Genomic DNA, 57,671 nt, shown 5'->3' with positions numbered 1-57,671 from the left:
GGGCTGACCGGCGTCAGTTGGCTGTGTTGCAGGGCCACGCGGTCGGTCTGACCGGTCTCGTGCAACAGCACCATGACTTTGCGTACGTAGGGTGACAAAGGATTGTGGAACAGGGTCATGCTCGGGGCGGACATGGCAGCGTCTCGATCGGTGGCAGTGCGGGGCAGCATAGCGCGTTGGTTCTATTCCTCAAGATCAGAAATACCTGGCTCAAACCTGTGGGAGCGAGCCTGCTCGCGAAGAGGCCCTATCAGTCGACATTGATGTTGCCTGATAGGCCGCTTTCGCGAGCAGGCTCGCTCCCACAGTGGATTGTGGTGTTTCTGGGGATTAGCGGCGTTGGAGTAATCCGCGCAGGGCCAGGGCGGCGGGGATGCCCAGACCCAGCCAGCTCAACGCATCCCACACGCCATCGCCCAGCAATGCCGAGAACAACCCGGCAGCGCTGAGCAATGCGATCACCAACGGCGTGGCGAAGACTTTCCAGAAGTTCGACTGCCTGGGTTTCATGCCGGGCTCTCCACTTTATTCAGCACCGGTTTCGCCGCTTTGCGCCGCACCACCCACAGATAAACCCCGCTACCGAGCACGATGATGGTCAGTACATCCAGGGTCGCCCAGAGGATTTTCATCGGCATGCCGCCGTAGTCACCAAAGTGCAGTGGTTGCGACATGCCCATCGCGTCCATGTACCACGGGCGCTCGGCCACGGCGGTGACTTTCAGCGTGCTGGCGTCGATCAACACCGGTGTCAGCAGGTGCGAGGTCAGGTGTGTGCTGCCTTTCATGAACACCGCGTAATGGTGTTCGCTGGAGAAACGCGTGCCGGGGAAGGCGATGAAGTCCGGCTGCATGCCCGGCGCGACTTCCTGGGCGATGTCGAGCAGGCGGGTGGCGGGTGCCAGTTGTGTCAGCGGCGGCGCATCGCGGTAGGGCGCGACCATCGCGCTCAGGCTGTCGTTGCGCCACGCAGCGATCAGCAGGTCGGCGCAGGCGCTGATCACGCCGGTCACGCCGACCACCAACGCCCAGGTCAGGGTCACCACGCCGATCAGATTGTGCAGGTCGAGCCAGCGCAGGCGGGTGGATTTATCCTGGCGCACGGTGGCGAATTTCAAACGGCGCATGAACGGCAGGTACAGCACCGTCCCGGAAACGATGGCGGCCACAAACATGATTCCCATGAACGCCAGCAACAACTTGCCCGGCAGCCCGGCGAACATGTCCACGTGCAGACGCAACATGACCATCATCAGCCCACCGTTGGCCGACGGCATTTCCAGCGCTTCACCGGTGCGCGCATCGAGCATGAAGGTGTGGGACGAGTTGGGTTCGGTGCCAGCGGTTTTCGCCATGATCGCGATCACGCCGTTGGGGTCTTCATCGTCGTAGCCGAAATACTGCATGACCTCGCCCGGACGATGTTTCTCGGCGGCCGTCACCAACTGCTGCAAATCCAGCTGCGGCGTATCGGCCGGCATCACCTTCAACTCGGCGGCATCGCCCAGCAAATGGTCGATCTCGTGGTGGAAGATCAACGGCAGACCGGTCAGTGCCAGCATCAGCAGGAACACCGTGCAAATCAGGCTGGTCCAGGTGTGGATGCAGGACCAGCGGCGAATTGTTTTACTTTTCATTTCATGGCCTTCAGAAAGACCAAAGCCGTCCACAGGGGACGGCTCGGTCATAGGGCGTGTCAGGTCAGGCGATTACCACTTGTAAGAAGCACTGGCGACGACGCTGCGTTGGTCGCCGTAGTAGCAGTTGTAGCTGTCACAGGTGGAGATGTAATCCTTGTCGAACAGGTTGGTGGCGTTCAGTGCCAGCGACGCGCCCTTGAGGCTGTTGTCCAGACGGCCGAGGTCGTAATGCACGGCGGCGTCGAACACGGTGTAGGCGTCAGCCTTGCCCAGCCAGGTGTTGGCCTGATCGCCATAAGTGTTTCCGGTGTAACGCACGCCACCGCCGACACCGAAGCCATCAAGCACACCCGTGTGCCAGGTGTAGTCGGTCCACAACGAGGCTTGCTGGTTTGGCATCAGTTGCAGACGGTTACCCTTGAAGTCGCCTTTCTGCACTTCAGACTTGGCCAGGGTGTAGGAAGCGATCACTTTCAGGTTGTCGGTGACGTCTGAAGTCGCTTCCAGTTCCAGGCCTTTGACGTTGACTTCGCCGGTCTGGCTAGTGATCGGGGTATTGCCGATGGTGGTGGTAACGGCGACGTTTTTCTGGGTCAGGTCATACACCGCAGCGGTCAGCAGGGTCTTGCTGCCCGCAGGCTGATACTTGACGCCCATTTCCCATTGCTTGCCTTCGGTCGGTTTGAGCGATTCGGTAGAGCTGGCATCCGCGCCGGTGGTGGTCTGGAAAGATTCGGCGTACGACAGGTAGGGCACGAAACCCGAGTCGAACACATAGCTGATCGCCGCGTTGCCGCTGAAATGCTTGTCGCGATCAGTGTTTGTCGTATCGGTTTTGTTGAACAGAGTGCTGGTGTGGACCCAGTCTTCACGGCCGCCGAGCGTCAGGCGCCATTGGTCCAGGGCCATCTGATCTTGTACATAGAGGCCGGTCTGGTTGGTCTTCTGGTCATAGTCCAGGTACGCCGCCGAGCGAGGTGGCCGGACGATCGGTTGACCATAGATGGGATTGTTGACGTTGGTCTTCAGACCGTCGCCGTAGATCGAGACGAAGTTGGTGTTGTTGCGTTGGTGATCCAGACCCAACAGCAGGGTATGGCGAATATCGCCCGTGGCGAAGTCGGCCTGGAAGTTGTTGTCCACCGCGAACTGGCTGATGTCTTCGTCGACAGAGGTACTGGTACGGCCCACGTTGCCATCGGCATCGACAGGGTTGAATGCAAAGGCGCCGACGGTAAGGGCCTGGAAGGACAGGTCGGACTTGGTGTAACGCAGGTTTTGCTTGAACTGCCAGACATCGTTGATGCGGTGTTCAAACGCGTAGCCCAGTGCGTAGTAAGTCCGGTCGTAGTATTCCCAGTCCGGGTCACCGAGGTTTTTGTGATGGGAAATATCGCCGAGCGGCGAACGGATCTTGGTGCCTTGAATTGGCAGGAACTGGCTGGTGATGCCGGTATCGTCGCGAGTGAACTGGGACAGCAGGGTGAGCTTGGTGTCTTCGTCGATGTTCCAGGTCAGGCTCGGCGCGATGTTGTAGCGCTTGTTTTCGATGTGGTCGATTTGAGTATCGCTGTCACGCACAACGCCGCTGATGCCGTAAAGGAACTGACCCGCGTCGTCGATTTTGCCGGTGCTGGCGAAGTTGATCTGGCGATGGTTGTCGCTGCCGTATTGCAGCTGGATTTCGCTGCTGGCGACGTCACTCGGACGGCGGCTGACCATGTCCAGCAGACCGCCCGGCGGGGTCTGGCCGTAAACCGAGGACGCCGGGCCACGCAGCAGGGCGAGACGGTCGAGGTTCCAGGTTTCCTGTTTCGGGTTGGCGTACACGCCTTTTGGCAGCGGCAGACCATCGAGGAACTGGGTCGGCTCGAAACCGCGAACCCGCAGCCAGTCGGCGCGGGTGTCGCTGCCATAGCTGCTGGCGGTGATGCCGGGCATGTAGCGCACTGCGTCATCCAGACTATGCACACTGCGGTCGTCCATCTGCTGGCGGGTGGCGACGGAAATCGAACGCGGCGCTTCAACCAGTGCAGTGTCGGTCTTGGTGCCAGCAGCGGTGCGCGTGGCGACGTAGCCATCGACCGGGCCCCAGGCACTTTCAGCATTTTGCACACCAATAACGGAAGTTTCCGGCAACGCCATCACGCCCTCGGGCACGGCCACCAGGCTGTAGGTGCCGGTGCTGCTCTGTTCCAATTGCAGACCGGTGCCGCGCAGGGCTTCACGCAAAGCGGCGGTGGCGTCGAACTGGCCGTTGACCGGCGCCGAGGTCTTGCCCGCTGCCAACGACGGATTCAGCGCCAGCGCCAGACCGGCCTGGCTGGCGATCTGGTTCAGGGTGCTGGCCAACGGCGCGGCCGGCAGGTTGTAGGCGCGAACGCTGGACGCTTGTTCAGCGGCGATCAGTTGGCTGCTGGCCAGAGGGGCACAAAGGGCAATGGCGACCGCCAGCAAACTGGGGCGCAACAAGGTGTCGAGCGAACGGGACATACAGCGGCTCCTGAAAGGGAATACTTCTCAATTGCCTAGGTGCCGGACGAGAATGCAAAAGTGATAGGGCTGGATGAAAATAATTTAGATTCACGATTTGTGGTGGGGCTGCTGACGCCATCGCGGGCAAGCCTTGCTCCTACAGGGTTTTATGTCGACCGGTAATTCCGAGAACGACATAAACCTGTAGGAGCAAGGCTTGCCCGCGATGGCGGCTTATCGGGCGCCACAAGACTCAGGGCTTAACGTCAGCCTTCGCCACCGTCACCCACCACGCCGTGTGCTGCTCAATCTGCACCGGCAATGTCGGCAGCAATGCGCTCAACGCCTTGTCGGTGTCGTGCAATGGAAAGCTGCCGGTAATGCGCAAATCGGCAATCTCCGGCGCCACGCCCAGATGCCCGCGCCGGTAGCGGCCGAGTTCATGTACCAGGTCTTCCAGCCGTGCGTTGTCCACCACCAGCATGCCGCGGGTCCAGGCGTCGGCGCCGAGGTTGAGCGCGACGATTGGCCCCAGGCCATTGCTGCGCATCAGTACTTGCTGGCCTTCGCGCAGGATCTGTTCTTCCGGGCTCGATTCGGGATGAGCCGCCACCGCCGATTTCAACACGCTCAGCCGCGTGCCTTCTTCTTCGCGCTTGACCAGGAATCGCGTCCCCAGTGCGCGCATGCTGCCTTCGCGGGTTTCGACGATAAACGGCCGGGCATCGCCATGCCCGGTTTCGACGAGGATTTCCCCGTCCTGAAGGATGATCCGCCGCTGCTTCTCATCGAAGCGCACATCCACGGCGCTGTGGGTGTTGAGGTTGATCACGGTGCCGTCGGCCAGACGCAAGGTGCGTTGTTCGCCAGTGGCGGTGCGCTGGTCCGCCAGCCAATAGTCGACGGGCAGGTAACGATCACCGGCGAACAGCGCCAAACCAATCACCGCGACAACACTGGCCAAGCCACTGCCGAGCTTGCGCACCCGCCGTCGGATGCTTTCCCGCGATTGCAGCAACGCGGTGCGGGCCGGGCCGTTGGCGACGCTGAAGCGCTGGTCGAGCATGCCCAGTTGGCGCCAGGCGCGGGCATGTTCTTCGTGGGCGGCGTGCCATTTGGCGAACTCTTCGCGCTCGATCGGGCTGCCGGAATCCAGAGACAGTTGCCAGGCAATCGCCGCATCCAGCACGTGTGCCGACACCGGTTTTGAACTGGCCGGACTCATACCGGCTCACCGTACAGCGCGATGTAGCACTGGCGAATGCCTTGGGCCAGGTACTGACGCACCCGTGGCACAGACACACCGAGTTTTTCGGCGATTTCGGCGTGGCTCAGACCGTCGAGGCGGTTATAGAGAAATGCCGCCCGGGCCTTGCTCGAGAGTTTGCCGAGCAAGCGGTCGATGGCTTTGAGGTCTTCGAGGATCATTTGCTGCTCTTCCACCGACGGTTGTTCGCCCTCGGGGATCAGCATCAATTCAGTGAGGTAGGCCTGTTCCAGCGCAGCGCGGCGGAAATAGTCGAACAGCAGGCCTTTGGCGATGGCCACCAGAAACGCCCGGGGTTCGCGCGGTTCCTTGAGTTCGTCACGACCGAGCAGGCGGACAAAGGTGTCCTGACTCAGGTCCTCGGCCCGTTGCGGACAGGCCACGTTGCGGCGCAGCCAGGCCAATAGCCAACCGCGATGGTCGCGATATAACGCACCAACGAGCTCACTGTGGGGGCCTTGGACTGACGACACGTAGCATCACCGATTGGGAAGTGTTAACTAACGAGAATTGTTCGCGATTGTGTCAGAGGTGGGGGAGGTAAGCAATTAACGCTGGTCGGGAGAGTGCCGCGAGGGTATTCAGTTAGACCGCGTTATCGTTCTTCGCGGGCAAGCCTCGCTCCTACAGGTTTTGTGTCGTCGTCCATTTCGCGTCCGACACGAACCCGTAGGAGCGAGGCTTGCCCGCGAAGGCGCCAGAACAAACGCCGCAGATTCAGAAGGACGGCGCCCACTGCCGCCGTTTCCACTGGCTGATCCGCTGCTGCAGATTCAACGGGCTATGAATCTGCTGCTGCCGCGCCCGACTGAACAAAATCAACGCCAATTCCGCCGTAGCCAACGCATCGGCACTGGCGTTATGCCGTTCGAAGACTTCGAGCTTGAACCAGTCAATCCACTCATCCAGCCCCGCCTCGCGGATATTCGCCTGGGGGCAGAGCAGCGGCGCGATGTCCGCTACATCCAGAAACGGATGCTGCAACTTGTAGCCCAGATGATCTTTCAGCGCCCGCCCAAGCATGTGTTGATCGAACGGCGCATGAAACGCCAGCACCGGGCTGTCGCCCAGGAACTCCATGAACTCCAGCAACGCCTCGGCCGGGTCGCTACCAGCGGCAATCGCGCTCGGCCCCAAGCCATGGATCAGCATGCTCGGCGCCAGTTTCATATCAACGCATTGCAGGGTGCGTTCGAATTGCTGACTGAAATCGATCGCCCCGTCCTCGATCACCACCGAGCCGATGGACAGCACCCGATCCTTGTTCAGATTCAGCCCGGTGGTTTCCAGGTCCAGCACCACCCAGCGCTGCTCGCGCAAACTGCATTCGCGCAGCTCGGCGCCAAGTGGCAAGTGTTGCAGGCGTAGTTGCAGGTCCTCGGCCAGCAGCGGGGTTGCCGGGCGCAGCCAGGAAAACAGGCTCATAGCTGATACCGCAGGGTCAGGCTGCTTTGCAGGCGTTGGGCCTGGCGCAGGGATTCACGCAGGATGCGCCGATCCAGATGATTGAGGCTGTCGGGATCGACGCGGTTGGAGTAGGGCAGGTTCTCCCGGGTCTGTAGTTGATGTTGCTGCATGCGGGTTTGCTGGATGAAGTGATAGGCCTCTTCGTATGCCGCACCGTCCAGGCGGTCGATGACTTCTTTTTCCACCAGTTGCCTAAAACGTTCCTGGGTGTTGTTGGCTTCGATGCCATTGGCCAGGGCCAGCAAACGGGCGCCATCCACAAACGGCGTCAGCCCTTGGACTTTGAGGTCCAGCGTGGCTTTCTCGCCATTCTTGCGCGCCAGCACGAACTCACGGAAACGTCCTACGGGCGGACGATTGCGCAACGCGTTCTCGGCCATCATTCGCTGGAACAAACGGTTGTCCGCCACCTGTTCGAGAATCCCCCGGCGCAGTTGCTCGCAGCCTTGCTCGTCGCCCCAGACCACCCGCAAGTCGAAATAGATGCTCGAACCCAGCAGGTTCTCCGGCGTCGCTTCGCGAATAAACGCCGCGAACCGCCGCGCCCACTCGGCCCGGGACAGACACAGCTCGGGGTTGCCGGCCATGATGTTGCCCTTGCACAGGGTGAAGCCGCAGAGCGCCAAGCTGTGGTTGATCTGTTGGGCGATGGGCAGCAGCTTGCCGCGAAGCTCGGCGGCATGCGCCGCGTCCCGGGCTTCGAACAGAATGCCGTTGTCCTGATCGGTGTGCAGCGTCTGCTCGCGCCGACCTTCGCTGCCGAAGCACAGCCAACTGAACGGCACGCCGGGGTCGCCTTTCTCGGCGAGGGTCAGTTCGATCACCCGGCACACGGTGTGGTCGTTGAGCAATGTGATGATGTGGGTTATTTGGGTCGAGGACGCGCCGTGAGCCAGCATGCGTTCCACCAATTGGCCGATTTCGCCGCGCATCGCCACCAGGTTTTCGACTTTTTGCGCACTGCGGATGGTCCGCGCCAGGTGCACCAGGTCAACCCGTTGCAGGGAAAACAGATCCCGCTCGGACACCACGCCACACAGGCGATGGTCCTTGACCAGGCAGACGTGGGCGATGTGCCGTTCGGTCATCGCAATCGCGGCATCGAAGGCGCTGTGATCCGGCGTCAGGAAAAACGGTGCCCGAGTCATGTGGCGCTCGATCGCTTCGTTGAAGTCATTGATGCCTTGCGCCACCACATGGCGCAGGTCGCGCAGGGTGAAAATCCCCAGCGGTGCTTTCTGCTCGTCCACGATCACGATGCTGCCGACCTGCTGCTCATGCATCAGGGTCACGGCTTCGCGCAGGGGCGTGGCCGGGCTGCAGGTCACCGGGTGACGCATGGCCAGTTCGCCCAGCCGGGTGTTCAGGGAATATTGCGTGCCGAGGGTTTCCACGGCTTTTTGCTGGACTTGCTGGTTGACCTGATCCAGCAGGCTGCTGACCCCGCGCAGGGCGAAGTCGCGAAAGGTATTGGAGAGGGCGAACAGCTTGATAAAGGCCAGTTTGTTCAGTTGCAGACAGAACGTATCTTCAGCGGCCAAGTGCTCAGTTCGCGTCGCCCGTTCCCCCAGCAACGCGGCGAGGGGAAAACACTCGCCGGTGGTGATTTCGAAGGTGGTTTCGGTACCGCCCTTGGCCGTGTGCGGACGTTCGCCCACCACCCGGCCCTGCTTGACGATGTAGAAATGCTCAACCGGGCCGTCGGCCGGTTTGATGATGCTGTCGCCGGGAGCGTAGAAACGCAGCTGGCATTGCTCCACCAGATAGGCCAGGTGGGCGTGTTCCATCTGATTGAAGGGCGGGAAACGCTGGAGGAATTGCAGGGTGCCCTGAATGTTCTGCAATACCGCGGTTTTCCCTGCCTGGGTGAAGGCGTCCGCTTTACTCATCACTATTACCGCAGTCTTTTCGAATTGTTGTTGTCAGATCGTTCAACCATGGTCGGCCCCTGAGCGCAGGGTGCCCATTGGACGTAAGTCTAGGTAGTCGCTGCTTTTAGCTATATTTCGGATATACCCTGCGCATGCTGTTGGAAAACGTCTCATTTTTTCTCTAGGAAATTTTTCCGACGAAGTGCACATTGAAGCTCTGCTTAGCGATGTCTGACCACTGTGCTAGGGGATTGAATAGAAAGCGTAGAGAAAGCCATGTCCGACCACGATATTTTGAGTGACGCCGAGCGCGAGGCGCTCAGTACGATCATGCTGGAACCTGATCTGCCGCCGCAGCGGGTGCTGATCGTCGATGACGACAAAGATGCCCGGGAGCTGCTTTCGGAGATTCTCGGTCTGGATGGCATTCGTTGCATGACCGCTGCCAGTGGTGAGTCCGCACTCAAGATGCTGGACGAGAAACCCTCGATTGGCCTGGTGATTACCGATCTGCGGATGGGGCATGTGGATGGTCTGGACTTGATCCGCCAGGTGCGTGAGTCGGTCCGGGCGGCGATGCCGATCATCATTGTGTCTGGCGATGCCGATGTGGGGGACGCCATTGCTGCCATGCACTTGAGCGTGGTGGATTTCCTGCTTAAGCCGATCGATACCGGCAAGTTGCTGGCGTTGGTCAAGCATGAGTTGGGGATGGAGCCTTAACAGTGATCGTTCCCACGCTCTGCGTGGGAATGCCTCAAAGGGACGCTCTGCGTTCCATGGGACGCAGAGCGTCCCGGGCTGCATTCCCACGCAGAGCGTGGGAACGATCGGAGTATCTCTGTAGGAGCGAGGCTTGCCCGCGAAGGCCGCACCGCTGATCTCACGTCAACGAAAAAGGCCCTGATCCGAAGATCAGGGCCTTTTTTTGTGCGGCATCAGGGCTCAGTTACAGGCCATTGGCAGCCTTGAACTCGCGACGACGACGGTGCAGCACCGGCTCGGTATAACCGTTCGGTTGCTTAGTGCCTTCGATCACCAGTTCGACCGCTGCCTGGAAGGCGATGTTGCTGTCGAAGTTCGGTGCCAAAGGACGGTACAGCGCGTCGTTGGCGTTCTGGCGGTCAACCACCGGCGCCATGCGCTTGAGGCTTTCCATGACCTGATCTTCAGTGACGATGCCATGGCGCAACCAGTTGGCGATGTGCTGGCTGGAAATACGCAGCGTCGCACGGTCTTCCATCAGGCCGACGTCGTTGATGTCCGGCACTTTCGAGCAGCCCACGCCCTGGTCGATCCAGCGCACCACGTAACCGAGAATGCCCTGGGCGTTGTTGTCCAGTTCGTTCTTGATCTGTTCGGGCGTCCAGTTCGGATTGACGGCCAGCGGGATGGTCAGGATGTCGTCCACCGAAGCGCGCGCACGTTTGGCCAGTTCGGCCTGACGGGCGAACACGTCAACCTTGTGGTAGTGCAGCGCGTGCAACGCAGCGGCGGTCGGCGACGGCACCCAAGCGGTGTTGGCGCCGGCCAGTGGGTGAGCGATTTTCTGTTCCAGCATTGCCGCCATCAGGTCGGGCATGGCCCACATGCCTTTACCGATCTGCGCGCGACCTTGCAGGCCGGTGCTCAAGCCGATATCGACGTTCCAGTTCTCGTAGGCGCCGATCCACTTCTCAGCCTTCATGTCGGCCTTGCGCACCATCGGGCCGGCCTCCATGGAGGTGTGGATTTCATCGCCCGTACGGTCGAGGAAACCGGTGTTGATGAACACCACGCGCTCGCTGGCCGCTTTGATGCAGGCCTTGAGGTTGACCGTGGTGCGGCGCTCCTCGTCCATGATCCCGACTTTCAAGGTATTGCGCGGCAAGTCGAGCACGTCTTCGATGCGCCCGAACAACTCGTTGGTGAACGCGGCTTCTTCCGGGCCGTGCATCTTCGGCTTCACGATATAGACCGAGCCGGTGCGGCTGTTCTTGCGCGAGCTGGTGCCGTTGAGGCTGTGGATCGCCGCGAGGCACGTCATCAGACCGTCGAGAATGCCTTCCGGCACTTCGTTGCCTTGGCTGTCGAGGATCGCGTCGATGGTCATCAAGTGGCCAACGTTACGCACGAACAACAGCGAACGACCGTGCAGGCTCAGTTCCTGGCCATCGACGCCGGTGTAGGTGCGGTCGGCGTTCATGGTGCGGGTGAAGGTCTTGCCGCCCTTGGAGACTTCTTCCGACAGATCGCCCTTCATCAGGCCGAGCCAGTTGCGGTAGATCACCACTTTGTCATCGGCATCGACGGCGGCGACGGAGTCTTCGCAGTCCATGATGGTGGTCAGCGCGGCTTCCATCAGGATGTCTTTGACGCCGGCGGCGTCGGTCTGGCCGACCGGGGTGCTGGCATCGACCTGGATTTCGAAATGCAGGCCGTTGTTCTTCAGCAGGATGGCGGTCGGGGCTGAGGCTTCGCCGTGGAAACCGATCAGTTGTGCGTCGTTGCGCAGGCCGGTGTTGCTGCCACCTTTAAGGGCGACCACCAGTTTGCCGTCAACAATTTTGTAGCCGGTGGAATCGACGTGAGTGCCAGCGGCCAATGGCGCGGCTTCGTCGAGGAAGGCGCGGGCGAAGGCGATGACCTTGTCGCCGCGAACCTTGTTGTAGCCTTTGCCTTTTTCCGCGCCATCCGCTTCGCTGATCGCGTCGGTGCCGTAGAGCGCGTCGTACAGCGAACCCCAGCGGGCGTTCGAGGCATTGAGCGCGAAGCGCGCGTTCATCACCGGTACCACCAGTTGCGGGCCGGCCATGCGGGCGATTTCGTCATCGACGTTTTGCGTCGTTGCCTGGAAATCGGCCGCTTCTGGCAGCAGATAACCGATGTCTTGCAGGAAGGCTTTATAGGCCACGGCGTCGTGTGCTTGACCGGCACGGGATTGGTGCCAGCCATCGATACGAGCCTGGAAATCATCGCGTTTGGCGAGTAGGGCTTTGTTCTTCGGCGCCAGGTCATGAATGACCTTATCGGCACCGGCCCAGAACTTATCGGCGGTGAGGCCGGTACCGGGAATGGCTTCGTTGTTCACGAAGTCGAACAGGACTTTGGCGACCTGCAGGCCACCGACTTGAACGTGTTCAGTCATTGCTTGCCTCACTCTGCTCAGCTATTTCGCTTTTCAGCTCTTCAATTTTGACAATGAAGCCTCTGGCCATTTAAACCACAAACCCGTCCGCCAGTACATGCCCTTGCGGGCGGCTGGGTTCGGTCCAATCAACGGCTTGGAGGCCTTGCTGACGGGGCTTTCAGGGTTGCGAGTGTGCCGGTGGCAGACATCGATCCAACGTTATGTAGTGCGCGCTGCGGCATACTACATGATGAATTGCGCTTGTGAAAATTAGACTAATTACGTCGTTCTGCGACCCCATGACGCATTGCAGTCATGTCGGGGAACGGGATGTTCTCAAAAAACTATTGGATTGTTCCAGTTAAATATAAAAACTTGTACACGATTTGTTTTTGTCAGTGACATCGGCGGTGCTTCATTCGCGGGCAAGCCTCGCTCCTACAGGTTTTGCGCGATCCTTGTAGGAGCGAGGCTTGCCCGCGAAGGCGTCGGCCGATTCAACGCCGCAACAACCCGTGCCTATACTTCTTTTTCTATAACAAAAGAGGGCTGCGCCATGGACCACCTCGTACTCACCGTTTTCGCACCGGACAAGGCAGGGCAGGTCGAGCGCATTGCCCAATGCATCGCCGAGCATGGCGGTAACTGGCTGGAAAGCCGCATGTCGCGCATGGCCGGGCAGTTCGCCGGGATTCTTCGCGTAGGGGTGCCGGCCGAAGCCTACGACGAATTGGTCGATGCCCTACAGGCGTTGTCCGCCCATGGCATTCGCGTATTGATCGCTGAAAGCGGTATCGAACAATCCTGCACCTGGAAGCCGATCGCCATGGAACTGGTGGGCAATGACCGGCCGGGAATTGTGCGCGACATCACGCGTTTGTTGAGTGAGCAGGGGGTGAATCTGGAACGTCTGGTCACTGAAGTGCGTCCGGCGCCGATGAGCAGCGAGCCGCTGTTTCACGCTGAAGCCATTCTCGCGGTGCCGCTGACCCTGTCCCTGGACGTGCTGCAATCGCGCCTGGAAACCCTGGCCGACGACTTGATGGTTGAATTGGTGCTGCGCAGTGAACCCTGAGACAGGGTTATCCAAGTTATACGTGCACCTGCCTGTGGATAACCTGTAGAGATACCCCGCCAGCCCACGCCGGCCGGGGCTCTTCAGGATCTGATCAAAAAACCAGCAGTTTCAACAAGTTGCACACAAACGCCGGGGATCACGCTGTGGATAACCTTGGGAAGGATTGATGCAGGCCACGAAGAACGTGGCCTGTGGAGGTTTGTACGCTTTTTGATCAGCTACGTCGGCGCATGCTGATCACTGCATCGACGCTGTAAACCGCGAGGCCGGCCCAGATAAAGATGAACGCCACCAGGGTGCTGGACGACAAGTGTTCATCAAACAACAGAACGGCTTGCAGCAGCACCAGCGTCGGCGCCAGGTACTGGAGAAATCCGAGGGTGGTGTAGGGCAAATGCCGCGCGGCGGCGTTGAAACACACCAGCGGCACCAACGTCACCGGGCCGGCCGCCACCAGCCACCAGGCTTCGGATGTGGTCCAGAACGCCGGTTGTGCACTGGCCGCCGACGGGTTGAACAGCAACCAGGCGACGGCAATCGGCACCAGCATCCAGGTTTCCACCACCAACCCCGGCAGTGCCTTGACCGGTGCCTGTTTGCGGATCAACCCGTAGAAACCGAAGGTCAGCGCCAGCACCAGCGACACCCACGGCAGACTGCCGACCTGCCACACCTGTTGCGCCACACCAATGGCCGCGAGCGCCACCGCAAGCCACTGCATGCGCCGCAACCGTTCACCGAGGATCAACATCCCCAGCAGCACGTTGACCAGCGGGTTGATGTAGTAACCGAGACTGGCTTCGAGCATGCGCCCGTTGTTCACCGACCACACGTAGGTCAGCCAGTTGGCCGCGATCAGCGTGCCGCTAAGGGCCAGGACCGCCAGGCGTTTCGGATTGTCCCGCAACTCTTGCCACCAACCTGGATGCTTCCAGACCATCAGCAGCAAGCCGCCGAACAGCGCGGACCAAAGCACCCGGTGGATGATGATTTCTACAGCCGGCACCGAGGCGATGGCTTTGAAGTAGATGGGGAAAAGTCCCCAGATGATGTAGGCAGTAAGGCCCAGGATGTACCCGCGACGCGGGTTGGCGGCTTGCATGCAGAATCCTTGCTTAGGCAGCTAACAAAGGGGGGATTGTAAGGCGGTTGTATAGACATGTCGTGTGGCTTTTGTAGGAGCAAGGCTTGCCCGCGATGGGATCGATGCGGTCTGAATGGCGGACCGCGTTATCGTTCATCGCGGGCAAGCCTTGCTCCTACGGGTCTGTGTGAATCAGAAGAGTTTCAGGGGTTCTTCGTTGAGTGCGGACAGCTGCTCACGCAACGCCAACACCTGATCGCCCCAATACCGCTCGCTACCAAACCACGGAAAGCTGTGGGGGAACGCCGGGTCATCCCAGCGCCGGGCCAGCCAGGCGCTGTAGTGCATCAGGCGCAACGCGCGCAACGGTTCGATCAGCGCCAATTCCCGCGGGTCGAAGTCGTGAAACTCGTTGTAGCCGTCCATCAATTCCGATAACTGGCCGAGACATTCCTGACGATCCCCGGCGAGCATCATCCAGATGTCCTGCACCGCCGGGCCCATGCGGCAGTCGTCGAGGTCGACGATGTGGAACATCTCGTCACGGCACATCATGTTGCCGGGGTGGCAGTCGCCGTGCATGCGGATGTTCTGGTGCGGCGTGGCCTTGTAGACCTCTTCCACACGCTTGAGCAGGTCGCGGGCTACGGACTCGTAGGCCGGCAGCAGGCTTTTCGGTACGAAATTGCCTTCGAGCAACGTGTTCAGCGAATCGTGGCCAAAGTTCTTCACGCCCAGAGCTTCGCGGTGCTCGAACGGCTTGGTCGCACCGACGGCGTGCAGGCGCCCGAGCAATTGGCCCAGGCGATACAGTTGATCAAGATTGCCCGGCTCCGGCGCGCGGCCACCACGGCGAGGGAACAGGGTGAAGCGAAACCCGGCGTGTTCGTGCAGGCTGGCGCCGTTGTGAATCATCGGCGCGACCACCGGCACATCGCATTCGGCGAGTTCGAAGGTGAACTGGTGTTCTTCGAGGATCGCTTCGTTGGTCCAGCGCTGCGGGCGGTAGAACTTGGCGATCAGCGGCTCGGAGTCTTCGATGCCGACTTGATAGACGCGGTTTTCGTAGCTGTTGAGCGCCAGAATGCGCGCGTCGCTGAGAAAACCGATGCTTTCGACGGCATCGAGCACGAGGTCTGGGGTGAGGGTTGCAAACGGGTGGGCCATGCTGACTCCTGCGCGCAGCAGGCTGCCGCGTCCGGCCAAGCATGGTAGCGCAGACGGGGTGTCTTTAGGGGGATCGTTCCCACGCTCTGCGTGGGAATGCAGCCAGGGACGCTCCGCGTTCCAAAAGCGGACGCGGAGCGTCCAGTGAGGCATTCCCACGCAGAGCGTGGGAACGATCATGACAACCTGTAGGGGCGAGGCTTGCCCGCGAAGAGGCCGGATCAGGCGCCCACGACGCCGCCATCTTCCCGAGAAATCGCCATCACCGAAGACCGCGGCTTGCCATTGGGCAAATGCTCCGGGAAGGTCGAACCACCGTTCTCCCCCGGATGCTGAATCCCGACAAACAACGTCTTCTGATCCGGCGAAAAGCTGATCCCCGTCACCTCACAGCCAATCGGCCCGACCATGAACCGGCGGATTTCCCCGGTCACCGGATCAGCGCACAGCATCTGGTTATTGCCCATGCCCGCGAAATCCCCGGCATTGCTCGAATCGCCATCGGTGAGGATCCACAAGCGCCCAGCCTTGTCGAAGCCCAACCCGTCCGGGCTGTTGAACATGTTCTGCGGGGTGATATTCGTCGAGCCGCCCTTCGGCGTGCCGGCATGTACGCCGGGGTTGCCGGCAACCACAAACAAATCCCAGGCAAAGCTTTTAGAGCCGTGATCGTCACGGTCGGTGCGCCAGCGCAGGATCTGCCCGTAGACGTTCTTCTCCCGCGGGTTCGGCCCACCCACCGGTTGCCCGTCTTCGCCGCGCTTGGCGTTGTTGGTCAGGGTGCAATAAACCTGGCCGTCCTTGGGACTGACGACGATCCATTCCGGGCGGTCCATGCGCGTGGCGTTGACCGTGCTGGCAGCGAGCCGCGCGTGAATCAACACTTCGGCCTGATCGGCAAAACCGCTGCTGGCGTCGATGCCGTTTTTGCCGTGGGTCAGTTCAATCCACTGGCCCTGGCCTTTCGGGTGATCGGCGTTGCCGTCACCGGCGTCGAAGCGTGCTACGTACAAGGTGCCGTGGTCCAGCAGGTCGCGGTTGGCTTTTGGGTTTTTGTGGTTGATCTTGTCGCGGCTGACGAATTTGTAGATGAACTCGCCGCGCTCATCGTCGCCCATGTAGACCACAGCGTGGCCGTCATGGGTTTCGGCCAGGGCGGCGTTTTCATGTTTGAAACGACCCAAAGCCGTGCGTTTGACCGGGGTCGATTGCGGATCGAACGGGTCGATTTCCACCACCCAACCGTGGCGGTTGAGTTCGTTGGGGTTTTTCGCCAGATCGAAACGCGGGTCGTGTTGATGCCAATTGATTTCTTTACTGGCGGCTACGGCGCCATAGCGTTTTTGCGCGGCGTCGAATTTTTGCTCGGCGTTGCTGCTGCCGAAGCAATCGGTGAAGTTCTCTTCGCAGGTCAGATAAGTGCCCCACGGCGTCTTGCCGTTGGCGCAGTTCTGGAAGGTGCCGAGGACTTGCTTGGCGTGCGGGTCGGCGCTGGTTTTGAGCAGTGCGTGACCGGCCGCCGGGCCGCTCAAACGCAGCGGCGAATTACCGTGAATGCGTCGGTTGTAACGCGAGCCCTGGACGAATTGCCATTGGCCATTCTTGCGCTGCACTTCGATCACCGACACACCTTCGCAGGCCAGGGCCTTGCGCACTTCTTGCGCCGATTGCGGCATGCCGCCGTGGGGATAGAGGTAGCGGTAGTTGGTGTACTCGTTGTTGATCGCCATCAGCGCCCGGTCTTTTTCACCGGGAAACTCAAACAGGCTCATGCCGTCGTTGTTGTCGCCGAACTGGAGTTCCTGATGCTCGGCGCTGCCGTTGCCGCTGGGGTCGAAGGCCGGGCCGTTTTTCTGCAAGGGCTGGCCCCAGCTGATCAACACCGAAGACTTGTAGCCCGGCGGCAGGGTGATGGCGTCGGTCGTGGCGGCGGCAATGCTGTCGAAACCCAGCAGTTTGCTCGAGCCAGCGCTGACACTGGCGGCCAGCACGCTGCGGCTCAGCAGGTTGCCACCGAGGAACATCGCCGCACCGCAGAGGGCGCCGGCGCTGATGAAACCACGACGGCTGAGGCCGACCATTTTTTCCAGGTCGGTGGATTGGTGTTCTTCTAATAGGCTCACATCAGGCTCCCTGCGGGTTTTTGCAGTCACCTTAATGAGCGTTAATGAAGGTTTTGTTTCAGAGCGGTGTACCGAGCAGGACGTTGGACGGCGCGAACTGCACCAGCACCGGTCGGTCGATGCCCAGGCCGCAGGTTCTTAAATGTAGCGGCTCCGCCAGGGCGCAGAGTGTCTGGCCGTTGGGCAGGCCGATGCGCACTTCGCTGGGGCCGTCTTCGGCGTCGAGAATTTCCTCGATCGTGCCGTTCAGGCAATTGTTGCCAGGTGTTGCAGCTTGATCGACGGCCAGCAATTCCAGCCAACCCGCCTTGATCAGGGCGACCACTTCGGTGCCGCTTTGCAGCTCCAGGCGCAGGGTGCTGTCGTGGGTAATCTGCGCGTCGATGCTCAAGCCTTCGGCCAACTCAAGACGAATGCGGTCGTTGCGGCCCTGGGATTCGATCGCCGCGACTTTGCCGTGCAATTGATTGCGCGCGCTGGTGCGCAGTATCAGCCGACCGAGCAGGTCGAGGTCGCTGGCGTCTTCGGCGGCTTCCAGCACTTGCGCCTGCAGCACTTGCAGCTTTTGATACAAGCGCAGGACCCGTTGACCCTCTTCGGACAACTTGGCGCCACCACCGCCCTTGCCACCGACGCTGCGTTCCACCAGCGGTTTTTGCGCCAGGTTGTTCAACTCGTCGATGGCGTCCCACGCCGCTTTGTAACTCAGGCCCGCCGCTTTCGCTGCGCGGGTGATCGAGCCTTGTTCGGCGATGTGTTGCAGCAGGGCGATGCGCTGCGGGCGACGGACGATGTGTTGGGACAATAATGTGGGCAGGGACATGGCAGGGGCTTTGGGTTGTGGCAATGGGGGGACGTTGGCGGCTTGGACGGCGGGAGTCAAGTCAGGACGCAATCCCTGTGGGAGCGAGCTTGCTCGCGATGAGGCCATAACATTCAACATGTATGTCGACTGTACTGACGCCATCGCGAGCAAGCTCGCTCCCACTGGGTTTTGGGTGCTCAGGTTAAATTGTGTCACCGGGTTTGGGTGTGCGGGCCAGGCAATAGACATCAACTCGTGCCGCACCGGCATCCATCAACAATCGCGCCAGGGTTTGCGCGGTGGCGCCGGTGGTCAGTACGTCATCGACCAGCGCCAGGTGGCGACCTATGACAGACGCACCGGGCGCCAGGGCGAAGGCATTGCGCAGGTTGCGTTTGCGCGCTTCGGCCTTCAGCTCCTGTTGCGCGCTGGTGTCTTGAATCCTCAGCAGTAGCGTTTCGTCGCAAGGAATGTCCAGGCTTTCACTGAGCCAGCGCGCGAGCATCGCTGCTTGATTGAAACCCCGTTGGCGCAGGCGCTTGGTCGCCAGCGGCACCGGGACCAGCGTATCGGGACGCTCCAGGTCTTCATCGAAGCGATGTTGCAGGAATTGCGCAACAAGTTCTCCGAGCAGGCGGCCAAACGGCCACTTTGCGCTGTGTTTGAAGCGGGTGATCAATGTGTCCACTGGAAAGCTGTAAACCCAGGGCGCCGCTACTCGCTCGAAGGCCGGCGGTTGTTGCAGGCATTGGCCGCACGTCAGGCCCGAGGCGGGCAAGGGCAGGGCGCAGGTCTGGCAGTGATCGCCGAGCCAGGGCAGCTCGGTCTCGCAGGCTGTACAGATGGGCGTGGTGTGATCGGCGATCTCACCGCAAAGCAAACAGAATTGTTTATTTTTTAACCAGATGTAAACCGGTCCTTCGTATCGTGGTTGACAGCGCATCGCTCTTCCTTAAATATGCCGAACATCCGTGTCGCGTCTGTGGGTATTCCATTCCCCAGCCGCCAGCCAAGCATAAAACAAAGGAAACACCCATGAGCGCCAGCACCTCTGCAACCCTGCGTCATGACTGGTCTTTGGCCGAAGTCAAAGCACTCTTCGTTCAGCCATTCAACGACTTGTTGTTCCAGGCACAGACGGTGCACCGCGCGCATTTCGACGCCAACCGGGTCCAGGTCTCGACGCTGCTGTCGATCAAAACCGGCGCCTGCCCGGAAGATTGCAAATATTGTCCGCAGTCCGGTCACTACAACACCGGCCTGGAAAAAGAAAAACTGATGGAAGTGCAGAAGGTCCTCGAAGAGGCCGCTCGCGCCAAGGCCATCGGTTCGACCCGTTTCTGCATGGGCGCGGCCTGGAAGCACCCGTCGGCCAAAGACATGCCGTACGTGCTGGAAATGGTCAAGGGCGTGAAAGCCATGGGCCTTGAAACCTGCATGACCCTCGGTCGTCTCGACCAGGACCAGACCGTTGCGCTGGCCGACGCCGGCCTCGACTACTACAACCACAACCTCGACACCTCGCCCGAGTTCTACGGCAGCATCATCACCACCCGCACCTACGGCGAGCGCCTGCAAACCCTGGCCTACGTGCGTGAATCGGGGATGAAGATCTGCTCCGGCGGCATCCTCGGCATGGGCGAGTCCCTCGATGACCGCGCCAACCTGCTGATCCAGTTGGCCAACCTGCCGGAGCATCCGGAATCGGTGCCGATCAACATGCTGGTGAAAGTCGCCGGTACGCCGCTGGAAAACGCCGATGACATCGACCCGTTCGACTTTATCCGCATGCTCGCCGTCGCCCGCATCCTGATGCCGCAATCCCACGTGCGTCTGTCCGCCGGCCGCGAAGCCATGAGCGAGCAGATGCAGGCCCTGGCGTTCTTTGCCGGTGCCAACTCGATTTTCTACGGCGACAAGTTGCTGACCACCGCCAACCCGCAGGCCGACAAGGACATGCAACTGTTCGGGCGCCTGGGGATCCTGCCGGAAGCGCGGGAAGAGCATGCCGATGAAGTGCATCAGGCGGCTATCGAACAGGCGTTGGTGGAGCAGAAGAGCAGCGAGCAGTTCTATAACGCGGCTGTCTGACTTCCCCGCCCTGTAGGAGCAAGGCTTGCCCGCGATTGATACGCCTCGGTCCGTCTGGATGACTGCGGCGACCCTATCGCGAGCAAGCTTTGCTCCTACAGGGGCTGTACTTCTTTCCTACTCGCGAGGTCTGCATGTCTTTCGATCTCAGCGCGCGTCTTGCTGCTCGTCGTGCCGAAAATCTCTATCGCCAACGCCCATTGCTCGAAAGCCCGCAAGGCCCGGAAGTGGTGGTCGATGGTCAGCCGTTGCTGGCGTTTTGTAACAACGATTACCTGGGCCTGGCCAATCACCCGCAAGTGATCGAAGCCTGGCGCGCCGGTGCTTCCCGTTGGGGTGTCGGTGGCGGGGCGTCGCATTTGGTCATCGGTCACAGCACCCCCCATCACGAGTTGGAAGAAGCCCTGGCCGATCTCACCGGTCGCCCGCGTGCGCTGCTGTTCACCACCGGTTACATGGCCAACCTCGGCGCCGTCACCGCGTTGGTCGGGCAGGGCGATACCGTGCTCGAAGATCGGCTCAACCACGCGTCGTTGCTGGACGCGGGCTTGTTGTCCGGGGCGCGCTTCAATCGCTATCTGCACAACGACGCAGAGAGTCTGGCCAAGCGCCTGGAAAAGGCCACTGGCAATACGCTGGTGGTCACCGACGGCGTGTTCAGCATGGACGGCGATATCGCCGACCTGCCGGCGCTGGCCCGGGAAGCCAAGGCCAAAGGTGCGTGGCTGATGGTCGATGATGCCCACGGCTTTGGTCCGCTGGGCGCCAACGGTGGCGGGATCGTCGAGCATTTCGGTTTGCGTCAGGAAGATGTGCCGGTGTTGGTCGGCACCCTCGGCAAGGCGTTCGGTACCGCCGGCGCGTTTGTAGCGGGCAGCGAAGAGTTGATCGAGAGCCTGATCCAGTTCGCCCGTCCCTACATCTATACCACCAGCCAACCACCGGCCCTGGCCTGCGCCACGTTGAAAAGTCTCGAATTACTGCGCAGCGAGCATTGGCGGCGCGAGCACCTTAATGTGCTGATCCGTCAATTTCGTCGAGGGGCCGAGCAGATCGGCCTGGAACTCATGGACAGCTTTACCCCGATCCAACCAATCATGATTGGCGATGCCGGCCGCGCGGTTCGGCTGTCGCAGATGCTGCGCGAGCGCGGCTTGATGGTGACCGCGATCCGTCCGCCCACCGTGCCGGCCGGCAGCGCCCGCCTGCGGGTGACCCTGACCGCTGCCCACAGCGAGGCGCAGGTGCAGCTATTGTTAAATGGACTGGCCGATTGTTTTGCACAACTGGGACCGGAGCCTAGCCATGCGTAATCGTCTGATTCTGCTGCCGGGTTGGGGCCTCGGGATTTCGCCGCTGGAGCCGTTGGCGGCAGCCTTGCAGGGACTGGATGAGCACCTGCGGGTCGAGATCGAGCCGCTGCCAGAACTGGAGTCGGGCGATCTGCAAGAGTGGCTCGATGAACTGGATTCGACCGTGCCTCTGGATGCGTGGCTCGGTGGCTGGTCTTTAGGCGGCATGCTCGCCTCGGAACTGGCGGCGCGGCGCGGCGATCGCTGCTGCGGTCTGCTGACTCTGGCGAGCAACCCTTCGTTTGTCGCCCATGAGCAATGGCCGAGCGCGATGCCCGGCGAGACCTTCGATGCTTTCCTTGCGGGTTGCAGCGCCGATCCGCGCATGACCCTGAAACGCTTTTCGCTGCTCTGCGCCCAGGGGGCCGAAGACCCGCGCGGGCTGTCGCGGTTGATGCTCGGCGGCGCGCCGCACACCTCGACGCCGGTCTTGATGGCGGGCCTGGAAGTGCTCGCGCAACTGGATACCCGACAAGCGCTACAGGCGTTTCGTGGCCCGCAATTGCATCTGTTCGCCGGCCTCGACGGACTGGTCCCGGCCGAAGCGGCGGGGGACTTGCTGGCGTTGTTGCCAGATGTCGAAATCGGCCTGATCGAACAGGCCAGCCACGGGTTTCTTCTGGAGGACCCCCACGGTGTGGCCGGGGCAATCCAGGCCTTTTTGCATGAGTCCGGTGATGACTGATTTATCCCTTCCCAAACTGCCCGGTGGTTTGCCCGACAAACGTCAGGTAGCCGCCTCTTTTTCCCGCGCGGCGGCAAGCTACGACAGCGTGGCTGAGTTGCAACGGGATGTTGGCAGCGAGTTGTTGCGTCGGTTACCCGATGGTTTTGTGCCGGGGCGATGGCTGGACCTGGGCTGTGGCACCGGGTATTTCAGTCGTGCGCTGGGTGAGCGTTTTCCTGCGGCGCACGGTGTGGCGCTGGACATCGCCGAGGGCATGCTCAATCACGCCCGGCCATTGGGCGGCGCCACGCACTTCATTGCCGGCGATGCCGAGCGCTTGCCGTTGCAGGATTCGACCTGCGACCTGATCTTTTCCAGCCTCGCGGTACAGTGGTGTTCGGACTTTTCCTCGGTGCTCAGTGAGGCGTATCGGGCATTGAAGCCAGGCGGAATTTTCGCGTTTGCTAGTCTGTGTGTCGGCACGCTGTACGAATTGCGTGATAGCTGGCGTCAGGTGGATGGCATGGTGCACGTCAACCGCTTCCGCGAGTTCGCGACTTATCAACAGCTGTGCGCGGCCAGTGGCTTGCAGGTCGTCAGCCTGCAAAACCGTCCGCATGTGTTGCATTACCAGGATGTGCGCAGCCTGACCCATGAACTCAAGGCATTGGGTGCGCATAACCTGAACCCCGGTCGGCCGGGTGGTTTGACTGGCCGGGCAAGGATCCTCGGCTTGATCGAGGCGTATGAGCAGTTTCGTCAGGCACAAGGACTGCCGGCGACTTATCAAGTGGTTTATGCCGTGTTGGAGAAACCCTTATGAGCGCAGCCTATTTCATCACCGGCACCGACACTGACGTCGGCAAGACCACCGTCGCCGCCGGTTTGCTGCATGCCGCGCGGTCGGCGGGCCTGAGCACGGCGGCAGGCAAACCGGTGGCATCCGGTTGCGAGGTCACGCCAAAAGGCCTGCGCAATGCCGATGCACTGGCGTTGTTGGCGGAGTGTTCACTGCCGCTGACGTATGCACAGGTCAATCCCGTGGCGTTCGAACCGGCGATTGCGCCGCATCTGGCGGCGCGGGAGGCGGGTATTGCGCTGACGGTGCAATCCTTGTTGACGCCGATGCGCGAGATTCTGGATATGAACGCGGATTTCACCTTGATCGAGGGCGCCGGCGGCTGGCGCGTGCCGTTGGCGGATCAGGATAATCTTTCGGATCTGGCGATAGCGTTGGATCTGCCGGTGATCCTGGTGGTCGGCGTGCGCTTGGGTTGCATCAACCATGCACTGCTGACGGCGGAAGCCATTGCCAACGATGGTCTGCAATTGGCGGGGTGGGTCGCCAACATCATCGAACCGAAGACTTCGCGGCTGGAGGAGAACCTCGCCACACTGGCCGAGCGGATACCCGCGCCGTGCCTGGGCCGGGTGCCGAAACTCAAGTCGCTGACCGCGGAAGCGGTGGCCGAGCATCTGCAACTGGACCTGCTCGATTAATGTTTTTGCCTATGACGCGGCACTGTGCCATTAGTGTTTTTGTCGGGTGTTTTGTCGACGCGTCTGCTTCAATGGCGACTGTTGATCCTTTGTAGGACGAGTTCTCCCATGGAAATCTCAGGAAGCACCGCTTTTTATGCCGGTCTGAGCACTATTCAGACAGGGCAGAACCGTGTCGATCAAGCCGCCGGTCAGATCGCCAATACCGTCATCGATCGCTCGGAGAAGAGCCAATCCTCCGAAAATCAGGTCGATCGCCTGCGCTCCGTGGACCGCAGTCAGCAATCAGACGTGGCCAGCAGTGTGATCGAGATGTCCCAAGGCAAGTTTCAGGTTGAATTGGGCGCGAAAGTCGCCAAGGCTTCCGATGAAATGCTGGGGACGTTGATCGATACCTACGCTTGATGACTCGCTGAATCCGCTACTCCGACGCCGCGAATCTTCGCGGCGTTTTTCTGCGTAAGTCCTTCTCCCTCAACTAATCTTTTCTACGACAGTGGTTGCCCTTTCGACGGCGGTGCGCGGCTGTGTGGTCGTTATGCGCGCAGCACGATGACGAACGGCAAAAGATCGGCGCTTGACAAGGTTTAGGCGTAAACGTATGTTTCAAACAACTGTTTGACCGCCACAACAATTCAACGCGGTCGTTCATTCCCGGTTACATCAGCAGAGGTTTATCGCTATGCCTGACTACAAGGCCCCCTTGCGTGATATTCGCTTCGTTCGTGACGAACTGCTCGGCTACGAAGCGCACTATCAGAGCCTTCCGGCTTGTGCAGACGCAACTCCAGACATGGTTGACGCCATTCTCGAAGAAGGCGCCAAGTTTTGTGAGCAGGTACTGGCTCCGCTGAACCGCGTGGGTGACACCGAAGGCTGCACCTGGAGCGAGTCCGGCGTTAAAACCCCGACTGGCTTTAAAGAAGCCTACAAACAATTCGTCGAAGGCGGCTGGCCAAGCCTGGCCCACGACGTGGAGCACGGTGGCCAAGGCCTGCCGGAGTCTCTGGGTCTGGCGGTCAGCGAAATGGTTGGCGAAGCCAACTGGTCGTGGGGCATGTACCCAGGCCTGTCCCATGGCGCGATGAACACCATTTCCGAGCACGGTACGCCTGAGCAGCAAGAGGCATACCTGACCAAACTGGTTTCCGGAGAGTGGACCGGCACCATGTGCCTGACCGAACCGCACTGCGGCACCGACTTGGGCATGTTGCGCACCAAGGCCGAACCTCAGGCCGACGGTTCCTACAAAGTCTCCGGCACCAAGATCTTCATCTCGGCCGGTGAACACGACATGGCCGATAACATCGTCCACATCGTATTGGCCCGCCTGCCGGATGCTCCGGCTGGCACCAAAGGCATCTCGCTGTTTATCGTTCCCAAGTTCATGCCGAACGCAGACGGTTCGATCGGCGCCCGCAACGCCGTGACCTGTGGTTCCCTGGAACACAAAATGGGCATCCACGGTAACGCCACTTGCGTGATGAACTTCGACGGGGCCACCGGTTTCCTGATCGGCCCGGCGAACAAAGGCCTGAACTGCATGTTCACCTTTATGAACACCGCTCGGCTGGGCACCGCGCTGCAAGGTCTGGCCCACGCCGAAATCGGCTTCCAGGGCGGCCTGAAATACGCTCGCGATCGTCTGCAAATGCGCTCCCTGACTGGCCCGAAAGCGCCGGAAAAAGCCGCTGACCCAATCATCGTGCACCCAGACGTACGCCGCATGCTGTTGACCATGAAGGCGTTCGCCGAAGGCAACCGCGCGATGGTTTACTTCACCGCCAAGCAGGTCGACATCGTCAAATACGGCGTGGACGAAGAAGAGAAGAAGAAAGCCGACGCACTGTTGGCCTTCATGACTCCGATCGCCAAAGCCTTCATGACTGAAGTCGGCTTCGAGTCCGCCAACCACGGCGTGCAAATTTACGGCGGTCACGGTTTCATCGCCGAGTGGGGCATGGAGCAGAACGTTCGCGACAGCCGCATTTCGATGTTGTACGAAGGCACCACCGGTATCCAGGCACTCGACCTGCTGGGCCGCAAAGTGCTGATGACTCAAGGCGAGGCCCTGAAAGGCTTCACCAAGATCGTCCACAAGTTCTGCCAGACCAACGAAGGCAACGAAGCCGTCAAAGAGTTTGTCGAACCGTTGGCTGCGCTGAACAAAGAGTGGGGCGAACTGACCATGAAGGTCGGCATGGCCGCCATGAAGGATCGCGAAGAAGTCGGCGCGGCCTCCGTGGACTACCTGATGTACTCCGGTTACGCCTGCCTGGCCTACTTCTGGGCTGACATGGCGCGCCTGGCCGCCGAAAAACTGGCTGCCGGCACCACCGAAACGGCGTTCTACACCGCCAAGCTGCAGACCGCGCGCTTCTACTTCCAGCGCATCCTGCCGCGTACCCGCACTCACGTGGTCACCATGCTGTCGGGCGCCAACAACTTGATGGACATGAAAGAAGAAGACTTCGCACTGGGCTACTAAGCCTTCGCGCAGTTCTAAAAAAACCGCCGCTCTTTTGGGAGCGACGGTTTTTTTTTGCTTCTTCCTGACTGCTCAGACGTTACCTACCAAGGGGTCGGGTCCAGAGGGCCGACGCCGGTCGGAGTGCCTGCGCCTTCTCCGTTACGCAGGAACGGCAGGTGCCAGAAGTCGTTCGGGACCACCGGGTCGCCAGGCTTGACGCCTTCCGGAAAGATGAACTCAAACACCGGCGCCACGTACTGCCCGGCGATCAGACCGTTGGCCACCGTCAACCGGCCGGCATTTTGAATGCAACTGTCCACGGCGGTTTGGGAAGCGGTCAGCTGTGGAACACAAAGTGACCGTACAACAACGCGCAAAGTGCGGGTCGGCTGGCTGAGAAGCCCGGTCGGTGCCTTGGTCGCGCGAATCCTCGCGCGTTGTGGTTGAGGGCCGATGTTCTGGCTCGTGATACCACCCGAGACACCAAAGCAACTGGCTGGAAGGGACTGTGCAGGGTTGCATTCACCTGTCATCTCGTAAGGCGTAACCCAGCGATTGGTTTGTAAGCCTGTCGAAGGATTGACATCTATCAGATAGATATCGACGGGTGTTTTCACGTCGGTTGTCGATGCTTCCAGGAAAATCCGGTCCTGCGTCTCCTGCGCTACACCGTTGATGGCCGTTGCCGAGGGGTCGGCGGTACCGATACCGAATTCCCCGATGGCCAGATAGCTGGGTTGCGTACCGGGCTGGGTGTAGATCCCGATGTTGGCCTCAATCGTGTGTGCAGAGATGAAGTCCGGAGTCCCCGCTGTGGCCGATTTGAATAACGTACCCGCGTAGCTGATGAAGTCGCCGACTTCGAACGGTGCCTGTTGCATCGGGTCGGGGTCAGTCGCTGTGCGCGAAGCATCGCTGAAACGCTTCATGACGAACTGACTGCAATAAGCCTGGCCCAGAACCGGAGGGGAAAGCTCTCCGCTGGCCGGAGGAGTCACCCCCGCCTGGCTGAAGTTGCGGCAATTGTTTGTGGTGGTCGGGGTGACGACCTTTGGCCGGTTTTTCTGAGGGCAGAGAGCATCGTCCCCGGAAATGGTGCGCGGTACGCACATCGGGTAGCCGGTGGCAGCGTGGATAGTCGGGTTGGCGTCATCGACGGAGAAGCGAGGGTCGGGGCTTTGGGCACGGCCAAAGCGTCCGCTTGGGTCGTTGATCTGGATGATTGTCGGTTGCAGAGGCGTGCCGCTATCCACTTCGAGGTTGCCGTTGGTGTAGTCGATCCGGGTGATGTAGCCGCTGCCGGCATTCGCCGCTTGCTGCGAGACAAAGATCAGCCCGGCTATTTGCTTGTTGGAGACAGTATTGCCCACCACATGGATCTCGAACGAGGGGTATGAAGTCGGTCCTTTGTTGAGCGCGAGCGACCCGCCCCTGACAAAATCCGCCCAGGTCAGGGTATTGGCCGGCATTTGCAAAATCGTATTGCACGGAACGGTAATCGTGACGCCGTTTAGTTGGACGGTCCCGCCAAACCGACCAGGATCGGTGGTGCCGGGGCAGTTCGCATTGGTGGGGTCCAGGGTCATGTTCTGGATGAAACCCGTGACGTCAAAGCCATGAATCGCATCCGGATTGGCGAACACCGGATTCGGCAACGTGGGGGTCGAGAACGGCGAGGGTAGGCCCTTCACGGGCTTGGCGGTCCCGCCGCCTTGAGCAAGCGCATGACCTGCCCCTCCCATGGCGAGTGCGACGGCGACGGCGCCGGCCAGCAGTGCGTGATGACCTGAGGTGCCGTTGAATCGCTTGAGGAACGGCGCTGATGCCAGCGCTTTTGCGTGTAGGAATAAGCTCATGGTTCTCTCCACAATCTTGCGGGACCTGTTGCCGGCCAATCGACTCGCGTCGAGTTGGGGCTCGATCCAGAGGGCAAGTGTCTGAGCATGGTTTCGACATGCCTGGCACTCAGCCTTCAGATGCATTCAATCGGCGATGCGTTGGCCGGTTCCGGACACAATCGCGAGAGACATTCCTTGAGCCTGGAACGTGTAAAGCACTAGTCGTGCCGAATTGACGGCAACGGTCGTTTGCCAGCCATAAATGCCGCTGCGCGAGTGTTGTGGCATTGCATCAAACTATATCTATAAGAGCGGCACCGAAGTAGGGGGGGATAGATACCCATGTTTGGGAGTGTTGAACTAAGTATCTGACGAACAGTTATAAATAGGTAATTGAGAAACGTTGTCTATAGATACGCTCAAAGTCCGGTCAATGGCAAGTGGAAAATAGAGAGGCATTAGAAGTAAATTTATTAATGCGCTCATATAAAATAAAAACAATAGCTCGCGCAGTGCAACTAGCGCACGAGCATTGTTTGTGGTTGATGACGATTGCTCATCGGTTGTTTGGAATTTAAAACAGCATTGGCAGTACTGGCTGTCTTACGGGTTATAGGTTAGCAATAACTTTGCCAATATTTGTTTCCCTGCTTAATTGTCACAACACGTTGTAAAATATAGATTTTTTATCGCTGATAAATTGTAGGTGGGGAATAGCACCCAAAAACGGGGGGGGAAGTTCACCGCAATTGAGTGGGTGTGTGTAGTTTCCATTGATGCGCTTCCCGACCGATGGCTGTTCGCTGAGGCGTCAGGCAGTCGAGATAAAAAAACATCAAATATTTTCTGTTGAAATTATTTGTTACAGCTAGAGTTGAGTTAAGCACCCTCGCGGTGCAACAAAAATAACGTTTCAATAAAGCCTGAGCCAAGAGAGTACTTTGCCAGTTAGACCCCGTTTCGCATCGGCCAACTTCCAGTTGGTGCGTTTGTTCGTGCGAGCGGCAATATCCATGGTGATGAGTTTCTCTCGTAACAGGATAATCCCGGAGTCTGGCTACTCCGTACTGAATCGAGAATGTCATCATGGTGAAGTCCCTGAGCATCTTTCGTCTTATCCGCAGGGCCTACTCGATCGCGGGTGGCCTGATCGCTGTCAGTCTGGTTTGCGAGAGCGCTATCGCGGCTTCTCCGCCAGAGGTTGTCACGCCCGTGGCAGACGTCCCCAGCTTGCAGTCGTTGCACGGCATGACACCACCCGACCCTTCGGGAACTGAAGGCGGGCGCAAAGTGGATCTGATGACTGACTACGTCCTCAACCGCTCAGCGGCGATCCTGTTGGGCAAGGCGCTGTTCTGGGATATGGAAATCGGCAGCGATGGCTCCACCGCGTGTGCGTCCTGCCACTTTCACGCCGGGGTCGATCACCGGATCACCAACCAGATCAATCCTGGCCAGGCGAACACCAACTCAAACGTTTCTTCGATCTTCAACAAGCCGTTTGTAGCGTCCAACATTCCGGGCGACGTCGCTTCCTACTTGACCAAGTCCGGTGGCAAGGGTGGCCCGAACTACACGTTGAAGAAAAGCGACTTTCCAACCCATGTGCTGGCCGATCCGCTGGATCGCAATTCGCCGATCCTCTATTCCTCCGACGATGTGATCGGCTCCCAAGGCGTGTTCGACGCCAACTTCGTCAAGCCGCACCAAGCGCGTTTCGACAAGTGCACGGCGCAGCCAGATGGCATATTCCAGGTTGGCGGCATCAATGTCCGTCGCAGCACCGGGCGTAACGCGCCGACGGTGATCAACGCCGCTTTTAACGTGCGAAATTTCTGGGATGGCCGTGCGAACAATGTATTCAACGGTTTCTCGCCTTTTGGCAACCGCGACCCGGATGCCGGGATTTTCGTCACCGCTGATCGCGGCGGGGTGGCGACCAAAGTGCGGCTGGCACTCAAGGATGCCTCTGCAGCGTCACAGGCCGTGGGGCCTCCTGGCAGTCCGGTGGAAATGTCCTGCGGCGGGCGTACGTTTGCGGACATTGGCCGGCGCATGCTCGACACGCTGATGCTCAAGCAGCAGCGGATTTCCTCGACCGATTCGGTGCTGGCTTCCGTTTCCGGTGCGCGCCGGCCCACTTACCGTGAACTGATCAAGGCTGCGTTCCAGCCTAGGTTGTGGAATGCCACGCAACAGGTGCTGCTGGGCGATGCGCCGTACACCCAGATGGAGGCCAATTTCCCGCTGTTCTTCGGGCTTGCCATCCAGATGTACGAATCCACCCTGATCTCGGATAAGGCTCCGCTGGACGCTTACTTGCAGGGCGATCATTCAGCCATGAATGGCCAGCAGGTCGAGGGCATGAACCTGTTCCTCGGCAAGGGCAAATGCATCAGTTGCCACGGCGGCGCGGAGCTGACCAATGCCGGCAGCCGTTTGCTGTTCCATCCCCGCGAGCGAATCGAACGGATGGTGATGGCCGATAATCTCACCACGCTCTACGACAACGGTTTCTACAACACAGGTGTGCGGCCAACGTCGGAAGATTTGGCTTTGGGCGGTTCGGACGCGTGGGGCAATCCTTTGTCCTTCACCCGGGAGTACAACACCCTACTGCAAGGCGGGAAGGTGCCTGACCCGCTGGATATCGATGTCTGCACCTTCGAAGCGCCATTGAGTGCGGCATTGCCTTGCGACGCGACGCTCAAGCCCAATGTCGGTTTCCGCGACTCGGTGGACGGCGCCTTCAAGACACCGACGCTGCGCAACATCGCCCTGACCGGGCCGTATTTCCACAACGGCAGTCGGGCGACGCTGAAGCAGGTCATGGAGTTTTACAACCGTGGCGGCGACCGGCGCGGCGAGGATGCGAGCAACACCAGTGGCTTTGAACATCCGTCGGCGAACCAGCACAACGCTTCTAACCTCGACCCGGACATGACGGCGCTGAACCTGACGCCCGATGAAGTGGACGCGCTGGTGAAGTTCATGGAAATCGGGCTGACCGATCCGCGCGTTGCCTGGGAACAGGCGCCGTTCGATCACCCATCGCTGGTCGTTCCGCAAGGCCACGTGGGTGATGAAAACGCGGTGACGGCGCGGCCCGTCAGTCCGAAGATCTCCACGCGGCAGGCACTCGATGCTCCGATTTCGCTCAAGCCGATTGGTGCGGAAGGGCGTGCCGCGACTGAGGGGCCATTGCAGCCGTTCTACAACGATCTTTGAGCCAGTGTCTTTGGAGAAGGGGGCTCCTGTGGCGAGGGGGCTTGTCGGAATGCCGCACCACCCCGTTCGGCTGCGAAGCAGTCGCAAGACCGGTAAGCACGGTTTAACTGAAAGAATGCAGGGGGGGGCGCTTCGCGCCCCAACGGGGGCAAGCCCCCTCGCCACAGCAAGCCCCTCGGCACAGGTTTTGCGCCATCGTTAAAAAACCTCAGCAAATGACTCAGATACTCGGCATTTCTGCCGTTAAAGAGACGTTCACGTGACCTGCATCACATTTCGTGTGCTTAATCGTGCGCATTGCAGGCACAATGCCATCAATTGCTATGCCGGGTCGGAGCTTTACCCTTGCCGCGTTCATCCGCTGTACGTTTCAGTCACTTTTTGCCCTCATTACTGCTATTGCTCGCTGGGCTTTCGGCTGCGTACATCAAGGATCTCAACGTCTTCTTCACATCGCTGTTCAACGTGCTGCCAACTCTGGTGCTGTTGCTCGGCGGTGCGTACTGCGCGGTTTACCGACGTCAGCGCGAGCTGTTTCTGATGGTCACGGTGTACACCGCCTACTTCCTGCTCGACACCCAGACCGATTATTACCGCGACTACGGCAAGGTTCGTGAAGACGCGGCGGTGGTGTTCCATCTCTGCTGTCTGCTGCTGCCATTGTTGTTCGGTCTCTTCGCGGCGTGGCAGGAGCGCACCCACCTGTTCCAGGACATGGTGGCGCGTTTTGCCGTGTTACTGGCGTTCGGCAGCGTGGCGCTGGGCATTGAGCAAAGTTACCCACAGGCGCTGCTGATGTGGCTGTCGGAGATCCGCTGGCCAGCCTTGCATGGCGCGTGGATGAGCCTGATCCAGTTGTCCTACCCGGTATTCATCGCCTCGTTCCTGTTGTTGGCCTGGCAATACTGGCGCAACCCGAGGCCTTTGCACGCCGCGCAACTGGTGGGTTTGCTGGGGTTGTTCTGGATGTTGCCGAAAACCTTCATCCTGCCATTTACCCTGAACATCATGTGCAGCCAGGTGATGCTGATGATTGCCGCAGCGGTTGCCCACGAAGCCTATCAAATGGCCTTCCGCGACGAACTCACCGGTCTGCCGGGGCGCCGCGCGTTGAACGAACGCATGCAGCGCCTGGGGCGTAATTACGTGCTGGCTATGAGCGACGTTGATCACTTCAAGAAATTCAACGACACCCACGGCCACGATGTCGGCGATCAGGTGTTGCGACTGGTCGCCAGCAAGCTGTCCAAAATCAGCGGTGGCGGTAGGGCTTATCGCTACGGGGGTGAGGAATTCGCCCTGGTGTTCGCAGGCAAGACGCTGGAAGAGTGCATGCCGCATCTGGAAGTCATCCGCGAGTCGATTGCTTCCTACAACATTCAACTGCGCAATCCAGACCGCCCTCAGGACGATCAGCAAGGTCGCCAGCGCCGGGCCGGTTCCGCTGCGTCCAGCGTGTCGGTCACGGTCAGCATCGGCGTCGCCGAACGTCTGGAGCAACGCACGCCGGAACAAGTGCTCAAATCCGCTGATGAGGCGCTCTACAGCGCCAAGGGCGCCGGGCGCAACTGTGTGGTCGCGTTCGGTCAGAACCGCCGTGGCGCGGTGCGTATGGACGCCGCTGCGGGTTGAGTGATGACAGCGCATTCAGCGTCTGGACTGTGATTGTGGGGCGTGATTCGCAGCAGTAGGTTTGAGGCATCTGCTGCCGGAGAAACGACCATGCCTGAGTACAAAGCTCCCCTGCGCGACATGCGCTTTCTGATCGACCACGTCTTCGACTTTCACAGTAACTACGCCGCGCTGGGCGCCACCGATGCCAGCCCGGACATGGTCAACGCGATCCTCGAAGAGGGCGCGAAATTCTGTGAGAACGTGCTCGCACCGCTCAATCGCAGCGGTGACGAAGAAGGCTGCCATTTCGACAATGGCGTGGTGACAACGCCTACAGGCTTCAAGCAAGCCTTCGCACAATACGTCGAGGGTGGCTGGCATGGCCTGGCGGCTGATCCGGTGTATGGCGGCCAGGGTTTGCCCCTCTCGCTGGGGCTGGTCATCAGCGAGATGATCGCGTCCAGCAACACCTCCTGGGGCATGTACCCAGGCCTGACCCACGGCGCAATGTCAGCGATCCACGCCCACGGCACCGAAGAACAAAAACAGACCTACCTGAGCAAACTCACCGCCGGCCAATGGACTGGCACCATGTGCCTGACCGAAGCCCATTGCGGCACCGACCTGGGCATTATCAAGACCCGCGCCGTGCCCCAGTCTGACGGCAGTTACGCAATCTTTGGCAGCAAGATTTTCATCTCCGCCGGCGAACACGACATGAGCGACAACATCATTCATTTGGTGTTGGCCAAGTTGCCGGACGCACCGGCCGGGACCAAAGGCATTTCGCTGTTTATCGTTCCAAAATTCCTACCTGATGTCGAAGGTGAAGCGGGCGAACGCAATGGCGTTTCCTGCGGCTCCATCGAACACAAAATGGGCATCAAGGCATCGGCGACCTGCGTGCTCAACTTTGATGACGCCAAGGGCTTCCTGATCGGCGAAGCGAACAAGGGCCTGAACTGCATGTTCACCATGATGAACCACGCACGCCTGGGCACCGGCATGCAGGGGTTGTGTCTGGGCGAAGCGAGCTTCCAAGGCGCGATCAAGTACGCCAACGATCGTTTGCAAATGCGTTCGCTGACCGGTCCCAAAGCCCCGGAAAAAGTCGCCGACCCGATCATCGTGCATCCGGATGTGCGGCGAATGTTGCTGACCATGAAGGCCTTCAACGAGGGCAATCGTGCGCTGACCTATTTCACCGCGCAGTTGCTGGATGTTGCGCATCGGAGCCCGGATGAAACCGCGCGCCAGGAGGCCGAGGACTTGCTGGCGTTCCTGACGCCGATCTGCAAAGCGTTCATGACCGACACCGGGCTGGAAGTGACCAACCACGGCATGCAGGTGTTTGGCGGTCACGGTTTCATCCGCGAGTGGGGCATGGAGCAGTTGGTACGCGACTGCCGGATTGCGCCGATCTACGAGGGCACCAATGGCATTCAGGCGCTGGATCTGCTGGGGCGCAAAGTCCTCGGCAGCCAGGGCAAGCTGCTGCGCGGTTTCACTAAAATCGTCCACAAGTTCTGCGCGGCCAACGCCGAGCATCCGCAGTTGGGTAGCTTCGTGGCGCAGCTCAACGAGTTGAATCAGCAGTGGGGCGAGGTGACGACGAAGGTCGGCATGGCTGCAATGAAGAATGCGGATGAAGTCGGCGCGGCGTCGGTGGATTACTTGATGTACAGCGGCTATATCATCCTCGGCTATCTGTGGTTGCGTATGGCGCTGGTGGCTCAGGCGCAGTTGGAGGCGGGCAGCGGTGATGCGGATTATTTGCGCGGCAAACTGGCGACCTGTGAGTTCTATTTCAAGCGATTGCTGCCACGCACTGCCGCTCATCGGGCAGCGATCGAGGCGGGGAGTGATTGCTTGATGAAGCTGCCGGCGGAGTTGTTTGCGCTCTGAGGCGCCGGTTTAAAAGCATCGCGGGCAAGCCTTGCTCCTACAGACCCAAGCAGACCCAAGCCGAGGACCTGTAGGAGCAAGGCTTGCCCGCGAATGCGTTTTACCAGATACGCGCCGATGACTAAACATTACAAATCAGTCATGAGCTGACCCTATGTGTCGTAAAAGTTGTTGGGTTACACTCGAACTCAACGAAATCACTCTTCCTACGAATCACCTGTAAAGATCCTGCGAGGTTTGCCATGGCTGACTACAAAGCGCCCCTGCGCGATATGCGCTTCGTCCTCAATGAAGTTTTCGAGGTTGCCAAACTCTGGGCCGAGCTACCGGCGCTGGCAGATACCGTCGATGCCGAAACCGTCGAAGCCATTCTCGAAGAAGCCGGCAAGGTCACCAGCAAAAGCATCGCGCCCCTGAGCCGTGCGGCTGACGAAGAAGGTTGCCATTGGGCGGACGGTGCCGTCACCACGCCGGCAGGTTTCCCACAGGCTTATCAGACTTATGCCGAAGGCGGCTGGGTTGGCGTCGGTGGCGATCCGACTTACGGCGGCATGGGCATGCCCAAGGCTGTGTCGGCCCAGGTCGAAGAAATGGTCAACTCCTCCAGCCTGTCGTTCGGTCTGTACCCGATGCTGACCGCTGGCGCTTGCCTGTCGATCAACGCTCACGCCAGCGACGAACTGAAAGCCGCGTACCTGCCGAACATGTACGCCGGCGTCTGGGCCGGTTCCATGTGCCTGACCGAACCCCACGCCGGCACGGACCTGGGGATCATCCGCACCAAGGCTGAACCTCAGGCCGACGGTTCCTACAAAGTCAGTGGCACCAAAATCTTCATTACCGGCGGCGAGCACGACCTGACCGAGAACATCATCCATCTGGTACTGGCCAAACTGCCGGACGCTCCGGCCGGGCCGAAAGGCATCTCGCTGTTCCTGGTACCTAAGTTCATGGTCAATGCCGATGGCAGCCTGGGCGCGCGCAACCCGGCGAACTGCGGTTCGATCGAACACAAGATGGGCATCCAGGCGTCCGCGACCTGCGTGATGAACTTCGATGAAGCGGTGGGTTACCTGGTCGGTGAGCCGAACAAAGGCCTGGCGGCGATGTTCACCATGATGAACTACGAACGTCTGGGCGTCGGTATCCAGGGCTTGGCCACTGGCGAGCGCTCTTACCAGAACGCCGTCGAATACGCCCGCGATCGCCTGCAGAGCCGTTCTCCGACCGGCGCGCAGAACAAAGACAAAGTCGCCGACCCGATCATCGTCCACCCGGACGTGCGGCGCATGCTGCTGACCATGAAAGCCTCGAACGAGGGTGGCCGTGCGTTCTCGACGTACGTGGCGATGCAACTGGACACCGCCAAGTTCAGCGAAGACGCGACCACCCGTAAACGCGCGGAAGATCTGGTTGCTCTGCTGACGCCAGTGGCCAAGGCCTTCCTGACTGATCTGGGGCTGGAAACCACGGTTCACGGCCAGCAGGTGTTCGGCGGCCACGGCTACATCCGTGAGTGGGGCCAGGAACAACTGGTTCGCGACGTACGAATCACCCAGATTTATGAAGGCACCAACGGCATTCAGGCGCTGGACCTGGTCGGGCGCAAGATCGTCGGCAGCGGCGGGGCGTTCTACAACCTGTTCGCCGACGAGATTCGTCACTTCACGGCGACGGCCAGTGCTGATCTGGCGGAGTTCACCAAGCCATTGAACGATGCGGTGACGACCCTCGATGAGCTGACTTCGTGGTTGCTGGACCGGGCGAAAAACAACCCGAATGAAATCGGCGCGGCCTCGGTCGAGTATCTGCAAGTATTTGGATACGTTGCTTACGCTTACATGTGGGCATTGATGGCCAAGGCCGCCTTTGGCAAAGAAACGCAGGACGATTTCTACGCCAGCAAACTCGGTACGGCGCGGTTCTATTTCGCCCGCCTGCTACCGCGTATTCACTCGCTGAGCGCGTCGGTGAAGGCCGGTAGCGAATCGCTGTTCCTGCTGGACGCATCGCAGTTCTGACCCTGTAACGTCATGTAAGCATTCTCTTACATGACGTACTGCTGTTTTCCCATATGCGCCGATTGGATCCAGAGCTAATCTACTTCACATGGACGTCGCGCAGGAAGCGCAAAGCAACAACACGGACACGTAGGATTCTGCCAGGACGGCGGAGTGAAATGGATGTCAGGGAAACAGTCTGCAAAGCCCCGCTTCGGCGGGGTTTTCTTTTGCCTGAAGAAAAGTGCTCAGGCCATTGTTGCCGGGCCTTTCAAGCGGTCATCAGGCCCATTCAGGACTTCCTCCAGCAATGTCTGCAACAAGGCCAGCGAGGCCTGTTGCCGTTGCACATCTCGGCACACCAATCCAACTTTTAGCGGCACGCGCGGCTCGGTCAGCGGTTTCCACAGCAGTTCATGGTTGCCATGGGCCTGTTGCGAGCGCCCCGGCAGGACCGTGGCCAACCGGGTGTGGGGCAAGCTGTCGAGAATCCCTGCCATATTGTTCAGTTCGGCTTGCACCTGTGGCCGTCGCCCCAGGCTGGCCAGTTGCGCTTGCCAGATTTGCCGCAACTGGAACTCTTCGCCCAACAGCAGCATCGGCAATTCTGCCGCCTGACTCATGGAGACTTTCTTGAATTCGCGCAGCGGATGATCCGCCGGGATGACAAGGGTCAGTTCATCTTCGTACAGCATCACGCCGTGCAACCCTGGTTGACGGGGTGGCAGGTAGCTGATGCCGATGTCCAGAGAACCGTTGAGCAGGCGCCGTTCGATCTCTAGGCCCGTGAGTTCATAGATCTGCACCACCAGGTGCGGCTGCGCCTTGCGCACCCGTTCGAGCATCTGCGGCACCAGGCTGGTGTGGACGGTTTGCAACACACCGATGGCCAAGGTGCGCAGTGCCTGGCCCTTGAAGTTGCCCAACGCTTCCCGCGCCCGTTGCAGACTGTCGAGCAGGGGCAGCGCGTGGTTGTACAACGTGTGAGCCGCCAGGGTTGGCAGCAAGCGTTTACTGCTGCGTTCGAACAGGCTCACATCGAGGTTTTGTTCGAGGTGACGGATCTGCTGCGACAGCGCCGGTTGAGAGATGGAAAGTCGCTCGGCGGCCCGGCCCACATGGCCTTCTTCGTAGACCGCGACGAAATAACGCAGTTGCTTGAAATCCATAAGTAATGCTTATCGAAAATGCTGTGAAATCGAAATGGCTCAGCGCCGTGCCTGAGCCTAGTCTAACCGCATTCACAAGGCTTACAGGGCCGGAAAGCGCGATGAATACCGTTTGCCTCGATGGTGTTTGCATAGGAAAGACAAAAAACCTCAAACGAGGTTTTTTGGCATGAATCTGTTTAATTTGCGGCGCAATCCACCCAGTCTTGATGACTTGGTCATGGACGCTTCATTGCCGACCCGTAGTGACAACCTTTCCAGCGAGTGCCTGATGCCCAGTGTCGAGCGGCCCCAGCAGGTTTTTGTGCGAGGCCAGGGGTCGTGGTTATGGGACAGCGATGACCGCGCTTATCTGGATTTCACCCAGGGTGGCGGGGCCAATAGCCTGGGGCACAGCCCTTCGGTGCTGGTCAACGCGATCTCGGATCAAGCCCGGGCGCTGATCAATCCCGGTTTCGGCCTGCACAACCGCGGCATGCTCAACCTCGCCGAACGCCTCTGCGCCAGCACCGGCAGCGACCAGGCATATCTACTGAACAGCGGCAGTGAAGCCTGTGATGCGGCGATCAAACTGGCTCGCAAGTGGGGCCAACTGCATCGCGGTGGGGCTTCGCGGATCATCGTGGCCAACAAGGGTTGCCATGGTCGTAGTCTCGGGACGATTTCGGCGTCGGACAGTTCGACGCTGACCAACCGATTCGAGCCGCTACTGCCGGGTTTCAGCCATGTCCCGTTCAATGACCTTCCCGCACTGCACGCCGCCGTGGATGCCCGGACCGTGGCGATCATGCTTGAGCCAATCCAGAGCGAAGCCGGGGTGATCCCGGCGGACGAGCACTACCTCAAGGGCGTCGAGCGTTTGTGTCGAGAACTGGGCATCCTGCTGATCCTCGACGAGGTACAAACCGGGATCGGCCGCTGCGGCAACCTGCTCGCCGAACAATCCTACGGCGTGCGGGCCGATATCGTCGTGCTCGGCAAAGGCCTGGGGGGTGGCGTACCGCTGGCAGCGTTACTGGCCAGGGGCAAGGCGTGCTGCTTCGACATCGGTGAAATGACCGGCACCCATCACGGCAATGCGCTGATGACTGCGGCCGGCCTGGCCGTGCTTGGCAGCGTGCAGGACAGCGGTTTTCTCGATCATGTGCGCCAGACGGGTCAACACCTTCGTGAAGGCCTGCGGCGCCTGTCCCATCGCTACGGCCACGGCGAACTGCGTGGGCAAGGCTTGCTCTGGGGACTGAGCTTGTCCGACGATTCAGCAGACGCCGTAGTCAAAGCCGCCCTTAGCGAAGGCTTGCTGCTCAACGCCCCGCAACCCGACTGCCTGCGCTTCACCCCGGCCCTCACCGTCAGCCAAGCCAACATCGACGAAATGCTCCTGCGTCTGGCCCGGGCGTTTTCCCGGGTACGCACCGCACAACTGCAATGCCGCAAAGGGATCGCCGTCTGATCAGACCCGTCCTACACGAATTCCCGAACCGTCTCGCGGTAATTACGCATCGCCCCATGCCTGATACTTTTGGTGTGGGGCGTTTTTTTGGCTGCGGATTCATCGACATACCGGCATCAGGCCGAGATTCGGACTGAACCCTGACGAACGGCACAGGTCGATTGGTTGTGTGGCTTACACAAGCCAACTTCAATCAGGAGCTGACCCATGGACTTTATTCGAATCATCATCGCCATTCTGTTGCCGCCCCTGGGTGTGTTTCTGCAAGTCGGTTTCGCAGGCGCGTTCTGGCTGAATATTCTGCTGACGTTGTGCGGTTATATTCCGGGGATCGTGCATGCGGTGTACATCATCGCCAAGCGCTGACATTTTCGGCGTCAGGTAGATCGCTTTCGCGGGCAAGCCTCGCTCCTACGGGTTTTATGTCGTGCCGCAAATCGGGCTAACGACATCAATCCTGTAGGAGCGAGGCTTGCCCGCGAAGGGCGCGACGCGATCTCAGCCCTCGAGCGACATCACCCGCCGATAAAACAACCACTCCTGTTCCAGCGCATGCGCCTGGTTCCCCGCCTTACGAAACCCATGACGCTCATCCGCGTAGTAATGGGCCTCAACCAGAATCCCGTTGGCTTCCAGCGCCGTGACCATGTCGCGGGTTTGCTGCGGCACCACCACGGCATCCAGTTCGCCCTGAAAGAAAATCACCGGCACCGAAATATTGCTCGCATGTAGCAATGGCGTTCGTGCCGCGTAGCGCTCGGCATCCTGCGTCGGATCACCGATCAACCAATCCAGATAGTCGCCTTCAAATTTGTGCGTTGCCCTGGCCAGTGCAACCGGATCACTGACGCCATACAGGCTGGCCCCGGCGCGGAAGACCTTGTGAAAGGCCAGTGCGCAAAGGGTCGTGTAACCGCCGGCGCTGCCGCCGCGAATGAAGGCCTTGTCGCCGTCGATCAACCCGCGTTCGGCTAGATAGGCGACCACGGCACAGGCGTCTTCCACATCCACGTCGCCCCAGCTCAAGTGCAGCGCCTGGCGATAAGCCCGGCCGTAGCCGCTGCTGCCTCGGTAGTTGAGGTCGGCCACGGCAAAGCCCCGTTGCGCCCAATACTGGATGCGCGGGTCGAGCATCGGGTAGCAGGCCGAGGTCGGACCACCGTGGATGAATACCACCAGCGGCGGTTTCGCCTCACCGGTCATCGCCGGGTAGAAGAAACCATGGGCTTCGCCCGAACCGCTCGGGTAGCGCAGGGTTTGCGGTCGGCTGATTTGCTCGGCGGGCAGCGGTGCGATGCCGCCGGCCAGGACCTTGATCTGCTGCGTACCGCGGTCGATGGCAATTACCGCCGAAGAACTGATCGGCGAGCTGGCGATGCAGTAAATAAACCGTTCATCCAGTGCGAGACTTCGGAAGCGGCTGTAGTCCCCGGTGAAATCCTGCGCAGCGTCGCCGCACAGTCCCAGCCGGCCGAAGCCACCTTCGGTCCAGCTCGCCAGATAACGTTCTTCTCCCAGCGGCAGCCAAGTGCTGCCACCGAGTTGCCACGGCGCGGGACCGTGATCGGCAGCGGTGCTGGTCAGTGGGTTCAAACCCGCTGCCGATTCCACCCACGGTTGCCAATAACCGCCGCGATCCGTCAGGCAATACAAGCGGCCGCTGGCATCGAAGCGCGGCTGTTGCAGGGATTCGTGAGCCCGATCACCCGCCACGCAACGGGGTTGAGCAAAGCTGCCATCGTTCAGGCGTGCGGCAACCATCAAGCGGGTCGCGGTCCACGGCTGATCCGGGCGGCTCCACTCGATCCAGGCCAGGCGTTGTGCGTCAGGGCTCAACGTCGGGGCGGCGTAAAAATCCGCGCCCTCGGCCAGCAAATGACGCACACCGTCCGCCAGATCGATGGCCACCAAACGGTGCTGATCACGGTCTTCTTCAACCGCCAACACCTGGCCATTCGCAAACTGTAGATCGCCATAACGGCACTCAGTCGACGTCAGCACCTCGGGCGTCTCGCCCTTCAGCGATTGCCGATACAGTTGCTGGTCCGCCTCGTTGACGAAAACAATCCCGTCATCCGTCAGACAAAACGCCCCGCCGCCATATTCGTACACGCGACTGCGGGCACTGAACCCCTGCGGCGTCAGGCACTTGGCCTGGCCGTCGTGCCAGCGCCAGATCCGGCAAGCGGCGTCCTCGGGACGGTATTCGTTCCAGAACAAACCATGGTGGCCGACCAGCAACTCGGCAAAGTCGATACCGGCGGCGACGGCCCGGATGGCGCTGAAAGGTTCAGCTTTTGGCGATGAGGCGTGAGTTTCGTTCATTGCGAAAGGCCAGTTGTTCGATGGTTTGGGTCGCGTGCTCGGCTTCTTCGCGGGCCTGGAGAATCACGCCGTGATGTTGCGACTTGCTGCACACCGGGTCGGCATTGCTGGCATCGCCCGTGAGCATGAACGCCTGGCAGCGACAGCCGCCGAAGTCCTTTTCTTTCTCGTCGCACGAACGGCACGGCTCGGGCATCCAGTCGTAACCGCGAAAGCGGTTGAAGCCGAACGAGTCGTACCAGATGTGCTGCATGCTGTGGTCGCGCACGTTGGGAAATTGCACCGGCATCTGTCGGGCACCGTGACAGGGCAGGGCAGTTCCGTCCGGCGTCACTGTCAGAAAAATACTGCCCCAGCCGTTCATGCAGGCTTTCGGGCGTTCTTCGTAGTAGTCCGGGGTGACGAAAATCAGTTTGCACGGATGCCCTTCGGCTTCCAGTTTGGCGCGGTATTCGTTGGTGACGCGTTCGGCGCGCACCAGTTGTTCCTTGGTCGGCAACAAGCCGACACGATTGAGTTGCGCCCAGCCGTAGAACTGGCAGGTAGCGAGCTCGACGAAGTCCGCCTCAAGCGCGATGCACAGCTCAATGATGCGGTCGATTTTGTCGATGTTGTGCCGATGGGTGACGAAGTTCAGCACCATCGGGTAGCCGTGGGCTTTCACCGCGCGGGCCATTTCCAGTTTCTGGGCGAAGGCTTTTTTCGAGCCGGCCAACAGGTTGTTCACCTGCTCGTCGCTGGCCTGGAAACTGATCTGAATGTGGTCCAGGCCGGCCTTTTTGAAATCGCTGATTTTCTGCTCGGTGAGGCCAATGCCGGAGGTGATCAGATTGGTGTAGAAACCCAACTTGCGCGCCTCGGCGATCAACTCGGCGAGGTCCTGGCGCACCAGCGGTTCGCCGCCGGAGAAACCCAACTGCGCCGCGCCCATCTCCCGCGCTTCGCGGAACACCTTGATCCACTGCTCGGTGCTGAGCTCTTTGCCCTGCTCGGCGAAATCCAGCGGATTGGAGCAGTACGGGCATTGCAGCGGGCAGCGGTAGGTCAACTCGGCCAGCAGCCACAGCGGCAGGCCGATTTCCGGTTTGGGCGGTAACTTGTCTGACACGGAATCAGGCAAGTTCGATCCAGTGCTGAGCACGGGCGACCTCCATGAATTGCTCGATGTCTTCAGCGAGTTCGGGCACGCCGGGGAATTGCGCGTCCAACGTGGCGATGATCGCCGCGACATCCCGCTCGCCGTCGATCAAACCGCCAATCAGCGCGGCGCTTTCATTGAGTTTGATCATGCCTTCGGGGTACAGCAGCACGTGGCCTTTTTGCGCTGGTTCGTACTGGAAACGGTAGCCGGTGCGCCAGGTCGGGGTCTTGCTGCGATCGAAACTCATAAGGTAATTCCTTTATGCCAGACCCGTTGCTCGGTCACGCTGTGATACGGCGGGCGATTCAGCTCGTAGGCCATGCTCATGGCATCGAGCATGCTCCAAAGAATGTCCAGTTTGAACTGGAGAATCTCCAGCATGCGCTCCTGACCTTCCCGCGTCGTGTAGTGCTGCAAAGTGATTGCCAGACCATGCTCGACATCGCGGCGGGCCTGGCCCAGACGGGTGCGGAAATACTCATAGCCGGCCGGGTCGATCCACGGGTAATGCTGCGGCCAGCTATCGAGGCGCGATTGATGGATCTGCGGTGCGAACAGTTCGGTCAGCGAGCTGCTGGCGGCTTCCTGCCAACTGGCCCGGCGGGCGAAGTTGACGTAGGCGTCCACGGCGAAACGCACGCCGGGCAGCACCAGTTCCTGGGAGCGCAACTGATCCGGGTCGAGGCCGACGGCTTGGCCCAAACGCAACCAGGCTTCAATGCCGCCGTCTTCGCCGGGGGCGCCGTCATGGTCGAGCAGGCGCTGAATCCACTCGCGACGGATCTCGCGGTCCGGGCAGTTGGCGAGGATCGCGGCGTCTTTCAGGGGAATGTTCACCTGATAGTAGAAGCGGTTGGCGACCCAGCCCTGGATCTGCTCGCGGGTCGCCCGGCCTTCGTACATCGCCACGTGATACGGATGGTAGATGTGGTAGTAGGCGCCCTTGGCGCGCAGGGCGGCTTCGAACTCGGTGGGGGACATTGCGGTGTCAGTCATTTCGGTTCTCCGGGTAGGACCGGTGGTTCTTTGGTGTCTGTTCTGGCCTCATCGCGGGCAAGCCTTGCTCCTACAAGAGGGCAGCGCTAACCCGTAGGAGCAAAGCTTGCTCGCGATATCGCCATTGGCTACAACACAATACTCATGCCGTCATACGCCACTTCAACACCCCGCCGAACCAATTCCGCCCGCTGCGGCGAATCCTCATCAAGAATCGGGTTGGTGTTGTTGATGTGGATAAGCACTTTGCGCTGCTTGGGCAGTTGTTCCAGCACTTCCAGCATGCCGCCAGGGCCGTTCTGCGCCAGGTGACCCATTTCCCGACCGGTGCGAGTGCCAACGCCACGGCGCTGCATTTCGTCGTCATCCCACATCGTGCCGTCCACCAACAGGCAATCGCTGCCGGCCATGATTTCCAGCAGCGGCGCGTCAACCTTGCCCAGTCCTGGCGCGTAAAACAGCTTGCCGCCGGTGCTGAGGTCTTCGACGATCAGGCCAATGTTGTCGCCCGGGTGCGGGTCGAAGCGATGCGGCGAGTAGGGCGGCGCAGCACTGCGTAGCGGCAGCGGGGTGAAGCGCAGGTTCGGGCAGGCCGGGATGCTGAAACTCTGGTCGAGTTCGATGCGGTTCCAGTTCAGCCCGCCGTTCCAGTGGGTCAGCATGGTGAACAGCGGAAAACCGGTGCTCAGGTCTTCATGGACCATGTCCGTACACCAGACCTGATGCGGGCAACCTTCGCGCAGGCTGAGCAGGCCGGTGGTGTGGTCGATCTGGCTGTCCATCAGGATGATCGCGCTGATCCCTGTATCCCGCAGGGCACGGCCCGGTTGCATCGGGGCAAAGCTCTGAAGTTGGGCGCGGATGTCCGGCGAGGCATTGCACAGCACCCAGTTCACGCCGTCATCGGAAATCGCGATGGACGACTGGGTCCGCGCCTTGGCGTTCAGGCTGCCGTCGCGAAAACCTGCGCAGTTCACGCAGTTGCAATTCCACTGCGGGAAACCACCGCCGGCGGCGGAACCTAGAATCTGGACAAACATGGCCGCTCCATCATTTTGAACGCTGAAAATAAAAACGCCCCGGCAGACCGAGGCGCTGTACGGCAAGACAAACTTAGCGGCTTGCGAAGTACATGGTGACTTCAAAGCCGATACGCAGGTCGGTGTAAGCAGGTTTGGACCAGGACATAAAAGTGCTCCTTTCAGGTGGGTGAGACAGCTCAGACCTATACATATAGTCCACCTCCAGCCGGAGATGTTCAGATAGTTAGGTGGCTATGTTACTCAAAATTACAGAACCCTTGCCCGTGAAACTTTGAGAAAGCTAATTGCAGCGTCGGTAATGATCATTTTGCCACTTGCCAAGGCGCGCCCGGGCAAGCGGCGTTGGCCAGGCAGCGCCAGCCGCCTTCGGCGTTTCTCAAACTTTGTGCGGCGGCGAGCAGGGCTTGTCGGTCGATTTTTAAAATTGCTTCAGGAAGTTGCGTCAGGTAATCCGACGAGTGGCCGGCGAGCTTGGCCTGCCAGAGCAGTTCGGCGGCCTGGATGTTCGGTAACGTGGCGCTGTTGAACTGATCGGCGAGGGTTTGGCGCTGCGCGAGGTAAGTTGAGTCGTCGATGCCGTGGATCAGATCGGTCAATCCGCGCAGGAAGTGTTCGATGTGTTCCAGCAAATCAGCAGCAGCGACATTCGGTGATTGCACACCAAACAGCAAACCGGTCTGGCCGTTTATCTGGCGTAGTCCGCTGAACACCGCGTAACCCAGTTGAAGCTCGACCCGCAGGCGTTGGTAGAACGGCGTTTGGCTCAGGTGGGCGAGCAAGCGCCAGCAAGCTTCGTCAGAAATGTCCTGAGTGGCTGTGGGACAGAAAAGCAGCAGCGCGTGTTCGCTGGAGTCGGTATCGATTGTGCTCCACAGATGCTGCGCATAGATCGAGGTTGGCGGTGTCAGCTGACTGTCCGCCGTGCCGGGGATACGACTCAAGGCAACGCCCATGGCGGCTTGGGTCGGGGCGGACAGACCGATTGCCAAACCATCCCAACGGGCACTCGACCAGAGTTGTTGCAGGTCGGCTGACACGGCGGTGTGTTCAAGGCAACGCTCAGGTAACGCTTTGAGTAGCTGCCGGATCGGGATCAACGCAGGACTTGTCGGTTCTGCCCGTGGGAAATCGGCATTAAGTTCTGTCAGCGCGTGTGCGAGGACCTTTGGCATCGGTTCCTGCAGACCGGTCATTTTCAGCAACCATTCATTGCCTGATGCACTGAAGGAAAAATCGACACCGGCCTGCCGAGCGTCTTCGCGCAGTGTGCTTAGGTTGTTTTCCAGACTCGACTGCAAACGGCTATCCAGCGTAGCGTCCAGTCGCCAGCGCAGGTAAATCGCACCTTCATCGGTGTTGCCAGGCAACGCCTGACTGAACTGCATCGGCGAACGTTCGCGACGACTGCGGGAGCGATCCTGGGCAAACGTGCGCAAACCACGGTGGGCGCTGGTCTGGCCGCGGATCAGTCCGGCATTAGCGAGCGGTTCGTCGGCGCGCAAAAACGGGTTAGGCGCTGGCAATTGCCATTGGCCGGTGAAGTTATCCACAGCGCCGATCTGTTTCAGGACTTCTTTGAGGGCGCTAACCCCGTGTTCGGATAGCCCGGTTTCAAGTTGTTCAGTGTCCCGTTGTGCCAGTTGCAAGGCGCTGCTGGCTTGCTGTTGGCGTTGTAGCAGAGCCGCGTATTCGTCGCGCAGTCCGCTCCAGTCCTGTTGGGTGGCAAAGAACCCCAGCCAATCCATCAGTTGTTCACGGATCTCCGCCGGCGTTGCATTGGCGGGCAACTTGAATTCGATGTGCAGCATGGCTTGCCCGGCGAACTGATACAGCGGCGTGGCTTTGAGGCCGTCGGCCATGCCGCTGTCTTGCAGCTTGGCCAGCAGACCACCGGGTTTCGCGGCGTTCAGCCAATGGCACAGAAACGCCAGCGCTTCGGCTGACGAGTCGGGAAGCGCTTCGAAGGTGAACAGCAGGTCCAACCGGCTCTCGCTGGTCTGTTGATAACTTTTGTCGGAAGAATCCATCAGAGGAGTCGGCGATTGCTGTAGGGCATTTTCGCCCTGAGCAATAACGGCACCGAACGCCTCGGCCATCGCCCTCAACTCATCAAGACCCTGCGGCCCCACCAGACTCAACGTCATCTGACCGGTCTGATAAAACCGCTGATAGAAGTCTTTCAACGCCTGCTGAAAGTCGGGCTGCGACACCGGCAGGCTATCGCGATTGCCGGCATGAAACGCCCGCAATGGGTGCGCCGCCGATAGCCCATTGAACAGGGCGAGTTGCTGTTGCGCGGTCGCATCCTGGGACCAAGCCACAAACTCGGCTTGCAACACCTCCCGTTCCCGCAACTGATCGTCCAGGTTCATACGCGGGTGAGCGAGCATGTCTGACAGACGCTCCAACCCATCGGCAAAGGTCTGGGGCGGCAATTCAAAAAAGAAGTCCGTGGTGCGCTCGCTGGTTCGCGCATTCACTTGCCCGCCATGACCCTGGACGTAGGCCATCAGCCCCTGGCCCGTAGGAAAGCGCTCAGTACCCAGAAACAGCAAATGCTCAAGAAAGTGCGCCAGTCCAGGCCAGGCCAAAGGCACGTCATGACTACCGGCCGCGACCCGTAACGCTGCAGCACTGCGCTTCAAATCCGGGACATGACGCAGCGTCACCCGCAGGCCGTTGGCCAGGGTTTCAGTGTGAGGGCGAGGGTGATTCAACGCAGGCATGAGCACTTCCAGAGCAGAGAAGCGCTAATGCTAGCGGATAACGGTAACTCAGCGCTTGTTCAGGTCGCCATACAGCTCGGGACGGCGATCAATGAGGTAGCGATTGGCCGCACGGGAATCCACCATCAACTGCCGATCCAGCTCACCGACTATCAGCGCTTCATCCAGGCCAGCCTGGGCTATCCGGCTGCCATCCGGCGCGGCGATGCTGCTTTGCCCGCAATACTGGATTTCGCCTTCATGGCCGCAATAGTTGGCGTAAGCGACATAGCATTGGTTTTCGAAGGCCCGGGCGCGGACGGTGACGTCGGCGACAAAGTCGAAGGGGATCATGTTCGCCGTCGGTACCAGGATCAACTCGGCACCCGCCATGGCCAGGCGTCGGGCGTTTTCCGGGAATTCCATGTCGTAGCAGATCAGGAAACCGAGCTTCCAGCCATTGAGCTCCACCAGCGGGAAATCATCCCCACCGGCGCTGAACATCGAGTGATCAAGGTCGCCGAACAGGTGAGTCTTGCGGTAGTTGCACAAGCGCTCGCCATGGGCGTCGATCAGCTGCACCGAGTTGTAAATCTGGCCGTCCTCGGTGCGCTCGGGATAGCCATAAAGAATTGCAATCCCGGCGGTCTTCGCAATGCGCGCAATCTGTTGCGCCGACTCACCGTTGTGCACCTCGGCGAGGACGCTGACCGCGTCTACGCCAATGTTGTAGCCAGTCAGGAACATCTCCGGCACCACCAGCAAGTCGGCGCCTTTGGCCTCCAGCGCCAGTTGATGCAGGCGTTGCAGATTGCCGGCGACGTCCAGGGGCAGCGGTGGACATTGGTAAAGGGCTACGCGCATTTCGGATTCCTCTTACTCGGGTAGGGCGATCGGACCGATCTCGTTGAACACATCTCCTGGACCCGGGTTCTCGGCGTGAGTTTCACCGCCGAAGTGTTTCATGATGCCCCACACCGCGTTGAGCGAGGTCTGCACCGCGCCTTCAACCCAGGCTGGCGTCCACGAAACGTCGTCGCCGGCGATGAAAATCCCGCGCTGTTCGGCCGGCATATCGTCCTGCATGAAGTGCGCGTACATGCGCTGGTTGTAGCGATAGTGGCCGGGCAGGGCGCCTTTGAAGGCACCGAGGAAGTGCGGGTCGGATTCCCACGACACAGTGATCGGATCGCCGATGATCCGTGCGGCGATGTCGACTTTCGGGTAGATCTTTTTCAACGCATCCAGCGCCAGCTTCACGCGTTTTTCCACCGGGTGCGGGAGCATTTTCAGCGCGTCACTCATCCACGAGTACGACAGGCAAATCACCCCTGGCTTGTCGTCGCCGTTGTCGAACAAATAGGTGCCGCGGGTCAAGCGATCGGTGAGGGTCATGCTCATCAGATCGCGGCCAGTTTCCGGGTCCTTGTCCTTCCAGAAAGGGCGGTCGACCATCACGAAGGTTTTCGACGATTGCATGTAGCGGGTGCGGTCCAGGGCCATCCACATCTTTTGCGAGAACAGGGTTTCGTCGCATTCGATCTGGGTGGTCAGCAGCCAGCTCTGGCAGGTAGTCAGTACGGCGGCGTATTCGCGGGTGTCGCCATAGTTGTCGGTGACGGTGAAACGGCCGTTCGGTGCATGGGCGATTTTCTTCACCCCGGAACGTGGGGCGCCACGGTGCAACGAGCTGAGGCTGGTGCCTTCGGGCCAGTGCACGCAACGTTCCGGCACATGCCGCCAGATGCCGAGCGGTACTTGCTCGACGCCACCGACCACCAGGTGTTGGTGATCGTCGCAGTTGGTCATCACCACGCGGAAGATTTCCAGCATCGAGTTCGGGAAGTCCGAGTCCCAGCCGCCGGTGCCGAAACCGACCTGGCCGAACACTTCGCGGTGATGGAACGACAGCTTGGCGAAGGCTTTGGAGGTGGCGACGAAGTCGTAGAAGGTGCGGTCATCCCACAGCGGCACGAGGGTGTTCCACAGCTCTTTGAGGCGCGGCACGTCGCGGTCGCGGATCGCTTGCTGGATCTCTTTGAAACGCGAGCCGTCTTCCAGAGCGTCGGCCCAGGCGTCAGCCACTTCCTGAAACAGTGCAGGAAGATCCGACAGTTTCTGTGCGTAATGGGTCTGGCCTTCCAGATCGATCACCGTACTGCCCGACGCAGGTGTCAGCGGGTTCGGGAACGGTTTGGTTTCCAGGCCGAGTTTGTCGACGTAGTGATAAAACGCCGTGGACGACACCGGGAAGCGCATGCCACCAAGCTCGGCAACGATGCCTTCGGCGCCGTTGAACGCCTGGGAGCGCAGACGGCCGCCCATCTTCGAGGCTTCGTAGACGACGGGTTTGAGGCCCAGTTTCATCAATTCGTAAGCCGCCACCAAACCGGCAATCCCGCCACCGACGATCGCCACTTCGGCGCCGTGGTTGTGCTCGGGAATACTGCCCAGACCGGCCGGGTGCTCGATCCAGTCGTCGAAGGCGAAAGGAAAGTCCGGGCCAAAAATGGTGACTGGCTTTTTACCGTCTGCAGGATGGCGATTGTTCTTGTTCATGGCTGACCTTGCTGGCGACCCGACGCGGGATGCGCGTCTGAGTATAGGAAAAGATGGCAGCCATTCTAGAGAGCATAGAACACGTTAATAAGACGCAATGTGTCGTCGTTTTGCCAGTTTGCTGATCAATATGACGATCTATCGCTACACATCGCCCCTGTAGGAGCAAGGCTTGCCCGCGAAGGGGCCCTCAAATACAACGCTAAACCGGCTGCCCCCGATCAATCTTGCTACTCAAGATGATCGAAGTCGTCGTCTTCTCCACCCCGTCCACGCTGCCAATCTGATCCAGCAACTGATCCAGCTGCTCCGGCGAATCGGTGCGCAACCACGCCACATAATCAAACTCGCCACTCACCGCACACAATTGCTGCACCTGAGCCATCGCACTCAGCCGCCGTAACACCTCCTTGCCGGAGCGCGGTTGCACGGTGATCCCGACATACGCCTGCAACCCGCCATCCACCACCCGCTGACCCAGACGCACGCCGTAACCGGTGATGATTTTGGCTTTCTCCAGCCTTGCCAGGCGCGAAGTGACGGTGGTACGCGCGATGCCCAATTGCCGGGCCAGCATGGCCACGCTTTCACGGGCGTTGATCTGCAAGGCTGCGATTAGTTGGCGGTCGATTTCGTCAAGAGTGGGTGGGCGGGTGTCAGGCAAAGGTCATCTCCAGCAACACAAATCGGTGGGTTGGCATGTTACAGACACATCCCACACTGCGCTCGTGGTGGTTAATTACGCTGATCGCGTACGCGTTGCCTCAGTAACGTCTGAATGGCAGGTATTAAAAAGCCGCGCAATTGCGCGGCTTGTTCGTCAGTGTCTAAGGTAAACGTCTGAATCGATAAAATAATAGGGCGGGAAAAACAAAAACAAATGTGCCCCTATTCTATTTCCTCTGTTCCTGTATCAATTTTTATTAGGTGTGGATCTTCGCAAATGTGACATTGCCAATGGAAGTACCATTTTTGGTCACGGTACCATACAGCCTATTAAAGGTTCTATCATCTGATTTGAGCTGAAAACTGAGAACCCCACGACTAAAGCTAATGTTGGAGTCGGGCGAACCGTAAGACGTATATTGAAAAATTCCGTTTGCTATTGGGCCTTGATTTAATGCTATATCTATGGGGTCGCTACTTGATCCTCCGTAAGTTCCTTGCAGTTGTCCTGTTGATATATCAGCAGACGTAATTATAAGCGTCCTATAAATGCCATCTACTGCTTGCTGAGTATTGTACTTAGCCTGTAGTGCAGGTTCTTGAGGCATGCGAGTATCTCCTGAGAATTAGTTGCGTAAAGGGCAGCGAAGGATGCCATCTGCCTACGTTTAGACTAAGTTCACTTTTTGGATATCGCACCTGTCAAGATTCACAGTTTTTTATATTGTTTGGCTATGGTCTGCGGATTAAGAGGTTATTTAGTCCGCTCTTGTTATTGGATTTTCTGGCTAGCTGCCCGCCCCCACTCCCCGCTCAACCCACTGCGCCTACTGCATAACAACGGTGTTTCCGATACCAAAGGTCTTCGAAAGGCTGGCCGCCTCCAGTCCGACGCAAAGCCCCATCATTTTCAGCAACTGGCTGCCGCTCAACCATCGGACTCATCCGTCCGGTTCACTGACGAAAAGTAGTAAAGCTCATAGTTATCTGCAATCCAGCCTTGTTTGCCAATAAAGTGTTGGCAAACAAGGTATCCGCGAGGAGTGGCCAGCGTCGCGATTGAGGTGCTGGAGATATTTTGCGTCTACTGACGCGGCGTCACCCAAGAACTCCATGGAGGGCATTTGTCGATAACCAGCAACCAGGAATACGTGACGACGTTGCTGAGTTCCGAGGTGTGTCTGTCTACGGGAAAACGTTGGGGGAGGCGGAGGGGATACTGCTGCGTCAGGTACGCAACAAGTTCATTCTCTTCACTAAGGCCAAGTCCAGGAAGAATCGGTCGATTCCAATTTATGACGGCCCGTTTAAGTGCTTGCAAAAGGCGCTACCCTTCAAACATTCATATGATGCCTTCCGTCGTGCTGTCGATGCTGTAGAGCTTGAGCCGTCGACAGGGAAACTGACGCATGTGCTGAGACATACCTTTGCCAGTCGTTACATGAGTAAAGGCGGCGACATCCTCACCCTGCAAAAAATGCTTGGACACGCCACGTTGGCGATGACCCAAAAGTACACACATTTCAGTCCTGGATACATGGCCGGGGGTGGTTAACCTAACCCCATGGCAAATCAAAATGGACACTTTGACTTTCTCGACCAAAAAAACACGTCGAAAAACTGAATACGAAAAACGATGAAAGCCGCGCAGTGCGCGGCTTTGAGTATGGTGGGCCCAGTAGGACTCGAACCTACGACCAAGGGATTATGAGTCCCCTGCTCTAACCAACTGAGCTATAGGCCCTCAGTAGGCCGCGGATTATAGCGACGGTTTCTCGGCTGTGCTATCCGAAAAATCCGATACGGCTATACGAAGAAACGTCGCGGCGAATTCTTCGGGCGGTAAGGGCAGGCTGACGATGTAACCCTGGATCTGTTCGCAGCCCTCGGCAGCGAGGAATTCCTGTTGGGCCTGGGTTTCGACGCCCTCGGCGATGATGGTGAATTGCATGCTGCGGCCGAGGGCGATGATGGCTCGCACAATGGCCGCGTCGTGGGGGTCATCCGGCAGTCCGCGGACGAAGGACTGGTCGATTTTGAGGATGTCCAGCGGCAGGCGTTTGAGGTAACTCAGGGACGAATAGCCGGTGCCGAAGTCGTCGATCGCCAGTTGAACGCCCAGGCGTTTGAGTTGGTGCAGCACCGCCAGCGCTTCTTCGGCCTGGCTCATGATGAAGTTTTCGGTAATTTCCAGTTGCAGAAATCCGGGCTTGAGGCGGTTGTCCTTGAGCAGTTGTTCGATGCGGCCGAGCAGGTTCGGTTGGCGCAGTTGCGCGCCGGCGAGGTTGACCGACAGGGGGCCGAGGCTTTCGTAGAGCTGATTCCATTCGAACATCTGCCGGCACGCGGTCTCGAGCACCCAGTCACCGATCTGCAGGATCATGCCGTTTTCTTCGGCCAGGGGAATGAAGTGCTCCGGTGGTACGTCGCCAAAGGTCGGGTGACGCCAGCGAATGAGCGCTTCGGCGCCCACCAGGCGATGGTCGTCGAGGCTGATCTTCGGTTGGTAGAAGAGGTGCAACTCATTGCGCTCGATGGCGCGCCGCAGTTCGTGTTCCAGGGCCACGCGTTCGCTGGCCTGGGCGGTGAGGTCGCGGGTGTAGCTTTCGACCCGGTTGCGGCCCTTGGCCTTGGAGCGATACATCGCTGCATCGGCGTTCTTGACCAGGGTGGCGACGTCGCAGCCGTCCTTGGGATACAGGCTGGTGCCGATGCTCGCACTGATAAAAAACTCGTGCTCGCCGGCCTGGAACGGCGCGGCGAAGCAGTTGAGCAGTTTGGTGGCGATATGATCAGCATCGGTGGCTTGCTGCAAGCCGGGCAGCAGGATGATGAACTCGTCACCGCCCAGGCGCGCCACGGTGTCGATGTCCCGCAGTTGCTCCTTCAGGCGCACGGCGATGCCTTTGAGCAGCAGGTCGCCGACCGGGTGACCGAGGCTGTCGTTGATGTGTTTGAAGCGGTCGAGGTCAAGGAACAGCACCGCGCCCTGGCCGCCGTTTTCCTGCTGGTTGTTGAGTGCGGTCAGCAGGCGGCTTTCGAACAGCGTGCGGTTCGGCAGGCCGGTGAGCGGATCGTGGTGGGCCTGGTAATCGAGCTTGGCCTGGGCGTGCTTGAGGCTGGAGATGTCCGCGAACACCGCGACAAAGTGGGTGATGAATTTATCGCGGTTGCGCACGGCGCTGATGGTCAGCCAGCTCGGGTACAGCTCGCCGTTTTTGCGCCGGTTGGAGATCTCGCCTTGCCAGTGTCCTTCATCGGTCAATTGATGCCACATGGCCGCGTAAAAGGCGCTGTCATGCAGGCCCGAGGCAAGCAGGCGAGGCGTGTGGCCCAAGGCTTCGCTCTCGCTGTAGCCAGTGATTTCGGTAAACGCACGGTTGACCGCACTGATGTGCTGTTGGGTGTCGGTGATCAATACACCTTCGGCGGTGCTCTCGAATACGGTGGCGGCCTGTTGCAGTTTTTCCTGCATCAGGTGCCGCTCGGTGATGTCCCGGGCGATGGTCAACATGCAGTCTTCGTCGCCGATCGGCAGCGGACGGCTCGACACTTCACAGAGGCGGATCTGCCCGTCATTACGGCGGATGTGGCAGCTGAAATCCCTGACGAAACCATCCCGGTGCAACAAGTCGAGCATCTGTTTGCGTTCGTTCAGATTGACCCAGATGCCCAAGTCCAGCGCCGAGCGATCCACCGACATCGCGCTGTTGAAGCCTGTAATGCGGCTGAAGCCCTCATTGACCTCCAGCAGCAGGCCATCGCTCTGCCGGGACAGCAGCAAGCCGTCAGGGGAGGCGTGGAAGGCCTTGGCGAACTTCTCCTCGGAGGTTTGCAGCTGTTGCTGGGTTTCCTTGAGCTGACTGATGTCCCGCACCACCACGACCAGCGCGGGCGTGGTGTCGAGATCGAAGGGTTCGGCGGAAATCAGGCCGGTAAACACTTGGCCGTTGTTGCGGCGAAAGGGCATTTCCAGGTTGCGGATGCTGCCGGCCTGCAACCGTTGCAACAGACCCGGCCCCACGCCCGGAATACCCCAGATGTTCAAATCGGTGGCGGTCTGACCGATGACCTCTACGGCTTTGATACCGATCTGCTCTTCAAACGCTTCGTTGACCTCCAGCAGGCAGCCATCGGAAAGCCGCGCAATCACCAGGATGTCCGGGCATTGCTGGAACACGGAAGCGAATTTCTGTTCTGAGAGGCGCAGCGCCTCTTCGGTGCGTTTGGCGTCGCTGATGTCGATCATCAGCCCGCGCAGTACCGGTTCATGGCCGTGCTCGATCAGGCTGACGATATCGCGCACCCACAGACAGCGGCCATCCGCCGTGATGACCCGATAGTCGACGCTGTGATCGCGCCCGGCCAGCACTTCGTGATCACAAAAGGTCTGGGCGCGGGTCAGGTCCGCCGGGTGGATGATGTTGCGCCAGAACCCCGGAATCAGCCAATGGGACAGGGGATAGCCGAGCAGATCTTCGGCGTGGGGCGACACGTAGCTGTAGGTGAAATCGCTGATCCGCGCTTCCCAGGCAATGGCCGACAGGCTCTCCACCAGCCCGCGATAGTGGTATTCGCTGCTGCGCAGTTCCTGTTCCAGGTCGATGCGCCGGGCAATTTCCGAACTCAGTCGGCGGTTGATCCGGATAACCACCGCCAGCACGATCATCAGCAACAGCAAGCCCGGCAAGCCGTAAACCAGCAAGTCCGACCAGAATGTCCGATGATCCAGGACGTTACCGACCCAATGCTCCTGAATCGTGCTGATTTCGCTGGGGCTCATGTCCGCCAGGACTTTATCGATGATGCCGACGAGCATTTTGTTTTTCGGCGGCACCGCCATGGCCAATTGATAACGATAAGGCGTTTCGCCGCTGACATAGAGCCCATCGAGCTTGAGCTGACGCAGGCTCCAGACGCTGGAGGCCAAATCACCGACCACGGCGTCCACTTCATCGGTGGCCAGCGCCTGCAACGCGGAGCTGACGTTGGGCATCGCCACCAGGTTCAGGTCCGGGTGGTGGGTGCGCAGCAGCTCGTGGGGTGCGTAGTTTTCCACGACGGCGATTTTCAGGCCGTACAGGTCCTCGATTTTGCGCGGCTGGGCACCGCCGACATGGGCGAGGATGACAATCGGAAAATCCAGGTAGGGGCGGGTGAACGACAGGTAAGTCTGGCGTTCGGGTGTCGACATGATGCCTGGCAGCAGGTCCAGCTTGCCCTGTTTGACCTGTTCGAGGACGACCGTCCAGCTGACCGGCTCGATGGGGGTGAGCTTGATGTCCAGGCGTTGGCGGATCACGTTGATATAGTCCGCCGCCAGGCCCTGATAACGGCCCTGTTCGTCGCGAAACTCAAATGGTGGCCAGGACGCGTCGACGCCCAGACGCAAGTCCGGGTGAGCCGCCAGCCAGCTACGTTCTTCGTCGGTCAGAGTCAGCGCGCCAGCCGTTGCGGTCCAGGTCATCAGCGACAGCAAAAAAAGCACGGTCGGCAGTCTGGGCATAACGGTCTCGTTATGGCTCGGGAGAATGTTTCGAGTGTAGACGGGCAATTCGGCGGGAGGGTAGAGCGGGGGATTTAATCTGCATAAAGCAAAACCCCCGGCCTGGGCCGGGGGTTTTGTGATCACTCGTCGAGGAAGGAGCGTAAATGCTCGCTTCTCGTCGGGTGGCGCAGCTTGCGCAACGCCTTGGCTTCGATCTGACGAATCCGTTCACGGGTCACGTCGAACTGCTTGCCAACCTTCTCGAGGGTGTGGTCGGTATTCATGTCGATACCGAAGCGCATGCGCAGAACCTTGGCTTCACGGGCAGTGAGGCCGGAGAGAACTTCGCGAGTCGCTTCTTTAAGGCTCTCAACGGTAGCAACATCGATTGGCGACTGCATGGTCGAGTCTTCGATGAAGTCACCCAAATGGGAGTCTTCGTCATCACCGATCGGGGTTTCCATGGAGATCGGCTCTTTAGCGATCTTCAATACCTTGCGGATCTTGTCCTCAGGCATTTCCATGCGTTCGCCCAGCTCTTCCGGGGTCGGTTCGCGACCCATTTCCTGCAACATCTGCCGGGAAATACGGTTGAGCTTGTTGATCGTCTCGATCATGTGCACCGGAATACGGATGGTGCGGGCCTGGTCGGCGATCGAGCGAGTGATCGCCTGACGGATCCACCAGGTGGCATAAGTCGAGAATTTGTAGCCGCGACGGTATTCAAACTTGTCTACCGCTTTCATCAAGCCAATGTTGCCTTCCTGGATCAGATCGAGGAATTGCAGGCCACGGTTGGTGTACTTCTTGGCGATCGAGATCACCAGACGCAAGTTCGCTTCAACCATCTCTTTCTTCGCGCGGCGGGCCTTGGCCTCACCGATCGACATGCGACGGTTGATGTCCTTGATCTCGGCAATCGTCAAACCGGTTTCGGTTTGCAGCGCGATCAGCTTTTGCTGGCAACGAATGATGTCCGGTTGCAGGCGACCAATGGCTTCGGCGTATTTGCCTTTGCCTTTGGCCAAGCCGTCGGACCAGCTTTCGTCGACTTCGTTGCCCGGGAACTGGCGCAGGAAATCGGCACGCGGCATGCGCGCATCACGAACACAGAGCTGCATGATCGCACGCTCTTGCTGACGCAGACGATCCAGGGCACTGCGAACACGCTCGACCAGGCCTTCGAATTGCTTCGGCACCAGTTTGATCGGCATGAACAGCTCAGCCAGCAGCACCAGTTCGGCAATCGCCGCCTTGTTGCCACGACCGTGCTTCTTCAGCGCCTTGCGGGTGATTTCCATCTGATCGGAGACAGCGCCAAAACGCTGTGCTGCGATGACCGGATCCGGACCGCTTTCGGCTTCTTCTTCGTCGT

At 59.7% G+C, this 57,671-nt stretch carries 45 protein-coding genes and 1 tRNA gene (2 of these 46 cut by a window edge); 16 read left to right on the top strand and 30 right to left on the bottom strand.

All coding sequences use genetic code 11. The features are described from left to right. The 8 genes from BK667_RS28770 to BK667_RS28735 all read right to left on the bottom strand — a co-directional run. On the bottom strand, positions 1–134 hold the 5' portion of the coding sequence (locus BK667_RS28770; protein ID WP_123599652.1) for a glutathione S-transferase. It extends 496 nt beyond the left edge of the window; only the first 134 of its 630 coding nucleotides appear in the window; it begins with the start codon at positions 132–134; its stop codon lies off the left edge, out of view. A 196-nt stretch (positions 135–330) separates the two neighbouring features. Next, complete coding sequence (locus tag BK667_RS28765; protein WP_123410405.1) at positions 331–510, bottom strand: hypothetical protein; 180 nt, start codon at positions 508–510, stop codon at positions 331–333. Further along, positions 507–1,637 carry a PepSY-associated TM helix domain-containing protein gene (locus BK667_RS28760; protein WP_123513265.1) on the bottom strand — a complete coding sequence of 377 codons (1,131 nt, stop codon included), beginning with the start codon at positions 1,635–1,637 and terminating at the stop codon, positions 507–509. The genes BK667_RS28765 and BK667_RS28760 overlap by 4 nt, the downstream gene beginning before the upstream one ends. Positions 1,638–1,709: 72 nt before the next feature. After that, positions 1,710–4,133, bottom strand: a complete 2,424-nt coding sequence (locus BK667_RS28755) for a TonB-dependent siderophore receptor (protein ID WP_123599596.1) — start codon at positions 4,131–4,133, stop codon at positions 1,710–1,712. Between the two features lie 235 nt (positions 4,134–4,368). Continuing rightward, positions 4,369–5,340 (bottom strand): FecR domain-containing protein, encoded by a 972-nt coding sequence (locus BK667_RS28750; RefSeq protein WP_123599595.1) that lies wholly within the window; start codon positions 5,338–5,340, stop codon positions 4,369–4,371. Beyond that, on the bottom strand, positions 5,337–5,855 hold the full coding sequence (locus BK667_RS28745) for an RNA polymerase sigma factor (RefSeq protein ID WP_123410409.1): 519 nt from the start codon (positions 5,853–5,855) through the stop codon (positions 5,337–5,339). The genes BK667_RS28750 and BK667_RS28745 overlap by 4 nt, the downstream gene beginning before the upstream one ends. 244 nt (positions 5,856–6,099) lie before the next feature. Continuing rightward, entirely contained in the window at positions 6,100–6,807 is a 708-nt protein-coding gene (locus BK667_RS28740; protein ID WP_123599594.1) for a 3'-5' exonuclease, read from the bottom strand. Next, positions 6,804–8,738: a putative nucleotidyltransferase substrate binding domain-containing protein gene (locus tag BK667_RS28735; protein ID WP_123599593.1), complete on the bottom strand. Its 1,935-nt coding sequence runs from the start codon at positions 8,736–8,738 to the stop codon at positions 6,804–6,806. The genes BK667_RS28740 and BK667_RS28735 overlap by 4 nt, the downstream gene beginning before the upstream one ends. A gap of 258 nt (positions 8,739–8,996) precedes the next feature. On the opposite strand from BK667_RS28735, the gene BK667_RS28730 reads away from it, so the two are divergent. Next, positions 8,997–9,443, top strand: coding sequence for a response regulator (locus tag BK667_RS28730; RefSeq protein WP_123513124.1), 447 nt, complete (start codon positions 8,997–8,999; stop codon positions 9,441–9,443). A 226-nt stretch (positions 9,444–9,669) separates the two neighbouring features. Here BK667_RS28730 and BK667_RS28725 read toward each other — a convergent pair whose 3' ends face one another. After that, on the bottom strand, positions 9,670–11,847 hold the full coding sequence (locus tag BK667_RS28725) for a malate synthase G (RefSeq protein WP_123599592.1): 2,178 nt from the start codon (positions 11,845–11,847) through the stop codon (positions 9,670–9,672). 538 nt (positions 11,848–12,385) lie between these two features. Here BK667_RS28725 and BK667_RS28720 point away from each other — a divergent pair. Then, positions 12,386–12,904 carry a glycine cleavage system transcriptional repressor gene (locus BK667_RS28720; RefSeq protein ID WP_123410579.1) on the top strand — a complete coding sequence of 173 codons (519 nt, stop codon included), beginning with the start codon at positions 12,386–12,388 and terminating at the stop codon, positions 12,902–12,904. Between the two features lie 217 nt (positions 12,905–13,121). Here the strand turns inward: BK667_RS28720 and rarD are convergent, their stop codons facing one another. The 5 genes from rarD to BK667_RS28690 form a co-directional block, all read right to left on the bottom strand. Then, positions 13,122–14,009, bottom strand: coding sequence for an EamA family transporter RarD (gene rarD / locus BK667_RS28715; protein WP_123599591.1), 888 nt, complete (start codon positions 14,007–14,009; stop codon positions 13,122–13,124). Positions 14,010–14,183: 174 nt separating this feature from the next. Further along, positions 14,184–15,158 (bottom strand): SrkA family protein kinase, encoded by a 975-nt coding sequence (locus BK667_RS28710; RefSeq protein WP_054616850.1) that lies wholly within the window; start codon positions 15,156–15,158, stop codon positions 14,184–14,186. A 221-nt stretch (positions 15,159–15,379) separates the two neighbouring features. Beyond that, positions 15,380–17,281: a PhoX family protein gene (locus BK667_RS28705; protein WP_123599590.1), complete on the bottom strand. Its 1,902-nt coding sequence runs from the start codon at positions 17,279–17,281 to the stop codon at positions 15,380–15,382. A gap of 58 nt (positions 17,282–17,339) precedes the next feature. Beyond that, entirely contained in the window at positions 17,340–18,104 is a 765-nt protein-coding gene (locus BK667_RS28700) for a TOBE domain-containing protein (RefSeq protein WP_123599589.1), read from the bottom strand. A 184-nt stretch (positions 18,105–18,288) separates the two neighbouring features. Beyond that, positions 18,289–19,029, bottom strand: coding sequence for a ComF family protein (locus BK667_RS28690; RefSeq protein ID WP_123599588.1), 741 nt, complete (start codon positions 19,027–19,029; stop codon positions 18,289–18,291). Positions 19,030–19,121: 92 nt separating this feature from the next. Here BK667_RS28690 and bioB point away from each other — a divergent pair, with 92 nt between their 5' ends. From bioB to BK667_RS28655, 7 genes are all read left to right on the top strand, one after another. Beyond that, complete coding sequence (gene bioB, locus BK667_RS28685) at positions 19,122–20,177, top strand: biotin synthase BioB (RefSeq protein WP_123599587.1); 1,056 nt, start codon at positions 19,122–19,124, stop codon at positions 20,175–20,177. A 134-nt stretch (positions 20,178–20,311) separates the two neighbouring features. After that, a complete protein-coding gene (gene bioF, locus BK667_RS28680) occupies positions 20,312–21,490 on the top strand; it encodes an 8-amino-7-oxononanoate synthase (protein WP_123599586.1) in 1,179 nt (392 codons plus the stop codon). Continuing rightward, positions 21,483–22,214, top strand: a complete 732-nt coding sequence (locus BK667_RS28675) for an alpha/beta fold hydrolase (RefSeq protein WP_123599585.1) — start codon at positions 21,483–21,485, stop codon at positions 22,212–22,214. The genes bioF and BK667_RS28675 overlap by 8 nt, the downstream gene beginning before the upstream one ends. Then, positions 22,207–23,019, top strand: a complete 813-nt coding sequence (gene bioC, locus BK667_RS28670; protein WP_123599584.1) for a malonyl-ACP O-methyltransferase BioC — start codon at positions 22,207–22,209, stop codon at positions 23,017–23,019. Before BK667_RS28675 ends, bioC begins: the two co-directional genes overlap by 8 nt. Then, positions 23,016–23,696 carry a dethiobiotin synthase gene (gene bioD / locus BK667_RS28665; RefSeq protein WP_123599583.1) on the top strand — a complete coding sequence of 227 codons (681 nt, stop codon included), beginning with the start codon at positions 23,016–23,018 and terminating at the stop codon, positions 23,694–23,696. Before bioC ends, bioD begins: the two co-directional genes overlap by 4 nt. Before the next feature lie 108 nt (positions 23,697–23,804). Next, the gene (locus BK667_RS28660; protein WP_123599582.1) at positions 23,805–24,101 is read left to right on the top strand and encodes a pyrroloquinoline quinone biosynthesis protein PqqE; all 297 of its coding nucleotides are present in this window, start codon (positions 23,805–23,807) and stop codon (positions 24,099–24,101) included. 277 nt (positions 24,102–24,378) lie between these two features. Next, the gene (locus tag BK667_RS28655) at positions 24,379–26,184 is read left to right on the top strand and encodes a phenylacyl-CoA dehydrogenase (RefSeq protein WP_123513098.1); all 1,806 of its coding nucleotides are present in this window, start codon (positions 24,379–24,381) and stop codon (positions 26,182–26,184) included. 83 nt (positions 26,185–26,267) lie between these two features. Here BK667_RS28655 and BK667_RS28650 read toward each other — a convergent pair whose 3' ends face one another. Then, the gene (locus tag BK667_RS28650) at positions 26,268–28,022 is read right to left on the bottom strand and encodes a hypothetical protein (protein WP_123599581.1); all 1,755 of its coding nucleotides are present in this window, start codon (positions 28,020–28,022) and stop codon (positions 26,268–26,270) included. Between the two features lie 1,068 nt (positions 28,023–29,090). On the opposite strand from BK667_RS28650, the gene BK667_RS28645 reads away from it, so the two are divergent. The 4 genes from BK667_RS28645 to BK667_RS28625 all read left to right on the top strand — a co-directional run bounded on the left by BK667_RS28645 (position 29,091) and on the right by BK667_RS28625 (position 36,772). Continuing rightward, positions 29,091–31,232 (top strand): cytochrome-c peroxidase, encoded by a 2,142-nt coding sequence (locus BK667_RS28645; protein WP_123599580.1) that lies wholly within the window; start codon positions 29,091–29,093, stop codon positions 31,230–31,232. 345 nt (positions 31,233–31,577) lie between these two features. Beyond that, entirely contained in the window at positions 31,578–32,864 is a 1,287-nt protein-coding gene (locus BK667_RS28635) for a GGDEF domain-containing protein (RefSeq protein WP_123513094.1), read from the top strand. A gap of 90 nt (positions 32,865–32,954) precedes the next feature. Then, positions 32,955–34,751: an acyl-CoA dehydrogenase C-terminal domain-containing protein gene (locus tag BK667_RS28630; protein WP_123599578.1), complete on the top strand. Its 1,797-nt coding sequence runs from the start codon at positions 32,955–32,957 to the stop codon at positions 34,749–34,751. 242 nt (positions 34,752–34,993) lie between these two features. After that, the gene (locus BK667_RS28625; protein WP_123599577.1) at positions 34,994–36,772 is read left to right on the top strand and encodes an acyl-CoA dehydrogenase C-terminal domain-containing protein; all 1,779 of its coding nucleotides are present in this window, start codon (positions 34,994–34,996) and stop codon (positions 36,770–36,772) included. Positions 36,773–36,999: 227 nt separating this feature from the next. Here BK667_RS28625 and BK667_RS28620 read toward each other — a convergent pair whose 3' ends face one another. Continuing rightward, entirely contained in the window at positions 37,000–37,920 is a 921-nt protein-coding gene (locus BK667_RS28620; RefSeq protein WP_123599576.1) for a LysR family transcriptional regulator, read from the bottom strand. A gap of 169 nt (positions 37,921–38,089) precedes the next feature. Here BK667_RS28620 and BK667_RS28615 point away from each other — a divergent pair, with 169 nt between their 5' ends. Together BK667_RS28615 and BK667_RS28610 are read left to right on the top strand one after the other, a co-directional pair. Next, positions 38,090–39,373, top strand: a complete 1,284-nt coding sequence (locus tag BK667_RS28615; protein ID WP_123599575.1) for an aspartate aminotransferase family protein — start codon at positions 38,090–38,092, stop codon at positions 39,371–39,373. Positions 39,374–39,580: 207 nt separating this feature from the next. Continuing rightward, positions 39,581–39,739, top strand: coding sequence for a YqaE/Pmp3 family membrane protein (locus BK667_RS28610; protein WP_007904205.1), 159 nt, complete (start codon positions 39,581–39,583; stop codon positions 39,737–39,739). A 132-nt stretch (positions 39,740–39,871) separates the two neighbouring features. On the opposite strand, the gene BK667_RS28605 is transcribed toward BK667_RS28610, so the two are convergent. The 11 genes from BK667_RS28605 to BK667_RS33150 form a co-directional block, all read right to left on the bottom strand. Continuing rightward, on the bottom strand, positions 39,872–41,698 hold the full coding sequence (locus BK667_RS28605) for a S9 family peptidase (RefSeq protein ID WP_123599574.1): 1,827 nt from the start codon (positions 41,696–41,698) through the stop codon (positions 39,872–39,874). Further along, positions 41,664–42,806 carry a pyrroloquinoline quinone biosynthesis protein PqqE gene (gene pqqE, locus BK667_RS28600; protein WP_185058291.1) on the bottom strand — a complete coding sequence of 381 codons (1,143 nt, stop codon included), beginning with the start codon at positions 42,804–42,806 and terminating at the stop codon, positions 41,664–41,666. The genes BK667_RS28605 and pqqE overlap by 35 nt, the downstream gene beginning before the upstream one ends. A gap of 4 nt (positions 42,807–42,810) precedes the next feature. Further along, positions 42,811–43,086, bottom strand: a complete 276-nt coding sequence (gene pqqD, locus BK667_RS28595; protein ID WP_123513081.1) for a pyrroloquinoline quinone biosynthesis peptide chaperone PqqD — start codon at positions 43,084–43,086, stop codon at positions 42,811–42,813. Continuing rightward, complete coding sequence (pqqC, locus tag BK667_RS28590; RefSeq protein ID WP_123599572.1) at positions 43,083–43,835, bottom strand: pyrroloquinoline-quinone synthase PqqC; 753 nt, start codon at positions 43,833–43,835, stop codon at positions 43,083–43,085. Before pqqC ends, pqqD begins: the two co-directional genes overlap by 4 nt. 128 nt (positions 43,836–43,963) lie before the next feature. Further along, a complete protein-coding gene (gene pqqB / locus BK667_RS28585; RefSeq protein ID WP_123599571.1) occupies positions 43,964–44,875 on the bottom strand; it encodes a pyrroloquinoline quinone biosynthesis protein PqqB in 912 nt (303 codons plus the stop codon). 73 nt (positions 44,876–44,948) lie between these two features. Then, positions 44,949–45,023: a pyrroloquinoline quinone precursor peptide PqqA gene (pqqA, locus tag BK667_RS28580; protein WP_009045898.1), complete on the bottom strand. Its 75-nt coding sequence runs from the start codon at positions 45,021–45,023 to the stop codon at positions 44,949–44,951. Between the two features lie 157 nt (positions 45,024–45,180). Further along, positions 45,181–47,604: a pyrroloquinoline quinone biosynthesis protein PqqF gene (gene pqqF, locus BK667_RS28575; protein WP_123599570.1), complete on the bottom strand. Its 2,424-nt coding sequence runs from the start codon at positions 47,602–47,604 to the stop codon at positions 45,181–45,183. Positions 47,605–47,652: 48 nt separating this feature from the next. Then, entirely contained in the window at positions 47,653–48,447 is a 795-nt protein-coding gene (locus BK667_RS28570; RefSeq protein WP_123599569.1) for a carbon-nitrogen hydrolase family protein, read from the bottom strand. Between the two features lie 12 nt (positions 48,448–48,459). Further along, positions 48,460–50,142, bottom strand: a complete 1,683-nt coding sequence (locus BK667_RS28565; RefSeq protein WP_123513073.1) for a flavin monoamine oxidase family protein — start codon at positions 50,140–50,142, stop codon at positions 48,460–48,462. A 202-nt stretch (positions 50,143–50,344) separates the two neighbouring features. Further along, positions 50,345–50,806, bottom strand: a complete 462-nt coding sequence (locus tag BK667_RS28560) for an Lrp/AsnC family transcriptional regulator (RefSeq protein WP_123513071.1) — start codon at positions 50,804–50,806, stop codon at positions 50,345–50,347. Between the two features lie 259 nt (positions 50,807–51,065). Beyond that, complete coding sequence (locus BK667_RS33150; RefSeq protein WP_148060167.1) at positions 51,066–51,416, bottom strand: hypothetical protein; 351 nt, start codon at positions 51,414–51,416, stop codon at positions 51,066–51,068. A 470-nt stretch (positions 51,417–51,886) separates the two neighbouring features. On the opposite strand from BK667_RS33150, the gene BK667_RS28550 reads away from it, so the two are divergent. Then, positions 51,887–52,363, top strand: coding sequence for a tyrosine-type recombinase/integrase (locus tag BK667_RS28550; RefSeq protein WP_185058289.1), 477 nt, complete (start codon positions 51,887–51,889; stop codon positions 52,361–52,363). A gap of 112 nt (positions 52,364–52,475) precedes the next feature. On the opposite strand, the gene BK667_RS28545 is transcribed toward BK667_RS28550, so the two are convergent. From BK667_RS28545 to rpoD, 3 genes are all read right to left on the bottom strand, one after another. Further along, positions 52,476–52,552, bottom strand: a tRNA-Ile gene (locus tag BK667_RS28545). A 15-nt stretch (positions 52,553–52,567) separates the two neighbouring features. After that, positions 52,568–56,314 (bottom strand): bifunctional diguanylate cyclase/phosphodiesterase, encoded by a 3,747-nt coding sequence (locus BK667_RS28540; protein ID WP_123513065.1) that lies wholly within the window; start codon positions 56,312–56,314, stop codon positions 52,568–52,570. A 122-nt stretch (positions 56,315–56,436) separates the two neighbouring features. Then, positions 56,437–57,671: the 3' portion of an RNA polymerase sigma factor RpoD gene (gene rpoD, locus BK667_RS28535; protein ID WP_123599568.1), read on the bottom strand. It continues 616 nt past the right edge of the window; only the last 1,235 of its 1,851 coding nucleotides appear in the window; the start codon falls outside the window, past its right edge; its stop codon occupies positions 56,437–56,439.

Origin of the sequence: Pseudomonas frederiksbergensis, assembly GCF_003732705.1 — a bacterium.
Taxonomy (GTDB): Bacteria; Pseudomonadota; Gammaproteobacteria; order Pseudomonadales; family Pseudomonadaceae; genus Aquipseudomonas; species Aquipseudomonas frederiksbergensis_F.
The sequence above is the reverse complement of the archived record's forward strand: the minus strand, read 5'-3'. Positions and strand labels throughout refer to the sequence as shown.

Excerpts from the sequence above, each read along its gene's own strand:
- bioB (WP_123599587.1), top strand. The coding sequence starts at position 19,122 with ATGAGCGCCAGCACCTCTGCAACCCTGCGTCATGACTGGTCTTTGGCC.
- BK667_RS28650 (WP_123599581.1), bottom strand. The coding sequence starts at position 28,022 with ATGAGCTTATTCCTACACGCAAAAGCGCTGGCATCAGCGCCGTTCCTC.
- BK667_RS28765 (WP_123410405.1), bottom strand. The coding sequence starts at position 510 with ATGAAACCCAGGCAGTCGAACTTCTGGAAAGTCTTCGCCACGCCGTTG.
- BK667_RS28570 (WP_123599569.1), bottom strand. The coding sequence starts at position 48,447 with ATGCGCGTAGCCCTTTACCAATGTCCACCGCTGCCCCTGGACGTCGCC.
- bioD (WP_123599583.1), top strand. The coding sequence starts at position 23,016 with ATGAGCGCAGCCTATTTCATCACCGGCACCGACACTGACGTCGGCAAG.
- BK667_RS28735 (WP_123599593.1), bottom strand. The coding sequence starts at position 8,738 with ATGAGTAAAGCGGACGCCTTCACCCAGGCAGGGAAAACCGCGGTATTG.
- BK667_RS33150 (WP_148060167.1), bottom strand. The coding sequence starts at position 51,416 with ATGCCTCAAGAACCTGCACTACAGGCTAAGTACAATACTCAGCAAGCA.
- pqqC (WP_123599572.1), bottom strand. The coding sequence starts at position 43,835 with ATGACTGACACCGCAATGTCCCCCACCGAGTTCGAAGCCGCCCTGCGC.
- BK667_RS28720 (WP_123410579.1), top strand. The coding sequence starts at position 12,386 with ATGGACCACCTCGTACTCACCGTTTTCGCACCGGACAAGGCAGGGCAG.
- BK667_RS28760 (WP_123513265.1), bottom strand. The coding sequence starts at position 1,637 with ATGAAAAGTAAAACAATTCGCCGCTGGTCCTGCATCCACACCTGGACC.
- pqqF (WP_123599570.1), bottom strand. The coding sequence starts at position 47,604 with ATGCCTGCGTTGAATCACCCTCGCCCTCACACTGAAACCCTGGCCAAC.
- BK667_RS28675 (WP_123599585.1), top strand. The coding sequence starts at position 21,483 with ATGCGTAATCGTCTGATTCTGCTGCCGGGTTGGGGCCTCGGGATTTCG.
- BK667_RS28565 (WP_123513073.1), bottom strand. The coding sequence starts at position 50,142 with ATGAACAAGAACAATCGCCATCCTGCAGACGGTAAAAAGCCAGTCACC.
- BK667_RS28610 (WP_007904205.1), top strand. The coding sequence starts at position 39,581 with ATGGACTTTATTCGAATCATCATCGCCATTCTGTTGCCGCCCCTGGGT.
- BK667_RS28615 (WP_123599575.1), top strand. The coding sequence starts at position 38,090 with ATGAATCTGTTTAATTTGCGGCGCAATCCACCCAGTCTTGATGACTTG.
- BK667_RS28730 (WP_123513124.1), top strand. The coding sequence starts at position 8,997 with ATGTCCGACCACGATATTTTGAGTGACGCCGAGCGCGAGGCGCTCAGT.
- BK667_RS28630 (WP_123599578.1), top strand. The coding sequence starts at position 32,955 with ATGCCTGAGTACAAAGCTCCCCTGCGCGACATGCGCTTTCTGATCGAC.
- BK667_RS28740 (WP_123599594.1), bottom strand. The coding sequence starts at position 6,807 with ATGAGCCTGTTTTCCTGGCTGCGCCCGGCAACCCCGCTGCTGGCCGAG.
- rarD (WP_123599591.1), bottom strand. The coding sequence starts at position 14,009 with ATGCAAGCCGCCAACCCGCGTCGCGGGTACATCCTGGGCCTTACTGCC.
- BK667_RS28710 (WP_054616850.1), bottom strand. The coding sequence starts at position 15,158 with ATGGCCCACCCGTTTGCAACCCTCACCCCAGACCTCGTGCTCGATGCC.
- BK667_RS28660 (WP_123599582.1), top strand. The coding sequence starts at position 23,805 with ATGGAAATCTCAGGAAGCACCGCTTTTTATGCCGGTCTGAGCACTATT.
- BK667_RS28725 (WP_123599592.1), bottom strand. The coding sequence starts at position 11,847 with ATGACTGAACACGTTCAAGTCGGTGGCCTGCAGGTCGCCAAAGTCCTG.
- BK667_RS28605 (WP_123599574.1), bottom strand. The coding sequence starts at position 41,698 with ATGAACGAAACTCACGCCTCATCGCCAAAAGCTGAACCTTTCAGCGCC.
- BK667_RS28540 (WP_123513065.1), bottom strand. The coding sequence starts at position 56,314 with ATGCCCAGACTGCCGACCGTGCTTTTTTTGCTGTCGCTGATGACCTGG.
- BK667_RS28700 (WP_123599589.1), bottom strand. The coding sequence starts at position 18,104 with ATGTCCCTGCCCACATTATTGTCCCAACACATCGTCCGTCGCCCGCAG.
- BK667_RS28755 (WP_123599596.1), bottom strand. The coding sequence starts at position 4,133 with ATGTCCCGTTCGCTCGACACCTTGTTGCGCCCCAGTTTGCTGGCGGTC.
- BK667_RS28620 (WP_123599576.1), bottom strand. The coding sequence starts at position 37,920 with ATGGATTTCAAGCAACTGCGTTATTTCGTCGCGGTCTACGAAGAAGGC.
- BK667_RS28655 (WP_123513098.1), top strand. The coding sequence starts at position 24,379 with ATGCCTGACTACAAGGCCCCCTTGCGTGATATTCGCTTCGTTCGTGAC.
- bioF (WP_123599586.1), top strand. The coding sequence starts at position 20,312 with ATGTCTTTCGATCTCAGCGCGCGTCTTGCTGCTCGTCGTGCCGAAAAT.
- BK667_RS28625 (WP_123599577.1), top strand. The coding sequence starts at position 34,994 with ATGGCTGACTACAAAGCGCCCCTGCGCGATATGCGCTTCGTCCTCAAT.
- BK667_RS28645 (WP_123599580.1), top strand. The coding sequence starts at position 29,091 with ATGGTGAAGTCCCTGAGCATCTTTCGTCTTATCCGCAGGGCCTACTCG.
- bioC (WP_123599584.1), top strand. The coding sequence starts at position 22,207 with ATGACTGATTTATCCCTTCCCAAACTGCCCGGTGGTTTGCCCGACAAA.
- BK667_RS28690 (WP_123599588.1), bottom strand. The coding sequence starts at position 19,029 with ATGCGCTGTCAACCACGATACGAAGGACCGGTTTACATCTGGTTAAAA.
- BK667_RS28750 (WP_123599595.1), bottom strand. The coding sequence starts at position 5,340 with ATGAGTCCGGCCAGTTCAAAACCGGTGTCGGCACACGTGCTGGATGCG.
- pqqD (WP_123513081.1), bottom strand. The coding sequence starts at position 43,086 with ATGAGTTTCGATCGCAGCAAGACCCCGACCTGGCGCACCGGCTACCGT.
- pqqB (WP_123599571.1), bottom strand. The coding sequence starts at position 44,875 with ATGTTTGTCCAGATTCTAGGTTCCGCCGCCGGCGGTGGTTTCCCGCAG.